Below are 55,903 nucleotides of genomic sequence, written 5' to 3' on the forward strand. Positions count from 1 at the left end.
CGCCCGGCCGGTGGATTTCGTGCTGCGCTGACGCGCCATCAATCCGACGGGCCGGTCAGCGGCAGCTGGGTTTCCTTCAGCCGGCGCAGCACGAAGCACGATTTGCTGTGCCGGATTCCCGGAATCCGGTAGAGCTGCTCGCGCAGCAGGCGTTCGTAGTCCCGGGTGTCGCGCACGGCGATGCGGATGTAATAGTCATAGTCGCCCGAGACCAGGAAGGCCTCCAGGACCTCGGGAATCTGCGCCAGCGCCCGGCCGAACTCGTACAGGGTTTCCTCGCTGTGGCTCTCCAGCGTCACGTGGACGATCACCGTATCCATGAAGCCCAGGCTGGCCGGGTCGATGTCCACGGTGTAGCCGCGGATCACCCCGGCGCTCTCCATGCGTTTGATGCGGTTCCAGCACGGCGTGGACGACAGCCCCACGGCCGCGCCGATGTCGTTCAGGCTGGCGCGCGCGTTCTCTTGCAGCACCTTCAGAATGGCGAGATCAAACTTGTCCAGGTTCATTTTCTTCGATTCCTCAAAATCAAAGATAAATTTACTGCGTCTGGCGGTTATCAGTAGAAAAGAAGATAAATATTCTTCCGATCTACGAATAAGATAGATAGCATGAACGATCGCCTGCACCCCACCGCCGCCGCCGCGCTTGCCGCCTCTGATCGCCCCGTCGAAAACGGGGCGAAAATTCTGCTCGATACGCTGATCGCCTACGGGGTGGATACGGTTTTCGGGTACCCCGGGGGCGCGGTGCTGCCCCTCTACGACGCCCTTTACGCCGAGCCGCGCCTGCGCCACGTGCTGGTGCGCCACGAGCAGGCGGCCGTGCACGCCGCCGAGGGCTACGCCCGCAGCACGGGCCGCACGGGCGTGGTCTTCGTGACCTCGGGCCCTGGCATGGCCAACACCACCTCCGGACTGCTGGACGCCATGTGCGACTCGATCCCGGTGCTGTGCATCAGCGGCCAGGTCGCCACGGCGGCCATCGGTACCGACGCCTTCCAGGAGTGCGACGCCATCGGTATCTCGCGTTCGGTGACCAAGTGGAATACGCAGATCCGCGCGGTGGACGACGTGGCGGGCGTGGTGGGACGCGCGTTCGAACTGACCCGCCAGGGCCGTCCCGGCCCGGTGCTGGTGGATTTCCCGAAGGATGTGCAGCTGGCCGTGCCGCGCGACGCGGACGACGGCATCCCGGCCGCGCCCTCGCAACAGAAGCTGGCCGCGCTGCGCGCCCGGCGCCAGGCCAGCAAGCTGGCGCCCAAGCTGCCGCAGTCGGCCGTGCGCCGCGCCGCCGCGTTGATCGCGCAGGCCAAGCGGCCCATCTTCTATGGCGGCGGCGGGTTGGTGAACGCCGGCCCCGAGGCCTGCGAGGCCTTCACAGACCTGGTGCGCCATACCGGCGCGCCCTGCACCCTGACCCTGATGGGCCTGGGCGCCTTCCCGGCCTCCAACCCGCAATTCGTCGGCATGCTGGGCATGCACGGCACGGTCGAGGCCAACCTGGCCATGCACAACGCCGACCTGGTGGTCTGCATCGGCGCCCGCTTCGACGACCGCATCACGGGCAAGCTGTCGGAGTTCTGCCCGCACGCGCGCAAGATCCATATCGACATCGATCCGGCTTCGATCAACAAGGTGGTGCGGGTGGATGTGGCACTGGTGGGCGACTGCCTGCCGCTGGTCCGTGCGCTGCGCGCGGAGCTGGGCGACCAACCGCTGGACGCCGCGCGGCTGGCGCCGTGGTGGTCGCGCATCGGCGCGTGGCGGGCCGAGGACTGCCTGGGTTACACGCCAGCGGCCGACGCCATCCTGCCGCAGCACCTGATGTCGCGCCTGAACGCGGCCCTGGCCGACCGCAACGCCATCGTCTCGACCGACGTGGGCCAGCACCAGATGTGGGCGGCGCAGTATCTGCGCTTCGACGCGCCCAACCGCTGGCTGACCTCCGGCGGCGCCGGCACCATGGGCTACGGCGTGCCCGCCGCGATCGGTGCGCAGGTCGGCCATCCCGACAAGACCGTGGTCTGCGTCAGCGGCGATGCGTCGGTGCTGATGAACATCCAGGAACTGTCCACCGCCATGCAGCACCAGACGCCCGTCAAGGTCGTGCTCTGCAACAACGGCTACATGGGGATGGTGCGCCAGTGGCAGGAACTGATCCACGGCGGCCGCTACAGCCACAGCTACAACGCGTCGCTGCCCGACTTCGTGGCCTTGGCGCGCGCCTTCGGCTGGGGCGCCGCCCGCGTGGACGATCCAGCGCGGTTGGACGAAGCGCTGGCCGAATGCCTGGCGCACGACGGTCCGTATTTCCTGGATGTCGCGGTCGCGGCGCAGGAGAACTGCTTCCCCATGATGCCCGCCGGCCATGGCCACCAGAAAATGATGCTGGCCGAGGGCGTGTGGTACCAGGACGAGACGACTTGATCTGGTTCTTGGTGTCAGACACCCGGGGAGCGCCGGCTTCAGCCTGAAAGCGCATCGCGTACGGGTGTCAGACACTTACGCAATCTGCGCCTACGCAATCGGCCTCAGGCATCTCCAGTGTCTGACACCCGCACGAGACACCCTGCCGGATTGACGCCGGCGCCCCCCGGGTGTCTGACACCCCATCGCCCGATTCAAAACTGTATCGACAGCCCCCCGTCCACCACCAGTACGTGCCCGTTCACGTACGAGGCCGCGCGCGAGGCCAGGAACACGGCCGCGCCGGCGATCTCTTCCGGTTCGCCCCAGCGGCCCATCGGGTTGCGCGAGGCGATGCGCGGCCCGAACTTCGGGTCCGCGACCATGGCCGCGTTGGTTTCCGTGGCGAAGGTGCCCGGGGCAATGGCGTTGCTGGTGATGCCATGGCCGCCGGATAGACCGCGTCGCCCGAGCGGGCCAGTTCGCCGACTACCGAGGTGATAGCGATCAGGCGCCCTGCGCCCTGGCGCACCATGCGCTCGGCGGCGAATTTGGCCAGCAGCATGCCGGCTACCAGGTCCGTGTCGATCAGGTCGCGGATCTCGGCCGGCGTGGCGGCGGCCAGCGTCTTGCGGTTGCGCGCGCCCACATTGTTCACCAGGATGTCCAGCCGGCCATGTTCGGCATCGATGCGGCCGAACGCCGCTTGCAGGGCCGCGTCGTCGCTGACGTCGAAAGCCAGCGCATGCGCATCCAGGCCGTCGCGTTTCAGCGTGTCGGCCGCGGCCTGCGCGGCGGCGGCATTGCGGCCGTTGATCAGCACGCGCGCGCCGCAGCCGGCCAGTGCCCGCGCGATGCAGAAACCCAGCCCGCGCGCCGAGCCGGTCACCAGCGCGACCTGCCCGCCCAGTTCGAAATTGCGCAGATACGGCAGCGTGTTCATGTCAGTCATTCATAGCCAACAGTATTGTTTCCTTGAGCCGCAAAAGAACCCCGGTGGCTGCCTGGCAGCAGCCCCGCCCCGACCGGGCCGGGCCGCGCGGAGCCGGCTCCGCGCGGCCCGCGGCGGCGTCCCCTTGAGGGGGAAGCGCGCAGCGCTTCGGGGGTGAACCTACCCTTCGCGGAATTCCGGCGCCCAATGCAGCAGCCGGCGTTCCAGCCAGGTCACACAATAGACCAGCGCGATGCCCACGACCGACAGCAGTGTCACCGCCGCGAACATATCGGTGGCGTTCAGGGTCGCCAGCGCCGTGATCATCAGGTAGCCCATTCCCGTCGTGGAGCCGACGAATTCGGCCAGCACCACGCCGATCAGCGCGAAGCTGATGGCGTTGGGCAGCGCCGCGAAGGTCCACGCTGCGGCGGTCGGAATCCGCACCCGCCACAGGATCTGGCGGGGGGAGCCGCCCAGCGTGCGGCAGAAATCCACGAGCTCGCGCTCCACGCTGCGGCCGCCCTTGTAGGTATTGAAGAACACCAGGAAGAACACCACGAACCACGACGTTACCACCTTGGAGGCCAGCCCCAGGCCGAAGAACATGGTGATGAGCGGCACGAAGGCGATGCGCGGCATCGAGTTGAACGCCACGATGAAGGGGTTGAATACGTCGGCCAGGAAGCGGCTGCGGCTGAGCGTCATGCCCACGATGAAGCCGCTGCCCACGCCGACCACCAGCCCGACCATCGTCGCCTGCAGGGTCAGCCACAAGTGCGGCCAGACCGAGCGGGGGCCGGGCTGCAGCCATTCCCACAAGCGCACGGCCACGCGCGAGGGCTGGCTGATGAAGAAGGGGTCGAACAGCGTGTTCTGGGCGAACCACGGGATGCGCGTCAGGATTTCCCAGGAGCCCAAAATGAAGGCGAGGATCAGCACTTGCCACAGAGTGATGCGCAGCCGGCGCGCCATGCCGGCGCGCCGGTCCAGCCGCAGCTGGTCCTGCAGGGATTCGGAAGTATCGATGGGGATCATGATTCAGGCGGCGGCGCGGAACTGCTGTCCCAGCACGCTCCAGAGGCTCTGCACGTGGGTCACGAACTGCGGCGTTTCGCGCAGGGTGAAGACATCGCGTGGATGGGGGATGGCGATGCGCTCGTCGAGCAGCACGCGGCTGGGCGGCCCGGACAGCACGACCACGCGGTCGGACAGCAGGATGGCCTCGTCCAGGTCGTGCGTGACCATAACGATGGTCTGGCCCAGCTTGCGCCAGATCTCGATGAGCTCGCGGTGCAGGTGCGTCTTGGTGTGCGTGTCCAGGGCGCCGAAGGGTTCGTCCAGCAGCAGGATGCGCGGTTCCACCGCCAGGCTCATCAGCAGCGCCACGCGCCGCCGCATGCCGCCCGACAGCTGGTGCGGGAAGGCGTCGGCGAAGGCGCTGAGATGGCCCAGTTCCAGCAGCTCGGCCACGCGCCGCTCGATCTTGCCGGCGGGCACGCCCTGGAACTTCAGGCCTAGCGCCACGTTCTTGCGCACGCTGAACCAGGGCAGCAGGGTGTCCTTCTGGAAGATGTAGCCCAGCGCGGGCGGCACCTGCCCGTCCACCAGGCGTCCGTCCACGCGGATGGTGCCCGTGGTCGGGCGCAGGAAGCCCGCGATCATGTTCAACAGCGTGCTCTTGCCGCAGCCCGAAGGCCCCACGATGGAGACGAACTCGCCTTCCGGGATCGTCAGGCTGACCTCGCCTACCGCGTGGGTCGTGGCCTGGCGTGTCTGGTACGCCTTGCCGACCTTGTCCAGCGTGATCATTACAGGCCCCGGGCGCGGCGCACGAAGCTCATGTTCACGCAGCGGTCGTAGGGCACCGTCTTGATCTCTTCGTTGGAGAATTGGCGGCCGTCGCCCATGATGGCCGTCATGCGGTCATAGGCTTCCTGGGTGATGAGGTTGTCCTTCAGGAACACCGTTTCCTTGTAGACGCCCAGCGTCTTCTGGATGGCCTCGCGCGGGAAGGCGTTGAGGTAGTCGTCGTAGATGGCGTCGGTGACGGCCGCGGCGCTGTTGGCGCTGATGAAGTCCTGCGCCCGGACCAGCCCGGTGACAAAGGCCTGCACCACTTCGGGGCGCTTCTGGATGGTGTCCTGCAGGGTCAGGGCCGCGATGCCGGGCACGTCGCCGCCCATGAATTCGTTCCACGAACTTTCGGTGGTGGCGTCGAAGATCGGCACGCCCCAGCCTTCCTGGCGCGCCTGTTCCATCATGGACATGGTCGCCATGCTGGCGGACACCGAACCCGTCTTGAGCGCGCCCAGCATGGTCGCCAGGTCGCCCAGGGGGCGGATGTCGACCTTGTCGGCCACGCCGGCCTTCTGCATCAGGTACAGGGCCATGAGCCAGGTGCTGGACTGCGGCTGGGTGGCGCCCACGCGCTTGCCGGCAAGATCCTTCAAGGACTTGATCTTGCCGCTGTCGAAGTCTTCGCGGCGCACGATGATGTTGGCGTAGGTGAGCTTGCGATCGAAGCCGAACACCAGGGTGGCAGGCTTGCCGGCCAAGGTCAGGGCGGGCGCCGCGGTGGCGGCGGTGGCGCCGAATACGATCTGGCCCGCGGCCAGCAGCTGGTTGGTGCGCGGCCCGCTCTGCGAATTCAGGTATTCGACCTCGAGCCCGCCTTCGCCGAAATAGCCCTTCTTCAGCGCGACGTAGCCGGCGGCGAAAAATGGGTCGATGCTGCCCTGGCCATAGGCCACGCGCCCGAGCTTGGGCTGCGCGAACGCGACGCGGCCGTTGACCAGGCTGATGCCGGCCAGCGCGCCTGCGGCGGCCAGCACGCGGCGGCGGGTGGTGAAGTCGGGGCTGTTGCTCATGTCATCCTCGGGATTGGTCTGGTTGCAGCTGTTTGGCGTAGACAATACCCCAGCAACTGGCGTCCAACAATGGAAAACGCCCGGTTGCCCGGGCGTTGTGGAACTGCTGGCCGCTCGTGAGGTGTCTGACACCCGATGAGACGGCCTTACCGTTCGAGTCGGCGTCTCAGGGTGTCAGACACCGGCGGCTTTCTTCGGCGCCGCCTTCTTCACCGCCTTCTTGGCGGCCGTTTTCGTGGCCGTCTTGGTTGCGGTCTTCTTCACCGCGGCCTTCTTGGCCGGCGCCTTTTTGGCGGCGGTCTTGGTCGCGGTTTTTGCCGCCGTCTTGGCCGGCGCGCGGCCCGGCTTCTCAGGACGAGGCTCGAACTCGAAGCCGATCTTGCCGTCCGTCTGGCGGACGAGGAAGGCCTTGAACTTGCGGTTGGTGCGGCTGGAGACGAAGCCGTCGAGCAGGTCGGTGCGGCCGTCGGTCAGCAGTTTTTCCATCTGCTCGCGCGAGATCTCCTGCTGCAGGATGACCTTGCCCGAACGGAAATCGCAGGTCTTCTCGGGGCCGACGGACTTCTCGCAGACGTAGCTCATGCCGTGCTCGAACACGCGCGACTGGCACTTCGGACATTTGCCGACCGGCGTGTGGCCCGAGAAGTCCACGGCCTCGTTGTCGTCCTCGTCGTTCTGGCCGAAGTCGAATTCCAGCTTGAATTCGTCGCTGATGCGCAAAATGGCGGCGAACGGCCGGCCCATCTTGCTGATGAAACCTTGCAGCGGACCGATTTCGCGCTTGGCCAGCAGTTCTTCCACTTCCGGCAGCTCGAACGTGCGGCCGCCGGGGTGCTTGCCGATGGAGAAGTCGCAGGCGGTGCAGGCAAAACGGCGGTAGTTCTCCTTCACCACCGCGCCGCACTTGGGGCACGGCGTCTGCAGCGTGGCGTAGTCGCCGGGCACTGTGTCGCGCTCGTATTCCTTGGCGCGCTTAACGATCACCTGCGTCATCTGGGCGATTTCGCGCATGAACGCGGCGCGGTCCAGGCCGCCTTGCTCGATCTGCTTGAGCTTGTGCTCCCATTCGCCGGTCAGTTCGGGCGAGGTGAGTTCGGTGACATCCAGGCCCGATAGCAGCGTCATCAGCTGGCGCGCCTTGGCGGTGGGCACCAGGTCACGGCCTTCGCGGCGCAGATAGACTTCGTTGAGCAGGCCTTCGATGATGGCCGCGCGCGTGGCCGGGGTGCCCAGGCCGCGTTCGGACATGGCTTCGCGCAGTTCTTCGTCGTCCACCAGTTTGCCGGCGCCTTCCATGGCCGACAGCAGCGTGCCTTCGTTGAAGCGCGCCGGCGGCTTGGTCGACAGGCCCACGGCTTCCACGTCCTCGGTGCGCACGGTCTCGCCGTCCGCCACGGGAACCAGGTTGGCGTCCTCGCCCTGGGCTTCCTTGCCGTAGACGGTCAGCCAGCCCGGGTTGACCAGCACCTTGCCGTCGGTGCGGAAGCGGTGCCCCTGCACTTCGGTCATGCGGGTGGTGACGCGGTACTCGGCGGCGGGGAAGAACACCGCCAGGAAACGCTTGAGCACCAGGTCGTACAGCTTGCCCTCGGCCTCGCTGAGGTCGTGCGGGATCTGCAGCGTGGGGATGATGGCAAAGTGATCCGACACCTTTTTGTTGTCGAAGATGCGGCGGTTCGGCTTCACCCATTGCCGGCTGACCACCGTCTCCGCGTGGCGGGACAGGCCGCCCACCGCGTTGGAGCCGCCCGTGGCCAGCGCCCGCATGGTTTCCTGCACCGTGGCGATGTAGTCCTCGGGGAGGTAGCGTGAATCGGTACGCGGGTAGGTCAGCGCCTTGTGGCGTTCGTACAGGGTTTGGGCCAGCGCCAGCGTGGTCTTGGCCGAAAAACCGAAGCGGCCGTTGGCCTCGCGCTGCAGGGACGTCAGGTCGTACAGGGCCGGCGACATCTGGGTCGACGGCTTGGATTCCTCGGTGACGTTGCCGGGCTGGTCGCGGCAGGCGGCCACCACGCTCTGCGCGGCGGCCTGCGACCACAGGCGCGATTCGCGCTTTTCGGGGTCGCGCTCGTCTTTCTTGAAGTCGGGGTCGATCCAGCGGCCTTCATACAGGCCGGCGGCGGCCACGAACTGCGCGCGCACTTCCCAGTAGTCGCGCGGCACGAAGCGGCGGATGCGCTCTTCGCGCTCGGCCACGATGGCCAGCGTGGGGGTTTGCACCCGGCCGACCGGCGTCTTGAAGAAGCCGCCGTCCTTGCTGTTGAAGGCGGTCATGGCGCGCGTGCCGTTGATGCCCACCAGCCAGTCGGCTTCGGCGCGCGAACGGGCGGCCGCTTCCAGCGGCTTGAGCTGGACGTCGTCGCGCAGGTTGGCGAAGGCTTCGCGGATGGCGGCCTGGGTCATCGATTGCAGCCACAGGCGCTGGATCGGCTTTTTCACGCCCGCATACTGAATGATGTAGCGGAAGATCAGTTCGCCCTCGCGTCCCGCGTCACAGGCGTTGATGATGGCGTCCACGTCCTTGCGCTTGGCGAGGCGGACCAGCAGCTTCAGGCGTTCCGCGGATTTTTTGTCGGTGGGGCCCAGTTCGAATTCAGGCGGAATCACGGGCAGGTGCGTGAAGCTCCATTTCCCCTTGACCGGATCGTTGGGCGCGACCAAGCTGAGCAAATGACCAATGCTCGATGCAAGGACGTAACGTTCGCTTTCAAAATAGTCGCCCTCGCGCGCGAAGCCTCCCAAGGCGCGTGATATATCAAGGGCCACCGAGGGCTTCTCGGCAATAATCAGCGTTTTATTCATGTGTATCCAGTGGCGGTAGACCCGCCTTAGTAGCGCGGATAATAAGATCGGAGATTCGCGAGATGCAAGTCGGCACTGAAAGACAAGCGGGATCCGAACTGCACGCTTGGCGTCAATTCCTGGCGCGGAGCACCCTCTGGCTGGGCGTTTTGCTGCTTGGCAGCGCAGCAGTCTGCTGGGTTGCCGCCAACTGGCAGGACATGACCAAAGTACAGCGTTTCGCCGGCCTGCAAGGGCTCCTGGCGGTCTGCGTGCTGGCTGCGGCCTGGGCCGGGCTGCGCCTGCGGGGCACCCCCGGCGTGCGCCGCAGCATCCCGGGCGCCCTCCTGGCGCTGGCCGGCATCCTGCTCGGCGCCCTGCTCGCGCTATTGGGCCAAACTTACCAGACCGGGGCCGATACCTGGGAACTGTTCGCCTGGTGGGCGGTGCTGCTGCTGCCCTGGGCGCTGGCGGCAGGCAGCCAGGCCGTCTGGCTGCTCTGGGCGCTGGTGCTGAACGTGGCCACGGCCCTGTGGCTGGGCGAAAGGGCCTTCGACTGGTGGATGATCTTCGGCGGCCCCGGGGCCTCCAGCCTGATCATGGCCGCCCTGAATCTCGTGCTGCTGCTGGCCTGGGAAGTCGCCGCGCGCCGCTGGCGGGCCAGCACGCTCTTCGGGCCGCGCATCCTGGCCGCCCTGACCATCAGCGTGCTGGTGCTGTCCCTGATGTTCGGCGACTACATTCTTCTTCGCGGCCTGGGCACCGCCAACGGGGTGGCCTGGCTGGCCGTCACGCTGGGCCTGGGCTTTTATTATCAGCGGGGCCGGCGCGATTTGGTCATCCTGGCGATGCTGGCCGCGGGCGTGATCTGCGTGTCGCTGCGGGTGGTGGGCGAATGGCTGCTGCGGCTCGAGCCCGGTGTGTGGGCCGCTCTGCCGCTGGCCGCGCTGCTGATGGCGGAAGCGGTCTGGGCCGCCCGCTGGCTGCGCCGGCTGGGCGCGGAACCGCCGGCGCCCGTCGCGGCGGCAGATGCCGAACCCGCCGCCGCGTCGGCGGGTAACGCCGTCGACCCGGCCGATGCGGGCGCGCCGGTGGCGCAGCTGGCCTCCGCCCCGGCGCAGGCCGATCCGCCCTGGTACGTGCAATGCCTGCTGGGCCTGAGCGCCTGGCTGGCCACCCTGCTGCTGCTGGTGTTCGTCGCCTTCTCCGGCGTGATCACGACGGAGGAAGGGGCGCTGGTGGCCGGCCTGGTGCTGTGCGCCGCGGGCGTGGCGGTGCTGCGCAGCGACGCGGGCCCCTTCTGGCGCCAGTGCGGCACGGCCATGGCCTTCACCGGCCAGATCCTGATCATCTACGGGCTGTCCAGCTCCACCTCGTTCACCAACGCCTGCCTGTTCGTGCTGCTGATGGCCGCGGCGGTCTACGCCCTGGGGCCCGACGCGATCCTGCGCTTCCTGAGCGGCCTGCTGATCGCCCTGGCGGCGGCCGGCCTGATCTGGCGCGGCCTGGTGCCGGAGCTGATGCGCGAAGACCTGCTGGATGCCTGGCTGGACTTCGACCTGGCGCAGGCCACGTTCGTCTGGCTGCCCGTCGCGGTGGCGGGGGCCTGGGCCACGGCGGTCCTGTTCAGCCTCGGCCATCGCCTGGGCGGCAAGCGCGCCCACGCGCTGCAGCCGCTGGCCTGGGCCTTCCTGCTGTCGGTCCAGGGCATGGTGTGGCTGGCGGGCGGCATTTCGGCCCAGCAATTGCCGGCGATGTGGCAGCTCAATCCGCGCACGGCGGTGCTGGTGACGGCCGGCGCCCTGCTGCCGGCGGCGGCGGCCCTGGCGGTGCTGTGGCCGCGGCGCCACGTGCTCACGGCCGGCGTGACTTGGGGCGTGCCGCTGGCGCTGCTGATCCTGGCCCTGTTCTGGCTGCCCAGCCCCGGCGTGGGCTTCGCCCTGGCCTGGCTGCTGCTGGGCTTCGGGCTGAACCAGCCGCGCCTGGCGATCTTCGGCGTGCTCAGCCTGCTGGCCTACCTGGGCGTCTATTATTACCAGCTCGATGTGCCGCTGCTGCAGAAGGCGCTGTGGCTGGGCGGCGCCGCGGTGCTGCTCTTCATCCTGCGGGGCCTGGTGTGGCTGGTGCCGCGGCTGATGCGCACGCAGGCGCCCGCCGCGCACAGGCCGCTGCCGCCCGTCTCGGGCGCGCTGCGCTGGCGCACCCTGGCCATCCTGGGCGGCCTGGCGCTGGTGCTGGCGGTGGCCAACGGCGGCATCTGGCAGCGCGAAAAACTGCTGGCTTCCGGCAAGGTGGTCATCCTGGAGCTGGCGCCGGTGGATCCGCGTTCCCTGATGCAGGGCGACTACATGGCCCTGAACTTCGCCGCGAGCCGCGAGGTTACGCGGCTGCGCCTGGGGGGCACGGACCAGCGCGAGGGCGATTCCATCCTGGGCTACGAGCCCGACGGCTACGTCATGCTGGCGCGCGACGAGCGCGGCGTATCGCAGCCGCTGCGCATCCAGCCGGAGGTGCACCCGCATAGCGATGCCGAAATACCGTTGCGCTACCGCGTGCGCAATAACGGCGTGCGCATCGTGACCAACGCGTATTTCTTCCCCGAGGGGCAGGCGGAGCGTTACCAGGTCGCGAGATACGGCGAACTGCGCGTGGCCGACAACGGCGAGGCGTTGCTGGTGCGCATGCTGGGAGAGGACCTGCAGCCGCTGTAGGTTCATAGAACCCCATCCGGTTCGGTCATCCATAGCGCCCGATCCGGAAGTGTCTGACACCCGTACGCGAGGCGCGTCAGGCTGGTGCGTGCTTTTCCCGGGTGTCAGACACCCGCGAAGCTCCCAGCAGCCCGCGGCGGCATCGCGTATGGGTGTCAGACACTTCCGCCGTCGTGGAGGATCCTAGGGAAAGCGCCGCGCCCAGCGCGCGGTGGCTTCGCGCAGGAAGGCGTCGCGGTCGACCGCCGGGAAGGGCTCGAAGCCCAGGGCCGCCCAGGCGCTCTTCAGCGCCTCCTGCGGCGTGCCGGTATCGATGGGCGGCGCGCCGTTCTGCTTGGACAGCTTGAGCCCGCTGTCCGCATCCAGGATCAACGGCACATGCAGGTAGCGCACGGGGGGCAGGCCCAGCAGGCGGCCCAGCACGCGCTGGCGCGCCGTGGAGCTCAGCAGGTCCGCGCCGCGCACCACGTCCGTGACGCCTTGCGCCGCATCGTCCACCACCACGGCCAGCTGATAGGCCCACAGGCCGTCCGCGCGCCGTAGCGCCATGTCGCCCACTGCCCGGGCCACGTCCTGTTCCTGCGGACCCAGCCAGCGGTCTTCGAAGCGTTCCACGCCTTCCGGCAGCCTCACGCGCCAGGCCCGGGCCAGGCGGCCTTCCGGCAGGCCGTTGCGGCAGGTGCCCGGGTACGGTCGTTCGCCGTCGGCGCCGGGACTGGCCTGGCCGCGCAAGGCCGAGTCGGCGATTTCCCGCCGGGTGCAGCCGCAGCCGTAGATCAGGCCCCGCGCCGCGAGCGCGTCGAAGGCGGCCTGGTAGGCATCGCCGCGGTGGGACTGCCACATGACGTCGCCGTCCCAGGACAGGCCCAGCGCCGCCAATTGCGCCATGATCCGGTCGGCCGCGCCGGGCACGGTGCGCGGCGTGTCCACGTCTTCGATGCGCAGGAGCCAGCGGCCGTCATGGGCGCGCGCGTCCAGCCAGCTCGCCAGCGCGGCTACGAGCGAGCCCGCGTGCAGCGGACCGCTGGGGCTGGGAGCGAAACGGCCTACGTAGGTCACAGGGCAATGCCCGCGCGTTTGCGCGCGGGTGGGGCGGGAAAAAGAGATCCGTTGCGGCGGCGCGCCGCGGTCAATGGAGGCGGCGCACGCCTTCGTCGTCCAACAGCTCTTCCAGGACGAGATTGTCGATCTCGGCTTCCTGGCTCCAGAGGACCATCAGGGCGATGATCTTGATCTTGGACAGCGGCACGGGCGATTCGGGCGAAGCCAGGCCCCGGTCGATGACGATTTCGCGCAGGGGCGCGGGTAGCACGCCAGCCGACTCCAGGAAGGCGATGAAGCCGATGGATTCGGTGCCGAGCTGCTGATACTCGTTATCGGTGTAGATCCGGGTGCCGGTGGTGGGCGCCTGGGCGAGATCGACGCAGCGTTCCGTGGTCTCGGCGAGGCCGTAAAGCCACCCGAGCGCATCGTCGATGTCTTCGTGCTCGAACCCCGCGGCGGCAAGCCGCTTGGCCAGCACGTCAGCCGCAGGACAGGCTTGCGGCGTGTAGTAATTCTCGTACAGATAAACCAGGATATCGAACATATGGCGCAGTTTTGTGCCTGTTTGCACAGTCGGCCCGCATATCGGCAGACCAGCAAACATGAATTTTACTTTACGCCGTTTTATAGGGGCGGGCAACCGACCGAACGCGGGAATGTTGTATGGCGTCACCCTGCCGCAACAACCCGGTCTTCTTCGGTCAATTGCTGCCAAAATACACGATTCGAGAGAAAAAGGGGCGGATCTCAATAGTCCGCCCCTTTTTTATTTCGCCGGCCGGCGCACGGCCTGGGTGTCAGGCCGCTTTCGGCGCGTTTTCCAGCTTGAGCTGCGCCAGCTGGCGCATGAACACCGGGATGCAGATCGCCAGCCCGATCAGGCCGCTGGTCAGCCCCGGCAGGATCGTGAGCAAGGCGCCGATGGTGCACAGCCAGCGTTCCCAGCTTTTCATGCCCACGAGCATATAGCGCGAGAACGCGGCCGACAGCAGCACCAGCCCGACCATGCACCCGAACAGCGTTACGAAGAAGTCGTACCAGGTGAAGCCCTGGACCGAAATCAGCAGCGACGGCGAGAACACGAACACGAAAGGCACGATGAGCTTAGTGATGCCCAGCCGGAAGGCCGTGTTGCCGGTCTTGAACGGGTCGCTGCCCGCCATGCCGGCCGCCGCGTAGGCCGCCAGCGCCACCGGAGGCGTGATGTCCGCCAGGATCCCGAAATAGAACACGAAGAAGTGCGCCGCGATCGGCTGCACGCCCAGCTGCACCAGCGTGGGGGCGGCCACGGCCACCATGATCAGGTAGTTCGCCGTGGTGGGAATGCCGCAGCCCATCAGGATGCAGACGATGCCGGTCATGACGAGCGCTGCGATCAGCGTGAGCGTTTGCGTGTTGGCGATGACGTCGGGAATCACGGTGGCCGCGCCCCCGGCGATCGTCTGGGCCGCCGAAATCACGATGTACGAGATCTTGAAGCCCACGCCGGTCAGCGTGACCACGCCGATCACGATGCCGACCGTGCCCGCGGCCGCGCCCACGGCCAGCGCATACTTCGCGCCGGTCTCGAAGGCTTCGTACAGGTCGCGCAGGCGCAGGCGCTGGAACGGATTCAGCATGCCCACCACGATGCAGCCCGTGATGCCCGCGAACGCCGCCAGGTACGGTGTGCGGCCGCTGGCCAGCACGCCGATCAGCAGCACCAGCGGAATCAGGGTTGGCCAGCGCATCTTGAACGACTGCTTCAGCTTGGGCATTTCTTCGTCGGTCAGGCCGCGCAGGCCCTCGCGCTTGGCCTCGAAGTGCACCTGCATGAACATGCCGAAGAAGTACAGGAAGGCCGGGAAAATGCCCGCGATCGCGATCTGCTGGTACGGAATGCCCAGGAATTCGATCATCAGGAAAGCGGCCGCGCCCATGATGGGCGGCGTGATCTGCCCGCCGGTGCTGCTGGCCGCCTCCACGCCCGCCGCGAAGTGCCGCGGATAGCCGATGCGGATCATGGCGGGGATCGTCAGCGAGCCCACCGTCACGGCGTTGGCCACCGAGGAACCGGACAGCATCCCGAACATGGCGGAGCCGAACACCGACACCTTGGCCGGGCCGCCGGCATAGCGCCCGGCGATGGTCGAGGCCACGTCCAGGAACAGCTGGCCCAGGCCGATGCGGGTGGCCAGCACGCCGAACAGCACAAAGTGGAACACGTAGGTCGCCACCACGCCCACCGCCACGCCGTAGACGCCCTGGCTGGTCAGGTACATATGGTTAACGACCTGGGACCAGGTGTTGCCCGCGTGTTGCAGCAGCCCGGGGAAATAAGGCCCGAACATGGCGTAGGCCATGAATACCAGCGCGATGATGGGCAGCGGCCAGCCCATGGCGCGCCGCGTGGCTTCCAGCAGGCCGATCAGCAGGATCGAGCCCATGAACACGTCGATCGGCAGCGGATTGCCGACGCGGAAGGCCAGGTCCTCGAAGATGTAGGGGATGTACAGCACCGACAGCGCCAGCGCGATGGCGATGATCCAGTCGTACAGCGGAATGCCGCCCGGCGCATACCAGGTGGATTTAGGTTCGCGGTTGTAATGCGCCTTCGAAAAGCCGAAGACGAGGAAGATAAGGCTCAGCACGAACGCCAGGTGCACGCCGCGGTGCGTGGCTTCGCGCAGCAGGCCGAAACCGGCCGTGTAGTAGTGGAAGATCGAGAGCGTGACCAGCAGGCCGGAGACGATCCAGGTAGCCGTCTTGTCCAGCGGCCGGAAGCGGATTTCCGAGTCGTACTTCTCCGCCAGCTGCTGGGTTTTTTCGTGATCAATTTCCATCGCAGTAATTCTCAGGCTGATTCAGCAAGCAGGGCCGCCCATGGCGGCCCTACTCAAGCGCGGCGCGTCGCTCCGCGGACATACATACTTCAATCTGGCCGCGCGGCACACTCGCCGCACAACCCCGCCGCCGCCCCATCGGGGTCGCGTGGATCCGGCTCCGCCGGTCCTCTGCGGCGCCCCCTTGAGGGGGAGGCGCCGCAGGCGCCTCGGGGGTGGGCCTACCCCTATTTCAGCAGCCCGATTTCCTTGTAGAACTTCTCGGCGCCCGGGTGGAACGGGATGCCGGCGCCCTTGACGGCGTTGTCCCGGGTGATGAGCTTGCCCTTGGCGTGGCCGTTGTCCAGCGTCTTGCGCGTGGCGTCGCTGTAAAGCGCCTTGGTGACGTCATACACGACCTGCTCGGGCAGCTTGGCCGACGTGACCATCTGCGCGTTGACCGAGATGGTCTTCACTTCGCCCACATTCTGGTAGGTGTTCGCGGCGATGGTGTCGGGCGTGAAGAACTCCTGCTTGGCGCGCAGCGCGTCGATTTCGGGGCCGACCAGCGGCACGATCTCGATGCCGGCGCCGCTGGAGGCCAGTTCCGCGATGGCGCCGGCCGGCGCTCCGCCCACGAAGAAGAAGGCGTCCAGGCCGCCGTCCTTGAGCTTGTCGCCAGCCTGGTTGGGCTTGAGGTATTCGGCCTTGATGTCCTTGTCGGTCATGCCATAGGCGCCCAGGATCAGGCGCACATCGACCAGCGTGCCCGAGCCCGGTTCGTCCATCGACACGCGCTTGCCCTTCAGGTCGGCCACGCTCTTGATGCCGGAACCCTTGCGGGTCACCAAGTGGATGCTCTCCGGGTACAGCGTGGAGATCAGGCGCAGGTCCTGCGCCTTGGGCTTGCCTTCAAAGGTGCCGGTGCCGCTATAGGCCCAGTAGGCCACGTCGGATTGCGTGAAGCCCGCTTCGAACGAACCGCCCAGGATGCCGTTGATGTTGGCCACCGACCCGTTGGAGGCGACCGCCGTGGCGACCAGCTTGCCGGGCTGGGACACCGCGTTGGCGATGATGCCGCCGATGGGATAGTAGGTACCGGCGGTGCCGCCCGTTCCGATGCGGAAGAATTGCTGCGCCTGCGCGGTGCCGGCGGCGCCGACCGCGGCGACGGCCAGGGTCAGGGTGGTGATCCAGTGCTTCAGTTTCATGCGGGCTTCTCCGTGATTTTGCTGACGGTTGAATATTGTTCGTTTTTGCCGCCGGGTCTTGCGCCCGGCGGCAAAAACGTGCCTCCCCTTGGGGGCTTTCTTTATGATGAAATTCTGTCATGCCGACTTCCTGTAGCCAATGCTTACCGGGCTATCGTTTACCAGGGGGTCGCATGCCCTTTAGGTTATGACCAGCCCAGGTTTGGTTATGGCGCGGTTACATCCACGCGTGCAAATAACGGAGCATTCCCGATGTCCCAGGAAGTCATACGCGGCATAGCGCTGCCCCCGGCGGCCCAGCCGGGCGATCCCTTGGCCCGAGTCGACACGCCCAGCCTGGCGCTGGACCTGACGGCCTTCGAGGCGAACCTGCGCGCGATGCAGGCCTGGGCCGATCGGCACGACGTGGCCTTGCGACCCCACGCCAAGGCGCACAAATGCCCCCAGATCGCCCTGCGCCAGCTGGCCCTGGGCGCGCGCGGCATCTGCTGCCAGAAGGTCAGCGAGGCGCTGCCCTTCGTGGCCGCCGGCATCCGCGACATCCACATCAGCAACGAGGTCGTCGGCCCGGCCAAGCTGGCGCTGCTGGGCCAGTTGGCGCGCTCCGCCAAGATGAGCGTCTGCGTGGACAACGCGGAAAACCTGGCGCAGTTGTCCGCCGCCATGGTCCAGGCGGGCGCCGAGATCGACGTGCTGGTGGAAGTGGACGTGGGCCAGGGCCGCTGCGGCGTGTCGGACGACGCCACGGTGCTGGCGCTGGCACAGCTGGCCCGCGCCTTGCCGGGCATGAATTTCGCCGGGCTGCAGGCCTACCACGGCTCGGTGCAGCACTTCCGCACGCGCGAGGAGCGCGCCAGCGTCTGCCGCCAAGCCGCGCGCATCGCCGCTTCCTATGCGCAGCTGCTTCGCGAAAGCGGCATCGCGTGCGACACCATTACCGGGGGCGGCACGGGCAGCGCGGAATTCGACGCGGCCAGCGGCGTCTACACCGAACTGCAGGCCGGCTCCTACGCCTTCATGGACGGCGACTACGGCGCCAACGAATGGGACGGCCCGCTGGCCTTCCAGAACAGCCTGTTCCTGCTGTCCACCGTGATGAGCACGCCCGCGCCCGGCCGCGTGGTGCTGGACGCCGGCCTGAAATCGGCCTCCGCCGAATGCGGCCCGCCTGCCGTCCATGGCGAATCCGGCCTGATCTGCACCGCCATCAACGACGAACACAGCGTGGTCCGCGTGGAACCCGGCGCCACGCCGCCCGCGCTGGGCAGCGTGCTGCGCCTGGTGCCCGCGCACGTGGATCCCACCTTCAACCTGCACGACGGCCTCGTGGTGTTCAAGGACGGCGTGGTGCAGGACATCTGGGAGATTTCCGCGCGTGGCTTTTCCCGCTGAGCCGTGATGCAGCAGCCCGTATCCTTCGATTGGAAGATTCTCCTGCCCGACGTGCTGGACACGCTCAGGCAAATCTATTCGACCCGCCATCCGGCGCTAGCGTCCGCGCGCCTGGACCTGCTTCGGTCCGTCATGAGCGACGACCGCGCCGAGGACTTCCTGCCCGCGCTGGGCCAGGAACTGGAGGCGTTGGGGCTGGCGCTCATCGAGCAGCGCGAAGAGGACGACGCGATTCGTCTGCTGATCGTGCCGCAGGCCCAGGCGGAAAGCCTCAAGACGCAAATACAGGCGCAGGGCTGGGAAGCCGTCGCGCATCGCCAGGATGGCGCCGCGGCTGGCGCCCAGGCGGCCCTGCCCAAGCCGGCCTCGGGTCCGCTGTGCGGCCCCGAGGACTATCTGGACATTCCCTACGCGGTAGCGGTGGCTCCGGGATGGGCCTGCGCCGTCATGGCGGACTGGGATGCCCCGGCGCTCACCGATCTGCGTGCATGGCCGGCATTGCGCGCGATAGCCGGCAAGTTTCCCGCGCGGCGTGGGCTGCTCGCCTCCTGCGTAAGCCCCAATGGCGCGCATGCCTGGATCGAACAGGGCCCGGACGGATTGTCCAGCACGCCCTATGCGCGGTTGCTGCATTCCGATCAGGTCGACCTGCCCCCTTCAAACCGGCCCGGCATGCCCCTGCCGCCGCGCGCCGCGCAAGTGCAACGCCGGACGCCGGAATTCAGCCTGGGGTTCGCGGGCGACGATCTGCTGCTGGTGGACCGTGGCATGGTCTTTCTTTATCCGGACCACGCGAGGCAGGCGGAAGACGTCGCGGCGGAGCCGTCGCTGCTGTACACGGCGCCCCCGCAACGCCGTCCCGCCAGTGACAGGTCCGCCGTCATTCCTACGCCGGACGGCCGTACCTGCGTGCTGTGCCGCGGCCAACTCCTGGAGTTTCGCGAAGGGCGGCTGCATCCCTTGCCGCTGTCTTACGCCGCGCCCTCATCGGGCGACATCTCGCACCCCGTGGCCTTGGGCGACAGTGCCATCGCGTGGCTGGAGGACGGCATGCTTTGCCACGCAGGCCTGGATGCCGGAGCCGTTCATCAACACGAGGTGGGGCATCTGCCTTCCGGCGGCATGACGCTGCAAGCGCTGCCGGGCGGCTGGCTGTTGCTGGGCCATTGGCATGCGCCGCATCGCAGCATGGATCTGGGCCAGCTCTGGCATCCGGCGTCGGGTCAGGTGCTTCGAATCCGCCACGGCGCGCTCGATCTGGATAGCGGGATACAACGGTGGATCGATCTGCCTGGCGGCGAGGTCGTGGCGGGCGGCCAGACGCGGTACGCGCGGCTAGGCCGTTTCGATGCCCTGCTGGGCCGCCTGGACGCAAAAACGCAATAGGACGCAACGCGCAATCAGCGCAAAAAGGCCGGCGCGCCGTCAGCGCGCCAGCCATTCAAGCAGGCTGCCGATGCAAGACCTACTGGGCTTTCTGCTGGATCTTCTCTCCGCCGCGTTCGATGTCCTTGCCGGCGCCTTCCATCGTGTTGCAGCCGGCCGAGATGGCGGTTATTGCCAGCATCAGCGCAAGCCAGAGTCGATGAATCATTTTTTTCTCCTTTCGGCGTTCATGGGCTAGCGGGGCCATGCCGATGGGCAGCCGCGCTATTTTTTGTTCAGCAAGTCGCGTGCCTGATCCTTGGCCTCGCCGATGTTGCGCTGCACCTTGCCCACGGTTTTCTCGGCCTTGCCCTCGGCTTCCGTCTGGCGGTTGCCGGTCAGCTTGCCGGCCGTTTCTTTGACCGTGCCTTTGACTTCCTTTGCAGCGCCCTTAATGCGGTCGTTATCCATGTTTCGCTCCTCGTTGCAGGTTGTGTGAAACCGCGCCGGACAGACCCGGAGGGGCCGGAGCTCCGGCGGCGGACGAAACCACTATAGAAAGCGCATGGCGCGCGTGTAAGAAGCGCGCATATCAGGCCGGTTGGTACTTTTCTACCGATTGCGGGCTGGCTTCTGCGCCTGCTTGCGCGCCGGCTTCTCATAGCCCACGATGCCGCGCTGCCGCGCCCAGATGATGGCGGCGCTGCGCCGATGCACGTCCAGCTTGCTGTACAGCGCGGCCACGTGATTGCGCACGGTGTTGCGCGACAGGTGCAGGCTGGACGCGATCTCGGTATCAATATGGCCCTGGCACATCAGGCCCAGGATCTCGCGTTCGCGCGGCGTCAGGTCGGCGAGTTCGGCCTGCCCTTGCGGCGTGCCCTGAGGCGCGCGGATCTGCGCCAGTTTTTCAATGACGCTGCGGCTGAACCACGAGGTATCCTGCATGACCGTCTCGATCGCCTCCATCAGCTCGACCTCGCTGCGCTTGCGCTCGGTGATGTCCTGGATCGCCGCCAGCACGCAAGGCTGGTCCTGGATGGACACCGGCGCGGCCGACACCAGGCAGTCCAGAAGCGCGCCGTCGCGCGTGCGCAGCGCCATTTCCTGGCCGTGCACGCCGGCGCCCTGCTCCAGCGATGCCATGGCGCGGTCATAAGCTTGGGGGTCTGTCCACAGCAGCGCCAGCGCGTCTTCGTCGCGAGCAAGCGTCTTGGCGTCATAGCCCGTTGTGGCGACGAAGGCATCGTTGACCTCCAGCAGCCTGCCTTCCGTGGTGCTGAGCGTCATGGGCACGGGCGCCAGCCGGAACGCCGTGGCGAAGCGCTGCTCGCTATCGCGCAGCGCCGTCTCGGCCTTGCGCCGCGGCTCCAGGTCGTTGAAGGTGAACAGCATGCAGGGCTGGTCCGCCACTTCGATGGGCTGGCCGGCCACCACCACCAGCTTGGCGCCGCCGTCCTGCACCGAAATAATGGTTTCCATCTGCGGAATCGTCGCCCCTTCCGCCAGCCGGTGCAGCGCGTCCTCGCGTTGCGGCGTGTCGCCCAGAAAGTCCAGCTGGCGCAACGTCTTGCCCAGCACCTGCTCGCGCGCGTAGCCGGTCATGGCCAGAAAGCCGTCATTGACCTTGATGTGGCGCAGGTCCGCCAGCGAGCAGATCACGGCCGGCGCGGGATTCGCGCTGAAGGTGCGTTCGAAGCGTTCTTCCGCGCTGTACCGCTCAGTCACGTCCAGCAGCACCAGCACCATGCCTTCAACCGCGCCCTGCGCATCGCGCAGCACCAGGTTGCGCACCTGCAGCATGCGGCTGAATTCCGGATCGCGCCGGCTGTTCACTTCCACCACCACATCCTTGTAGGCCTCGCCCGCCAGGGCCCGGTCCAGCGGATACTGCGCTGCGCGCAATGCGCGGCGGTTGCGGTAGCGCAGCGAGAATGCCTTGCGGTAGCCGGCGGCCGTGCCGCCCAATGCGGCCAGGTCCGTCACGCCATGCATGGCCAGCGCGGTGTCATTGGCCCAGACGATGCTGCGGTCCTGGTCCAGCAGGATGATGCCCTCGATCAGGCCGTCGATGATTTCCAGCAGATGGCGGCGTTCCGTCGTGAACGCCGTGGCGGTCTTCTTCATTCCGGCTCCTGGTTGGGCAAGAGATAAGAAGAAAGTACTAGATAAAGTCGTCCCGCGTGATCTGGGCGTGCGCGCGCGTGGCCTCTATCGTGGGCTTGCACGATACGCGTGCCGGTGCGCGTGTAGCGGCTGCATGAATCTTTCAGGAGACATCCATGAACGCGAATCAGAAGCCTGGCGACCCCGCTACCCAGCCGGGTATCGACCCGTCGCCGCGTCCCGGACAGGAGCCGGGGGACGCGCCCGAAAAGCAGGCGCCCGGCCAGGTGCCGGGCAAGCCCGGACCGGACGACACCGGGTCCGGACGCACGCCGCCGGAAGTGCCCGGCAACCCGGGTCAGCCTGGAGAAAAGCCCAGGCAACCCGGCGAGCCCGGACGCCCGGACCAGCCGGGCGGCCCCGCCTGAAGCGCGCGCCGGCCGCGCTGCATCGAGCGCGGCCGGCGCTGGTACGCTTACGTCAAACCGTCCCTGCGCCTGCGGGGGCGGTTTCAGGCAAGCATCAGTCGACCTGGGCGCCCGACTGCTTCACCGCCTTGCCCCACTTCTCGACTTCGCCGGCGATGAACGCGCCGGTGGCCTGCGGCGTCAGCGGCATGGGCTCGGCGCCGCGGTCGCGGAAGAACTTCTGCATTTCCGGGGCGTTCAGCACCTGGCCGATCTGCTGGCTCAGGTAGCCCGTGACCTCGGGCGGCGTGCCGGCCGGCGCCAGCACCGAGGCCCAGCCGATGGCCTCGAAACCCGGATAACCCGATTCCGCCACCGTCGGCACGTCCGGCAGCTGCGGCAGGCGCTTGGCCGTGGTTACCGCCAGCGCCACCGCCTTCTTGCTCTGCACGTGCGGCAGCCCCGCCGTCACCGAATCCACCATCAACGGAACCTGGTGCCCCAGGAAATCCGCCTGCGCGGGGCCGCTGCCCTTATAGGGAATGTGGCGGATATCGATATTGGCGGCCGCCTTGAACATCTCGGCCGACAAATGCTGCGTGCCGCCGATCCCGGCGCTGGCGTAAGCCAGCTCGCCCGGATTGGCGCGGGCCTGGTCCACCAGCTGCTTCAGCGAGGTAATGCCCGAGGCCGGCGTGGCCAGGAACATCAGCGGCACCGAGAACACCCCCGACACCGGCGCGAAATCCTTGGTCAGGCTGTAGTTGATGGTCTTGTACAGCGTCTGGTTCACCGCTGCGGCAGAGCCCGCGATCACCAGCGTGTAGCCGTCCGGCGTCGCGCGCGCGGCCTGCTCCATGCCGATATTGCTGCCGGCGCCGGCGCGGTTCTCCACCACGATCGGCTGCTTGACCGCCGCGCCCAGCTTTTCGGCCAGGGCGCGCGCGAAGATGTCGGTGGCCTGGCCGGGCGGGAACGGCACGATCAGGCGGATGGGGCGCTCGGGGTAGGCGGCCTGGGCGGTCGCGGCGGCCGCCGTCAGGGCCAGGCCGGCGGCCAGACTGGAAAGAATACGTTTCATGATTGGTCAGTAAAAAGCGACAAAGGGCTGCGCGCGGGGGTGCGCCTGTTGCATAAAATAGAACGCCCCGCGCTGGCAGCCCTTTTGAGGCGGCCGTGGGGCGGATCGGCAGGGGTTCGTCACGATAGCATTCCCCCTCCGGTGCTAAATTCGCGTTTTAGCGTTTCCCCATCTTTTTCAACCCCTGTTCTCTCATTCCGCAGGAACCGCCATGGAATTCAGCCAGTTCAACGTCAACACCCTCATGGAGATCACCTCCCGCCCGGACCTCGTGTTCGTGCGAGGCCAGGGATCCTGGCTGGAGGATCACGCGGGCAAGCGATACCTGGACTTCGTGCAGGGCTGGGCCGTCAACACCCTGGGCCACAGCGCCCCGGAAATGCAGAAGGCCCTGCTGGACCAGTCCAAGCTGCTGATGAACCCCTCGCCGGCCTTCTACAACGTGCCGTCGATTGAATTGGCCCAGCGCCTGACCGGCGCGTCCGACTTCGACCGCGTCTTCTTCGCCAACAGCGGCGGCGAAGCCAACGAAGGCGCCATCAAGCTGGCGCGCAAATGGGGCCAGGTGCACAAGAAGGGCGCCTACAAGATCATCACCATGAACCACGGCTTCCACGGCCGTACCCTGGCAACCATGTCCGCCTCCGGCAAGCCGGGCTGGGACAAGATGTTCGCGCCCCAGGTCGAAGGCTTCCCCAAGGCCGAACTGAACGACCTGGAATCCGTGCGCAAGCTGATCGACGACCAGACCGTCGCCATCATGCTGGAACCCGTGCAAGGCGAAGGCGGCGTGCTGCCCGCCACCAAGGAGTTCATGCAAGGCCTGCGCCAGCTGGCCGATGAGCACAAGCTGCTCTTCATCGTCGACGAAGTGCAGACCGGCATGGGCCGCACCGGCAAGATGTTCGCCTACCAGCACTCCGACGTGGTGCCGGACATCATGACGCTGGCCAAAGGCATCGGCGGCGGCGTGCCCCTGGCAGCCCTTCTGGCCCGTCAGGAAGTCTGCGTCTTCTCCCACGGCGACCAAGGCGGCACCTACAACGGCAACCCGCTCACCACCGCCGTCGGCGTTGCGGTCTTCGATGCGCTGGTCGCGCCGGGCTTCATGGAGTCCGTCAACGCGCGCTCCAAGCAGTTGTCGGAAGGCCTGCTGGCGCTGTCGGCCAAGTACGGCATGAAGGGTGAGCGCGGGGTTGGCCTGCTGCGCGCCTTGATCATGGATCGGGATGATGGTCCGGCGATTGTCGACGCTGCGCGGAATCTGACGCCGAATGGGCTGCTGCTGAATGCGCCGCGTCCGAACCTGCTGCGCTTTATGCCGGCGTTGAATGTGACGGCTGAGGAAGTGGATACGATGCTGGCGCAGTTGGACGGGTTGATTGCGCAGGTGCGCAAGGCCTGATTCAAGCTTTCGGGCAGTCATGCACAAAGGCCGCAGTCATTGCGGCCTTTGTGCATTTCGGCCAAGCGCCAGCGCTGGCGCGCCCGGCTATGCCAGAACGCTTATGGGAACCTCAGGTTTATTCATTGGGCGTTCATGTCCGATCTCCCCATAATCATCCGCAGGCTTCAACGGCCGCCGTCCATTCGCGACGTATTTGATGATTCATGGGGAACGACATGTTGAGGACATTACTGGGACGCATAAGCCGCGTCCCAATAGGGATCGCTTGCCTGCTTTTCGCTGGCATTAGCGCAAGCGCCGCCGCCTATCCGGATAAACCGATCAAGCTGGTCGTGCCGCAGGCCGCCGGCGGCGGCACGGATGTGATCGGCCGCTTGTGGGCGGACTACCTTGCACGGCAGCTCAAGATGCCAGTGGTGGTCGAGAACCGGCCGGGCGCCAATGGCATCCTGGCATCCAGCTACGTGGCCAAGCAGCCCGCCGATGGGTATACGGTGCTGGTCAGCGGGGTATCGTACCTTGCCTTTAACCCGCACATGTACAAGAACATGCCGTATCAGCCGGCGCGGGATTTCGACGGCGTGAGCCTCTTGGTGAATACGCCCTTCCTGCTCGTCGCCGGCACGCAGACGGGTATCCGTTCGTTGGACGAACTGGCCGCCCGTGCCAAAGCTGAACCCGAGTCGCTGAATTTCGCGTCGGCGGGCAAGGGCAATTCCACGCATCTGGTCGTGGAGATGTTGGCGCAGAAGACGGGCATGAAGCTCACGCATGTCCCCTACAACGGCGCGGCCGCCGGGCTGACCAGCGTGATGGCCAATCAGACCCAGATGATGGCCGACGTGTTGAACACCGGCGCCGTGCAGGCCAATGCGGGCAAGGTGGTTCCGTTGGCCGTGGTGGGCAGCAAGCGCGCGGCGAGCGTGCCGGACGTGCCGACGCTGGCCGAATTGGGCTTCAAGGATTTTCCGATGCCAGGTTGGTATGCGCTGGTGGCGCCCAAAGGCACGCCGCCGCAGGCCGTCGCGCGGCTCAACGCCGAGACCCGGCGCTTCTTCGACGATCCCGCGGTCAAGGCGCGTCTGCAGGAGCTTCAGCTCGAGCCCCTGCCCTCGTCGCCCGAGACCGTGGCCGAATGGACCGCGCGCGATAGCGCCACCTGGGGCCCGCTGATTCGCCAGCTGGGCTTGAGCAACGACTGAACACCACGACAAAGGACACACCATGCCCAAACTCACCCAGGCTGTCTGGCAATACCGGTTCGACAAGATGACGTCCATGATGGACGATCTGGCCGTCGATGCCGTCATCTTCACCTCGGCGGACTTCTTCCAGTTCGCCACCAATTTCCACACCGACGTGTTGCCCTGGGAGCGGCCGATCTTTGCCGTCGTGCCGCGCAACGGCACGCCCTTCCTGGTGATGAACGAGCTGTCCACGCATCACATGCAGTTCTCGCAGGAACAGGGCAAGGTCTGGATCACCGACATCAGCTACTACGCCGAGCATCCGCGCGTGCAGAACCGGCTGCCGTTGATCACGCAGCTTCCCGAGGTGCTGGCGGCAAGATTGAAGGCGGCAGGCCTGGCGCGCTCGCGTATCGCAGTCGAAGGCGGGAGCCCGGTGCTGGCGCAGTTGAGCCGCTTCCTGCCCGACGTCGTATTGCGCAACGCGACGCCCGAGTGCCGCGCGCTGCGTTGGCAGAAGCACGATGAAGAGCTTGCCGTGATGGCGGCCGCCGCGTCCATTTCCGATTGGATTCAGGACCGCTACCGCGAGAACATCCGGCCTGGCCGGCTGGTGCAGGAACTGGACTTCGCGATGGCGTCGCTGTTCGTGCAGGAGGCCGCCGAGCGCTTTCCGGGCGAGCATTTCGAGGTCATCCGCTGCTGGACCTTGAGCGGCCCCGCGTCGGCTTCGCCGCATGGGGACGGCGCGTCGTGCGGCGCGCGGATCAAGGAAGGCGATGTGCTGGTGAACATCGTCATTCCGCGCCTTAACGGCCTGACGATCGAGAACGAACGCACCTGGTTCTGCGGCACCCCTTCGGCCGAGCAGATGCGGCTGTGGTCGGCGGCCAAGGCGGCGAACGAGGCGGCCATTGCCGCCGCATGCACCGGCAATCCTGTCTGCGCGATCGACGCGGCCGCGCAGGCCGAGATCGAGAAGGCTGGGTACGCGGACTTCATCCGCCATCGCACCGGGCATGCCGTGGGCATCATTCACCACGAGTACCCGGAAGACATGGCCTTCAACCAGCGGCCCTTGCTGGACAACGAGGTGTATTCCGCCGAGCCGGGCATCTACGCCTATGGCATCGGCGGCTTCCGCCTGGATGACACGGTGGTGGTGGGAAGCACGCCGCGTGTGCTGACCCGCACGCCCAAGGCGCTGGAATATGCGACGGTCAAGTAGCGGCGTCGTTGGCGGCGCTGCCGTGAGAGGTGCTCTGCGCCTCCTGGCGCAGCGTTTCACGCAAAGCCGGCAGCACGATGCTGGGTGAGTCGGCCGCCCACAACATGCCGATGGGGCCGAATTCCAGGCGGGACGGCGCGCGCACGATGCTGATGAGCTGAAGCCGTTCATACATGTGCGCGACCGAGCTGGCCAAGGTGGCGATGTAATCGCGGTCCTGCAGCATCGACAACAGCGCGACGAGCGAACTGGTCTCGACGGCCGGCTTCGGCGGCGGCATGCCCGCATCCACCACGGCCTGGTCCAGCCGGGTACGCGACAGCGTGCCCAGCGGCGGCAGGATCCACGGATAACGCTGGGCGTCCTCCCAGGAGGGCGCATCCAGTTCCGCCAGCGGATGCCCGCGCCGGGCCACCACGCTGAAGGTGTCGGTCATCAGCCATTCGGTGCACAGGCCGGAGCGGCTGGCGCGCACATCCAACGGCCCGATGATGAGGTCGATTTCCCGGCGTTCGACACGTTCAATCAAGGGTTCGAGCAAGCCCTCGACCAGTTCGATCTGCACGTTGGGCGAACGCTGGTGTAGCGCGGCGATGGCGCGCGGCAGCAAGACCGGCGCGGCAGAAAGAATGGTGCCGATATGCAGATGGCCGGCCACGCCACCCTTGACCGCTTCGATCTCTTCGCCGGTGCGCGCGGTGTCGCCCAGGACGCGGCACGCGTAGCGCCAGAGCGCGCGCCCGGCCTCCGTGAGTTCAAGCGACCGGCCACGCAGGAACAGCGGCGTGCCGACCAGGTCTTCCATGTCGCTGAGCCAGTGCGAGAGCGCAGGTTGCGTCATGTGCATGGCCTTGGCGGCGCCGGTGACGCTGCGCGCGCTTTCCAGGGCGGCCAGCACTTGCAGGTGGCGAAGCTTGAGCCGGCGGGTCCAGGGCGGGTCGATCGAGGTAGCGTCCATGCGGAAATGGTAATGGATCTCTCAGGTTTATTCATTAGCCTCGTATGGCCATTGGCAGCCAAAATGCCTTTCCCGATAGACGAGGGCAAGCGGTGACGAACGCAACAGAAAACATGGCCCAGACGCGGGCGTTAACCGACATGGCGCAAGCCCTGGCTGCCGCGCCCCAACCCGAATGCGGACTGCAGGCGCTGGCCCGCGTGCTGGCCGCGCGGATCGGCTATCGGCTGTTCACGGTATTGGTGCTGGATCGAGAGGCGGAGCGGAGCCTGCGGTATTTCTCAAGCCAGCCCGAGGCCTACCCGCCAGGCGGCGCCAAGCCCATCCGCGAAAACAGCGAGTTCTACGCCACGGTCGTGCTTGGGGGAAAGGCCCGGATCTGCGTCGACCGCGCGGAATGCGCGCGCGCATTTCCAGACCATGAACTCATTCATTCACTCGGCTGCGAAAGCGCCATGAACGTGCCCGTTCGCTGGGACGGCCAGACCATCGCATCGCTGAACCTGCTGCATGAGGCCGGCTGGTATCGCCAGGACATGCTGCCGGAACTGAGCGGGTACGCCGCGATGGCCGTTCCCGTCATTCAGAAGATCATTCACACAACCCGCCCGTAGGGAGAGAAAACCATGACACGCCTCTGCACCGCTATCACCGCATTGCTGCTGTCGGCGGGATTGACGCCGGCCTACGCGGCAGACGCCTACCCCGCCAAACCGATCACGATCATCTATCCCTACGCGCCGGGATCGGCGTCCGACACGATGACCCGCCTGCTGGCAGAAGCCATGTCCAAGCGCCTGGGGCAGCCGGTGATCGTCGACGGTAAACCCGGCGCGGGCGGCTCGATCGCCACCGAGCACGTCGTGCGCGCCGCACCCGACGGCTATACGCTGCTGCTCAGCGCAAGCGGCACCATCGCCGTCAATCCGCACATCTACAAGCTGCGCTACAACCCCGTCGAAGACCTGGCGCAGATCTCGATCGCCGTGGAAGTCCCGTTCGTCTTCGTCGTGGGCAAGAATTTTCCGGCGCAGGACTACGCGGCGTTCAAGGCGCTTAGCGCCACGAAGCCCGGCGGCCTGACGTCGGCAAACGCCGGGCTCGGCACTCAGGCGCACCTGACGCAGGCGGCCTTCGCCAAGTTGGCGGGGGTGAACCTGAGCATCCTGGGCTACAAGGGGGCCGCGCCCGCCGTCAACGACATCCTGGGCGGACACGTGGATTCCATGATGGACAACGCCGCCTCGCAAATCCCGTACGTCACGTCGGGCAAGACGACTGCGCTGTTCGTCACCAGCGATTATCGGTTCGACGGTTATCCCAAGGTGCCCACCGCCAAGGAGCTGGGCATCACGGGGCTGGTTCCGACCGGGTGGTTTGGTCTGGCCGCGCCCAAGGACACGCCGCCTGCGGTCATCGAAAAAATACAGACTGTCCTCGTCGCCAGCCTCAAGGAGACCGAGATGCAGCGCAAGCTCAAGGAACTGGGCTGGGTGATCGTTGGCAATACCTCCCAACAGGCACTTGAGCGGGCACGAACGGACTATGCCCTGCTGGGGCAAGTGGCCCGCGATATCGATCTGAAGCCCAACTGACCGGTCTGCGGGAAGCGCTCGTCCTGATGCCTTCATAGGGCTACGCGGGCGCCAGATCGACCGCGCTTGTTGCTACGCCTCGACAATCTCAGCAAACGCTAATCGGGCGCGTGATTTACACCACAAATGAGTGCCTACTGCGGCCGCCCCGCCTCGATCCATTCCTGCACTTGGTCCATCGCCAATCGATACCGCGCGCAGTTGTACAGATCCAGCACCCGCAACTCCTCCGCCAACATCGGACGAAACACGCGCGCATCGTCTTCAGACAAGGCCAGCGCCGCCAGCGCAGCATCGGCGGTCTGCCGCGCACGCACTACCCGGCCGATCGCCTCGTTCAGCTTTTCGCGGAACCGCAGCCGCACGGGATCCGGCACGCCCGCCGCGTCGAGTTGAATGGCGTATTTCCGGATCGAGCGCCGATAGACCCAGATGAACAGGTCCGCCGCCAGCGCCACGTCGCAGCGTTCGTAGACGCCCATCATGGCGTAGGCATAATCCTGCGCGTCCACGTCCAGGAAGGACAGCGGCGCGCAGTTGTAGAGCATCAGCGGGATATTGGCCGACAGGCGGCTGGTGCGTTTGTTGCCGTCTTCGAAAGGCTGCAGGTAGGCAAGGTTCACCCAGAGAAAGAACGCCGCTTCCACGGGGTTCTTGATCAGCCGCGCCTTCTCCACGATGCGGTCGAACATTTCCTGCAGCAGCAGGGGTGCCTGGACGGGCAAGTAGGTTGTATCGCGAATGTTGACCACGGTCTGGCGGATGCGGCCCAGGCTTTCGGCGTCGGCCAACAGGTTCTGCATCAGGATCGCGTGCAGGTTGCCGACGACCGCGGACGCCAGGCCGTATACGGGCACCGCGTCGACCATGAACTCGATGGCTGCCTTGTGGTTGAGCAGCATCACCGCGTCCAGATCATTGCCCGCCGTGCCGCGCTGGAAGAGTTCTTGCGTGGCCAGCAGCGAATACCGGTTGCCTTCCAGCCGCGAAGACGACCAGGACAGATCGAGCAGCAGCGGCTCCAGCACGCGGCGCGCGTAGGTGCCGGCAGGTTGCTGGCCTTGCATGCGGCCCTCGTCGGCCAGGCGCTGGGCCAAGGCGGGAGGCAAAAGAGCGCTTTGGTTCGGGACGTATTCATCCACGAAGCTGCGCTGGTAGCCGACCGGCGCGCGTGACGCCAGCGGCAGCCGGAGGTGGGCCAGCAGCGCTTGCCCGGGTTCGGACCAGATCATTCCGCTGGCGTCTGGCGCGGGCTCAGCCAGACGCGTGGCGATGCCGGTTGTTGGGAGCGCCCCGGCGGACGTTGGGTCCGCGATCCGGTAGCGTGTAGCCCGGCCGCGCCCAACGCGTTGCACCATGCCGGTTTTGAGCAGGACGTCCAGTTGGCGCTTCACCGTGGACCAGCTTGTGTCGATTCCGTTGGCCAGTTCGCTGGAACTGAGCCACGGACGCGCTTCCCGCTGTCGGGCGCGGAGCATCTGGAGGATGTCTTCGGGGACGGTCATGATGTGCCTAGTCAGGTCGAATCAGCTCAATTTAACAGCAATCAGCTCATGAAATAAGCTGTATTTGGGCTTTAATGAGCTGAAATGGTCTGATTTTGAGCTGATTTCGAGCCCGGCGGCTCGGCGAAATCAGGACCCTGGCCTTCCCCTGCCACGCACTCTAAAACGTGTACTTCGCCGTTAACAAAAACGACCGCGGCGCGCCGAAGTGGTTGTTGTCCTGCGTGCTGCCTATCGCCTGGTAGTAATACTTGTCGAACAGGTTGTACACGTTCAGCTACCAGTACATCAGGGACGAAGCTCGGGTCAGAGGAGAAGTGAATTGAGGCTGAAGTCACTGCAGGTCGAGCCCTTGGGCGACGGAGGCTGGGAGAGCACGCTGTTGGAGTTTGGGCACCGAACCACGATGCTCTTCGCAGCGAATGGCAGCGGGAAATCGCCTATCGTGCGTATGCTTGCATCCGCGTTGGGGTTTCCCAACAACTTCAGGGCGGAAATCCTTGAGAAGTGCAACGCCGTCGTCTTACATGCCGAAGCGGACGGCAAGCCGCTCACGATCCGGCGTGCCCTTGAGTCGAGGGATGGACCCTTCTATGCCACGATTGACTTCGATGGCGAGAAAACTGAGCATCATTCCGAGGGGTCCTTCTCGACCGCGTTCTTTCAACTTCTTGGTCTGAAGCCGCTACGGCTGGTGTCAAACAAGGGGGAGGAAACGAAGCCCTATATAGCGACCCTGCTGCCACTCTTCTACTTGATCCAGGGCCACGGGTAGGTGTCATGATCTATGCCGAGGGGTTCTGGCTTTGACCGAAACGTCAATGCTTGGGCTCTTGCAAGCACCCCACGACACCGCAGAATCCATGGGAGGATGCCGATGAATTTGTGGGGAAACCTCAGAGTCTGACACCATTTTCTTGCTCGCATGGGGACCAGGGCGGCACGTATAACGGCAACCCGCTGATGGCGGCTGTCGGCGTGGCGGTGTTCGATGCCCTGGCCGCGCCGGGCTTCATGGAGTCGGCCAATGCCCGTGCCAAGCAACTGTCCGAAGGCCTGCTGGCGCTGTCGGCCAAGTACGGCATGAAGGGCGAGCGCGGGATGGGATTGCTGCGTGCGCTGGTGATGGATCGGGATGATGGTCCGGCGATTGTCGAGGCTGCACGGAATCTGACGCCGAATGGTTTGCTGCTGAATGCGCCGCGGGGGAATTTGCTGTGGTTTATGCCGGCGTCGAATGTGACGGCGGAAGAAATCGATACGATGCTGGGGCAGTTGGATGGGTTGATTGAGAGCGTGCGTAAGGCTTGACCTGCTTCACTTGGTAATAATCTGCAAGGGCCGCTTTATCAGCGGCCCTTTTTTGGAAATTCCTTTTCGGAAATTCCATCGCCCAAGTCAGTGTTGAATGATCGAATAAGATCGCGCGCTCTAGGGAGAAATTGGGCTGAACGGAGAAAATTCGACCTCTGGGAGTGTTGATCTTTAGACAATTAGTATTATATTGTGCCTCAAATAGGTCATATAAAAATTCTGCGGAGCGTCAGTTTTGTCGAATGTCTACAAATATGCAGGTCCCGATACGCTGGATCTGATTGTGAAAGATGATGGTATTGCGACGCTGAAATGTTCGTATCCGAAGGGTTTTAACGATCCATTTGAGCTTTTTCTCACCATTGACTATCAAACCGAGCCAGGGCTTCTAGCATATTACGAAGAAATTATCGGGGAAATTCCACAATTACCAACGACATGTTTTTCGCGTTCGCCTGCTGTCGCTCCTATGTGGGCGCATTATGCGAATAATCTTCAAGGATTTGCTATTCAGTTCGATGAGCCCTCGTTGCAGGAAGGTTTCCCAGATAGCGGATTCGGTGACGTGTCGTATTTAGATGGCCCATCAAAAGGTCTGTCAGATCTTTTGGAGAAGGCTTATGTATTACAAAAACCTAGATATATCGCGTGGTTGCAACAAGGTGCCTTCCAAGCGGCCTACTATACAAAGGCTGATTACTGGAGCTATGAGAGTGAGCGCCGCATGATCGTCGGTGAAAATGAGGTTCGATCAATTGGTAGCGTGATGTTGATGGACACGCCTAGGGGCAGTGTTACGGCCCTCATAGCAGGTCCTCGCGCAAGTGGAGAGTTGTGCCGAAAACTACAGAAAAAGGCGGATTTATTTGAGTGTGAATATTTTCAAATGAAAATAGGGCGCAGCTCCATAAATCCTTTTTTTCTAGATGCGAGTGGTATCGCCTATCAATTTGACGGGAAAGGTTTAGTACCTAGTCGTGATTTGTGCGATGCTTGCCAAGAGCCCGTGCGAGTAGGGGCAGCAACGTGTTCATGGTGCCTGATAAATAGCTCGCACCGGGATGAGGCGGCAGGCCGAAATACATTCAGGATGATGGCGCATTACGGAATTTTGGACGATTATCTGAAACGTATTCGACGGATGCATTCAAATAAATAAGCAGTTTGGCTTAGCTCTGCATTGCTTCTGTATGAGCGGTGGTGGTGGCTTAAATGCTTCGGCGAACCGCTGACTCTGGAGCGTTCGACAATTAACATTCCTCTAAAAAAGGTCGTCGAATTTCAGTCGCCAAATTGCAGGCGATATGTGTAAACTCATTGAGCTGTGAGCTGAAAGTTCTCTATGCACGGAGGCTGTGTGTACGAAAATATGGTGTCAGACTCTGAGGTTTCCCCACGGATTTCCAGGGAAACGCATTCTGAATCAATGGCTTGTTGCGCAGAGCGGGGGCAAGCTTTTAGCGTGTGGTGATCAGGGCATGCATGGCACCAGTCTTATACCCTTCATAAGGCGACCAAACCGTTTGAAGGAAGACAGGCCATGCACGCAGTCGGAGTATTGCAGAAACTGCTCCAGGATTCGATCCCCAGCCTACATTTGAACCGGCTCAAAGCCTTGATATGCACGGTGCGAAGTGCGATGACGACACGGCGGCTGACACTCAGTGGACTGGCGCGCGGCTTGCCCGCCGGTCAGGCAATCAGGCATCGCATCAAACGCGTGGACCGGCTGCTGGGCAACCGTCATCTGCATAACGAACGGCCCATGTTCTATCAACTCCTGTGCCGGCAGTTTATGGCGGGAGCCAAGTGCCCCGTTATCTTGGTGGATTGGTCCGATTTGAAGGCGGATCGGAGTTGGTTGGTATTGCGCGCGGCCCTCTGGATACGCGGCGCTGCCGTGCCCATTTACGAGAGCGTTCATCCCCTGCGCGATCAGAACTCACCGGGCATCGAGCAGACGTTTCTGAGCAAACTCAAGTCCTTGCTGCCCGAGGGTCTGCGGCCAATTGTCGTGACTGATGCGGGGTTCCGCGGTCCGTGGTTTACCTATCTGAATCAACTAGGCTGGTACTGGGTAGGACGCATCCGTGGCCGCACATTTCTTCGGTCAGGCGATGAGCGGCGGCGGCGCTGCACGACGGATTATGCGTACGCGAACTCGCGTCCCAAGGATCTGGGCGAACAGCAAATGGTACGTTCCGGCCCGGTGCAAACGCGGCTCGTGCTGTATCGAAAGCCAGCTCAACAGCGCCAGGCTCTGACTCAGTTCAAGCAACGCAAACGCAGCAGCCACAGCGAGGTCTGCGCGAGGCGAGAAAGCGAACCTTGGTTGCTGTGTGCCTCGCCGGGGTTGGTCGACACGAATGCGCGCGATATCGTCGAGGTCTACCGCAAGCGCATGAGCATTGAATGCACCTTCCGAAGTTTGAAATCCCATCAGTTCGGGTTCTCCTTCGAAGACAGTCAAAGCGCAGGCGCTGCGCGCCTGCAGATCCTGTTGTTGATCCACGCGTTGGCCACGTTCCTGTTGTGGCTGGTCGGCAAATTGGCTGAGAGCAGGAAACTGAGGCCGGCCTATGAATCCAACAACCGCAAAGGCCGGCCGACCATCTCGTTGCTTACGCTAGGTGTCATGATCTATGCCGAGAGAGTTCTGGCTTTGACCGAAACGTCAATGCTTGGGCTCTTGCAAGCACCCCACGACACCGCCGAATCCATGGGAGGATGCCGATGAATTTGTGGGGAAACCTCAGTCGCTGACTGTATTGACTGATCTCTATGAGTCAAAAACAGTCAAACAGGAAAGGCCGCTTGCGACCCTGAACGGTCGTTCTTTTTTCTCCTAATGGACACTCCGATTTGGATTCGGCAGATCTTACTAAGCACGCAGTAGTTGCAGAACCCGGTCGGATAAGTCCCGGCGCTCGATCCATCGCTGGCTCAGAGCGGCCGAAATGTCTATCGCAAGCCACTGCATCGAACCACGCTGCGAAATCCCGGTTGGCATGACATGGGCGCGCAATGGGTCTTTTTTGTCATAGCGGTAATCAACATCGCCTTCCCTCGCAGGAGTGCGAGACATGGGTACCGATGCCATTAGACTTCGGTCTTGCGCTATCTCGTGTTTCTCCATCGGTACACGCAAGAGTCGGAAATCATGTGCCAATGCCTCAAAAAAATCGCTATCGGCAATTAGCTTTCGCTCCCGGGCCAACCGGACTATTTCATAGACCTGCCCAATCCACATCTCGGAGAGCGACGCCAAGGGTTCTGCTACCCACGGGTGTATTTCTTCGCGTAAGGCAACGCTTGTGTACTCATCCTCCATGCACCTAAGTACAGCATCGAGTCTGCCTGTTCGCTGAATGGACACACTGAGCAAAGAGCCGGGCAACGCTCCCCCTAGCCTGTGCGACCCCGTAACCCACGACTGAGTAACAGTCTCTTGCTGCTTTGCTGCAAGTTGATAACCGGAAAGAATGAGCTCAGATACAGACAACACAAGCCACCTTTAGATTGTGGGAGGACGATCTTAACGGGATATCGAGCGTCTCTTACTGGCCGAAAGCAGACATCTAGTCTGTGTATAAGTAGCATTCTTGGATGGCAAACTTGTCATTCACGCCACGGTTAGCCTCAGATTTCCCCCCGTATACTCCCTCACTACCGCCACAACGGTAGCCCGGTTTGGAAGCCGGTAAATCGTCGGATTTCCCACATCGTCGGAGGAAGTCCATGCCATCCCACCCCCTCACCCAAAACCCCTGGTCCGTCGACTCCGACCCCGAGCACGGCCTGGTCCCCCTTTCCCCTCTCTACCAAATCGACCGAGCCCGCTATGCCATCGCGGCCATGGCCCGCATGGTAGGCAACAGCGCGTCCGAGCCTGACGCAACCGGCGGGCAGCCGCTAGACGCGTGGACAGTGGCGGCGTTGATGGGCGGGGTGGAAGGCTTGTGCGATCACCTGGGGACCTTGGCGGACGCCATGCTGGAGCAGGCGCGGGCTTGCCGCGTGGATGCGGACCCTTGGGGCGTGTTGCACGACGCGCCAGCGTCGTTGCAGTAGGCGCCTGCCCAAAGTAAACACCCGCCCGTGCCGGCGGGCATGGGGACGAACACCGGGCTTGGGCCGGTATTCGTCTGGATATAATGGGAACAATTCCCATTCCCAATATATCCCCATGCCCGCCACCCCCAGCGCCAGTCGCGACGCCGGTATCGCGACGCTGTACCGCGACCATCATTCCTGGCTGCACGGCTGGTTGCGGCTGAAGCTGGGCGATGCGCATCGCGCGGCGGATCTGGCGCAGGACACGTTCGTGCGCCTGCTGTCGGCAAACTCCCCCTCTGACACCGCGCTGCGCGAGCCGCGGGCCTACCTGCGCACCATCGCGAACCGTTTGCTGGTGGACCATTGGCGGCGGTTGGAGATCGAGCGCAGTTATCTGGCGGTGTTGCAGACGTATCCGCAGAGCCATTGGCCCTCGGAAGAGTCGCGGCTGTTGATTCTGGAGTCGTTGGAGCAGGTGGCGCAGATGCTGGGCCGGTTGAAGCCGGAGGTGCGCGAGGTGTTTCTGTTGGCGCAGATGGAGGGGCATACGTGCCCGCAGATTGCGCGGCAGGTGGGGAGGTCGGTGGCGACGGTGGAGCGTTATCTGGCGCAGGCGTTGCAGCACTGCTATCGGCTGGTCTATGGGGTTTGATCGGGCGGGCGTGTCGCCCGGGGCGCCAGGCGCCCGTGCGGAGAACGGCGCGGAGGGCGCGGTGGACCGGGCGATGTTGGACGAGGCGATCCGTTGGCGCATCAAGCTGCAATACAACACGGCGGACGCGTCGGCGTGGCAGGCGTTCGATGCCTGGCTGCGGGCGCAGCCCGCGCATGCGTTGGTGTGGGAGCGTTTGCAGGCGCTGGGCGCGCGTTTGCAGCGGCCGGCGGCGGAGATGCCGGCCGAGGCCGCGGCGCGGATTCTGCGGCAGACGGAGGCGGCGCAGGCGCGGCGGTCGCGCCGCAAGGCGCTGATGTCGCTGGGTGCGTTGGCGGCGGGCGGTTGGGTGGCGTGGCGGGCGGGGGATGTGCCGGTGGTTCGGCAGGCGCTGGCCGATGTGTCTACGTCGCGGGGCGAGCGGCGTCGCGTCACGCTGCCGGATGGCGGGACGCTGGTGCTGAATACGGAGACGGCGGTCGATATCGATTATGGCGGGCCGGTGCGGCGCATTCGTTTGCTGGCGGGCGAGGTGTATGTGATCTCGGGGCATGACCCGTTGTCGCGGCCGCTGTTCGTGGAGACGCGTGACGGGGGGGCGCAGGCGCTGGGCACGCGGTATCGGGTGCGGCAGTGGGACGATGGCAGCGAGGTGGCGGTGGATGAAGGCGCGGTGGCGTTGCTGCCGCGCGATGGCGCGGGCGAGGCGGCGGGCGCGACGTTGCGCGCCGGGGAGTCTGCGCGGATGACGCCGCAAGGCGTGCGGGCGCTGGCGCCGGTGGAGGGGCGCATGATGGATGGCGCGGCCTGGGTCGAGGGGGCTTTGTCGGTGCGCGATATGCCGCTGGAGGCGTTCTTGCAGGAGCTGTCGCGTTATCACGGGGCGATTGAGTGCGATCCGGCGGTGGCGCGGTTGCCGGTGTCGGGGGTGTTCCAGTTGGACGATACGCGCAAGGTGCTGGCGCTGCTGCGCCAGATTCTGCCGGTGGAGCCGCAGGCGGGACGCTTGTGGTGGGGCGGGCGGGTGACGCGGGTTCGGGCACGCGCACGGGCACCGGAACGGGCACGGGGCTGAACAAACAAAAAATGCCCCCACGCTGCGCCTGCGGCTTGCTGCCCCCCGAGGGGGCGCTTTTTGTTTTGGGGCGGCCCGGCAACAAAAAAATCTGAGGGGATGGGCGAATTCGTTCGTCATACCGGTTGTAGCAGTGCGCACTGCCCAGCACCGACCGACCCTCATTGGAGTATCCCTTTCGTGAAGACCCACCGTCTCCGGGCCGCGACGCCGTCGTCCGGCGCGCGGGCTTGCTTGCGCGCTTGCCCCCAGCCCTTCTTTACCGTGCTGTTGCCGTTGGCGGCGGCCCTGGCCGCCTTGTCGGCGCCGTCGCCCTCCTACGCCCAGGCCGCGCCGGCCACGGCGGCGCAGTCCGAATCTGCCCGCGTGTATGCGATTGCGCCGGGGCCGTTGAATGACGCGCTGGCCGCGTTTGCGCGGCAGGCGGGGATTTCGTTGGGGTATTCCTCGTCGCAGTTGAGCGGGGCGCGCAGCGCGGGCCTGAATGGCCAGTATGGCGTGGAGGATGGCTTGCGCGCGCTGTTGGCGGGCACGGGCTATCGCGCGGTGAATGTGGACGGCGGCATCCGTGTGGAGGCCGAGCCGCCGTCCGCCACCAGCACGCTGGCGCCGGTGCTGGTGACGGGCGCCTATCATGCGCAGACCGAGGGCACGCAGTCTTACGGGTCCAGCATGGCGACCATCGGCAAGACCGAGCAGGCGCTGAAGGACATTCCGCAGTCGGTCACGGTGGTGACGCGCAAGCGGTTGGATGACCAAAACCTGTCGACCATCAGCGAGGTCTTGGAGAACACCACGGGCGTGACAATCAGCGAGGTGGCCGACGGCGGGCGCAATTTCTATTCTCGCGGGTTCAAGATCACGAATATCCAGTACGACGGCGTGCCGCTGTCGCGCAGTTTCTATGCGGTGGGCAATAGCTTCACCGGCAGCACGGCGTATCTGGACCGGGTGGAGGTGTTCCGCGGCGCGCAGGGGCTGTTCGAAGGCGCGGGGCAGCCGGGCGGCTCGGTGAACCTGGTGCGCAAGCGCCCTACCGCCGAGACGCAGGTGTTGATGGAGGCGCGCGCGGGCTCGTGGGATCACGTGGGAGGCATGCTGGATGCGGGCGGGGCCTTGAACGCGGACGGCAGCCTGCGGGCGCGGGCGGTGCTGGATCTGGATTCCAAGGGTTCGTCCATCGACGTGGTGAAGGAGCGCAACACCAATCTGTACTTCGCGCTGGATTACGACCTGTCGCCCAGCACGACGGTGGGCGCGGGCGTGCTGGTGTCGCGCCTGCGGTCCACGCCGTTCTTCGGCGGCTTGCCGCGTTATAGCGATGGCAGTTCGCTGGGGCTGAAGCGGTCGACCTTTCTGGGTGCGGACTGGAACCAGTGGGATCGGGACGAGACGCAGGTGTTTGCGGACCTGACGCACCGCTTCAATGGCGATTGGCGCGTGAACGTGGCGGCCACCTACGTGAAGGAGACGAGCCTGACCTCGGCGCTGGACGCGACGGGCGCGGTGGACCCAGTGACCTTGATGCGGCCGATGCGCAACGCGTGGAATTACGACAAGTCGGCGGAGCACATCGGTTTTGATGCGAATGTGAACGGCCGCTTCACGGTGCTGGGCATGGCGCAGGACCTGACGGTGGGCGTGAGTATGTCGCGGCTGACGTCGAAGGATCGCATCGAGTACGCGTCCAACTATCTGCCGCTGGACGTGTTCCACCCCAATCCGCATGTGCCCAAGCCGGACAGCTTTCCAGATTCCCAGCGCACGTCGCGCTATGAGCCACACGTGCAGAAAGGCATTTATGCGCAGTTGCGCAGTAGCCTGACGGAAGACCTGACGCTGGTGTCGGGCGGGCGTTTCAGTTGGTTTGAAAGCCGCTACACCACGCAGGCCGCCACGTGGGACGATGTCAGTACCGCCAAGGCCAGTGCGGAGTTCACGCCTATGGTGGGGCTGGTTTACGCGTTGACGCCGCAGTGGTCGGCCTACGCCAGCTATGCGGATATCTTCGAGCCGCAAACCGCCACCACGCTGGACGGCAGCATCTTGAAGCCCATCGTCGGCGCGAACTACGAAGTGGGCGTGAAGGGCGAGTTGATGGACGGCAAGCTGAACACGTCGTTCGCTCTGTACCGCATCGACCAGAAGAACCGCGCGGTGCAGGACTACGAGGCGGGGCCGGTGTGCAACGGCGGCTACTGCTCACGCGCGGCGGGCAAGGTTCGAAGCCAGGGCTTCGAGGCGGAGATGAGCGGCGAGCTGATGCGGGGCCTGCAAGTGGCGGCGGGCTATACCTTCAACAGCAACAAGTACCTGAGCGATCCGGACCGCGAAGGCCAGACTTTCAGCGAGGAAACGCCGCGGCACCTGTTGCGCCTGTGGAGCGAATACCGCTTGCCCGGCCAGTTGAACCGCTTGAGCGTGGGCGCGGGCGTGAATTGGCAGAGCGCGCTGACCAACAGCATTTCGAAGGTGCGCCGGCCGTCGTACAGCGTGTGGAACGCGCGGGTCGCGTATGACGTGACGTCGAATTGGACGGCGGCGTTGAACGTGAACAATCTGTTCGACAAGGTGTATTACGAGTATCCGGGCTATGTCGAGAACCGCAACAACTACGGCGCGCCGCGCAGTGTGACGTTGACGTTGCGCGGGCGGTTCTGAACGCCTGGGCACCAAGGGGCAGGCGGCATGATGTGCCGCCTCGTCCTCTGGCGTTGCCCAAGAGGACGGGTGTGATACGCATCTTTTAAGATATCTCCAACCACATTGCCAGAGTCCTGATATGTCCTCCTCTCCCGCTGACGACGTGATTGCCCTGTACCAAGAGCATGCCGCCGCGTTTGAGGCGTTGCGGGGAACGGAACTGATCGAACGCGCCTGGCTGACGGCGTTTCTGGAACGGCTTCCCGTCCCGCACCCGCAGGTGCTGGATATTGGTTGCGGCAGCGGCGTTCCCATCGCGCGCCACCTGATCGAGAACGGCTGCCGCATCACCGGCGTCGACACCTCGCTGCCGCTGCTGTCCCGGGCAAGGGCGTCGTTTCCCGACCATCACTGGATCGCCGCCGACATGCGGCAATTGGCTGGTATCGGACGGTTTCATGGCTTGATCGCCTGGCACAGTTTCTTCCACCTTCGGCCCGAGGACCAGCGGCCGATGTTCTCCACGTTTCAGCGCCTTGCCGCGCCCGGCGCGCTGTTGATGTTCACCAGCGGCACGGCGCTGGGCGAAGCCATTGGAACACTGGAAGGCAAGCCTCTTTATCACGGCAGTCTGGATGCCCGCGAGTATCGCCAATTGCTGGCGGAAAGCGGATTCTCGGTGGTCCGGCATCAGCAGGAGGACCCGGCGTGCGGCGGCGCGACGGTGTGGCTGGCGACCCAGACCGGCCGTTAAGCAAGAGGCCGCGCCAACGCGATATCATGGTCCCGCCCCTCTTCGCGGGGCATTGCACGGCTCTGCCTCGCACAATGCCTCGTTCCTTCCCGCTTCGGAAACAGGAACCAAGAACGATGCCGCTTTTACCCGTGCACGCCCGCGCTTGCCTGCTCGCTTTTTTTGCCCCGGCGCTGGCGCTTGCCCAGCCCGTTGAGCCGGACTTCGCCGCGCGCACCGCCGCGCTGGTGGAGCGCCATCGCGAGAACGTGGACGCATTGCTGGGCGATGCGCGGCAGCAGGGCATGGCGCTGCTTGTGATTCCGACGCTTAACCTGGACGCCGAGCCCCAGCGCGATTTCGACGATGACGCGACCCGCGACCGTTTCGTGCGCCAGCGCAGCACGTTCGTGCACTGGAACCACAAGTCGGAAAAGGACTACGCGATCAGCGCCGGCGCAGGGGACCATGCGACGGACCCCGGGCCGCAGTTCCAGACCGTGCGCGGCAAGCTGCTGTATCAGGTGATTCCGGTGTGGCCGGGGGAATACCGGCTCAACCGCATCACCTATCACCAGCCTCGCGCCGAGTTGCCCGAAACGGTGCCGCCTCAGAGCGCCATGGAGAGGCTGAAGAAGATCGGCATTGCCACGCTGGACTACACGGTGGACCGCGAGTTCAAGAGGACCGGGCCGAAGCCGCCATCCGGGAATGAGGACGATGACGGATTGGGCAAGGGCTGCGAGGTGCTGCTGCGGGCGGGCGGCGGCTGCGACGAAGCCGCACGTGAGGTCCGCTGGCGCATCAACGGCGAGATCGCGTTCAACGCGGGAAACGCTGACGCCGCGCCAGCGCCCGGTATCGAAGCCGAACTGACTTTCTCGCCGATAGCGGCGATCACGCTCGAAGCGGGCGAGGTGGTGCTGACGGATGGCTTCGTATTGCCCGTCGATCAGCCGGTGATGACGCCGGATTCGTGCGAAGACACGTCCCTGGGCCCCACCTGCTCGATCGATTCGATTACCTTGACGCGCCTGCCCGCCAGCCTGGACGATTTCCGGCAGGCGCCGGGGGCATCCAGTTTCAACTTGCCCAAACTGGATGCGGCGCTGCGCGACCTTGCGTATCGGGCGTCCACGCTGTACTACAAGCCGGCGTCCGAGGCCGAGCCGAACGTGATCCGGGCCGTGGACAGGAACTAGGACCCGACGGGAAAAAAAAGAGCCAGACGACAATTTCTCAGCCCATCACTGCCGAAATTGTGGTCTGGCACCTTTCATGCGGGGCAGGTCTCCACGAGGTCTTCCCTACCGGGCTTTCATCTCCTCCTCCTTCTCCTCCTTCTCCTTCTTCTCCTTTTTTTCTCCATCGTAGTGAGACTTGATGGCGAGAAACATGCCCGTGCCCAACACGAGAAGCTTGAACGTACCGAAGACTACAGGGACCCAAAAATTCATTATTTCCTCAAAACGCTGCTTCAGCAGCTTCATTCACGACTCGTGGGCCAGGCAAAGACAAACGAACGATAGCGGTGTGGGCATGGCTGCCGACATTGCAGTTTGATGCCTTTCGTTGGGACGGTAGCGTGAGCGTCATGGCCTGCGCCGGGCAATACGCTCCCAATCGTACCTGCGTTGTTCGGCAATCGACCGGATCAGTTTGGACGAATTTTTAGATATCAGTGTGTTCGCGGGCACGTTCCCGGTGACGATGGAACCCGCCGTGGAAAAAACCGAGGTCTCGCCCATGAACGCCAGCTGCTCGGCGATGGCGTCATCGACGAGATGCTTCAGCAAGTTCATCGCGCAGCGGTAAGGCCAGTCCGATGGCGGACTGGCTTCCAGTACGGTTACCGCGTGCGTTGTGTACTGACCAGCATCATTCACGTGGGATTCCCCTGGCAGCCGGATCAAGCCTGTCCCTGCGCGGGCCGCGCCGCGCGCCACGCGGGGAATTTCACTCTGGCGTGGGGGAATGACAAGGTTTGGGGGGGCAGGGCTGCTCGGACAATCAGACTCAAGCGGAGCATGGCGGGCGATGTGTGGACGATTCGTTGTCCGTTCGTCCGATATCGATGCCGATGAGCGTGGAAGCGGAACGGGAAGCGCGACGATGGAAAAACGGAACCTATACGCGGAGCTTGCTGAAGGCTTCGACGCGCTGTCGCGCGCACGTCCAGAATGCTCAGACGGCATTGCTGACCCGCCTGGTGGCCAAATTTCCGTATACGGTGAGACGGCTGGCGGAAATTTAAGAGTGCTTCCCGGAAACCCAGGCGCAGGGGAACATCAGCGGTCCCTACTTTGAGATAGCTTATTTGGTATTCATATGTCATTAGTAGTATCTTAATGATACATTTATCCGTTCCCTGCGGAGGGCAGGAAGCGGCACATAACTAAGCTGATGAAGACGAATCACATGAATAAAAAGATGTTGAAGTTGGCGACCTCTGCCGTTTGCGTAATGGCGATCGCCGGTTGCGCCAATGTGCCGATGGCGCCGGCCGAGCAGAATAAGCAGGCCAAATCGTTCCCGGCGCCGGACGAAGGAAAGTCCGGCCTGTATGTCTACCGGGACAGCTTCGCGGGCAAGGCCCTGAAGAAAGACGTTTATGTTGATGGCAAGTGCCTGGGCGAAACAGCCGACCGCGTGTTTTTCTACACACAGGTGGCCGGCGACGAGCAGCACAAAGTCTCCACCGAATCGGAGTTTTCGCCGAACGATCTGATGGTGATGATGGAGGCGGGCAAGAATTACTTCGTGCGCCAATTCATCAAGATCGGCGTATTCGTGGGCGGCGCCGGCGTGGAGCAGGTCACGGAAGAGGAAGGTAAGCGGGTGATCTCCAAACCCGAAGTGAACCTGGCGGCCGAAGGCCGTTGCGATAGCTGATCGCAGTTGGCTACCGCCGCCTTCTTGAGGAAATGACGATGCGTCTTGGTCTGCTGCTGGCGGCCGTGCTGTTTGCCACGGGGGCCCATTCGGCGAACTATCCCTGTTCCGGAAAGAAGGGCGGCGTGGAGCGTTGCGTCGGAGAGCAGTTTCTGTGCCGCGACGGTTCGATCAGCGCATCGAAACGTGTGTGCTCAAATTCGGGCTCCAGCGCGTCGCCCCTTATTTCCAAGCCGTCGGCCGCAGGTTCCAATGGCGCATGTAGTTGCCGTGATGGCCAGTACTGCACAGGGCCGCGCGGCGGAACGTTCTGCTACACCGATAGCGGGAAGAAGTCCTATCTCAGGAAATGAGCGCCCGGCGGCACAGCTTGAGGCCGTCTCAATAACTGCCCGCAGGCAGCACATCCGCCAAATAGGCGTTGGTATCCGGGGCCTCGCGCAGCGCATGCCGCATCCACGCGCCGTCGCGAGGACGGTGTTAATTTGTAGTCCGACCGCCGCATCCGGCGCACTCCTGTTCAAGAGATTCTTCGATGCCCACTCTTCAGTCTTCGCGCCCCGTCGCGCTCGTCACGGGTTCGACCTCCGGCATTGGCGAGGCCATCGCCCGTCGTCTGTCGCGGGACGGCTATGCGGTAGTGGTGCATTCCCGGCGCTCGGTTGAAGCCGGCCATGCCCTGGCACGCGAGCTGGGTGCGGCGGCCTACGTGCAAGCGGATCTGGCGAACGATGCCGACAGGATCCGGCTGGTCCGCGAGGCCGTCGCGGCATGGGGGCGGCTGGATGTGCTGGTCAATAACGCGGGGATCAGCCGGGTCATTCCCCACGCGGACCTGGCGGCCGCCACGCCGGATATCTGGCATGCGTTGCATGAGGTCAACGTCGTTGCGCCGTTTCGCCTGGTGGCCGAGGCGCAGGCCGCGCTGCAAGCGGCGGCGGCGAAGGGCAGGCCCGCTTGCGTGGTCAATGTGAGTTCACACGCCGGAATCCGGCCCAAGGGCGCTTCCATTCCCTATGCGGCGACCAAGGCGGCGCTCAACCACGTGACGCGCCTGCTCGCGCTTTCGCTGGCTCCGGATATCCGCGTGAATGCGGTGGCGCCGGGCCTGGTGGATACGCCGCTGACGGCCGATTGGACGCAGGCCCAGGCGTTGTGGCGCGACAAGGCGCCGATGCGCCGGGCGGCCAGTCCGCAGGATATCGCCCAGGCGGTCTCCATGCTTGTCGCGTCGGATTATCTGACCGGCGAGGTGCTGCTTTCCGATGGCGGATTGAACCTGACGTAGTCTTGCGCGACTGCCGAAGCGTTGTTGGCAGAAGTCTAAAGAGTGCCGCGTGAGAACCCGCCCGGGTTCCGCGACTTCACAACTCCCTGGCCTGCTCCCGCAGCATGAACTTCTGTATCTTGCCGGTGGCGGTCTTGGGCAGCGGTCCGAAGACGACGGTGCGCGGGACCTTGAATCGGGCAATGTGTTCGCGGCAGTGGGCCAGGATGTCTTCGGCGCTGGCGGCGGCGCCGTCTTTCAGCGCCACGAAGGCGCAGGGCGTTTCGCCCCAGGTGGGGTCGGGGCGGGCCACTACCGCGGCTTCCAGCACATCGGGGTGGCGGTACAGCACGCCTTCGATTTCGACGGTGGAAATGTTCTCGCCGCCGGAAATGATGATGTCCTTGGCGCGGTCCTTGATTTCGATGTAGCCGTCGGGATGCACGACGCCCAGGTCGCCGGAATGGAACCAGCCGCCGGCGAAGGCGTCAGCCGTGGCGGCGGGGTCGTGCAGGTAGCCTTTCATGAGGGTGTTGCCGCGCAGCACGATTTCGCCCAGGCTGGCGCCGTCGGGGGGGACGGGCCGGCCCTCGGGGTCCCATACCTGTACTTCTTCCACGTTCAGTTTGCGCACGCCGATCCTGGCTTTGCGGGCGGCGCGCTGCGCCAGCGGCAGGGCGTCCCATTCTTCGTGCCAGGCGCAGCTGATGGATGGCCCATAGGTTTCGGTGAGGCCGTACAGGTGGGTGACGCCGATGCCCAGTTCGTCCATGGCTTCGATGATGGCGGCGGGCGGGGCGGCGCCGCCGGTCATGGCCTGCACGGGATGCGCGGCGCGCCGCCGGACGGCGGCGGGGGCGTTGACCAGCATGGTGAGCACCACAGGGGCGGCGCAGAAGAAGCCCACGCGGTGGCGTTCGATGGCTTCGAAGATGGCGGCGGGTTCCACGCGCCGCAGGCACACGCTGGTGCCGGCCAGCGCCGCGAGCGTCCACGGGAAGCACCAGCCGTTGCAATGGAACATGGGGAGTGTCCACAGGTACACCGCGTGCGGCGGCATGCCGCAGGACAGCACGTTGCCCATGGCATTGAGGTATGCCCCGCGATGGTGGTACAGCACCCCCTTGGGGTTGCCGGTGGTGCCCGAGGTGTAGTTGAGGCAGATGTTCTGCCATTCGTCGGCGGGCCGTTCCCAGCCCGTGTCGGGCGGCTGGGCGGCGAGCCAGGCTTCGTACTCGGCATCGCCCAGCGTGCCGTGTTCGCCCGTGAATTCGCGGTCTTCGATGCGCACGGTGCGCGGCGGCGTATCGAGCAGGGCCAGCACTTCGCGCACCTGTACGCTGTACTCGCTGTCGAAGAGCAGCACGGTGGCTCGGCCATGCGACAGGATGTAGGCCAGGGTGGCGGCGTCCAGCCGTGTGTTGAGCGCATTGAGGACCGCGCCAGCCATGGGCACGCCGAAATGGGCCTCGTATAGCGCGGGGGTGTTCGGCGCCAGCACGGCTACCACGTCGCCGCGCGCGACGCCCCAGCTTCGCAGCGCGGCCGCCATGCGTTGGCAGCGGTCGCGGGTGGCGCTCCAGCTCTGGCTGAAGCTTGCGCCATGCACGAGGGCCGGACGTTCCGGGAATACGCTGGCGGCCCAGTCCAGGAAGCCCAGCGGCGAGAGGGGCACGTGGTTGGCGGCGTTGCGCGGCAGGTCGTCGGCGTCGGCAATCATTGCGGTTTCTCCTGGTCCGCCGGCGCGCGGCGGGATTCGCGGCAGGCGGCCTGCCAGCCCAGCTCGGCCAGCGGGGCCACGCGCGCGCCCATTTCCAGGGCGTCCTCGGCGGCGGCGTTGCCGGCGCGGGCGCGTGCGTACACGCCTTGCAGAATGGCGGCGATGCGAAAGAAGCTGTAGGCCAGATAGAAATCCCAGTTGGGCGGCGGCGCGATGCCGCGCTCGCGGCAATAGGCGGTGACGAAGACGTCTTCGCCGGGGATGCCCAGCGCGTCCAGGTCCAGGCCCGCTATGCCGCGCCACAGGGCGGGCGGGATGCGCCAGCACATGCAGTGGTAGGCCAGGTCCGCCAGCGGGTGGCCCAGCGTGGACAATTCCCAATCGAGCAGCGCGATGGCCCGGGGTTCGGTGGGGTGGAACACCAGGTTGTCGATGCGATAGTCGCCATGCACCAGCCGGGTCTGGCCGTCGTCCTCGGGCAGGTGGCGCGGCAGCCAGTCTATGAGCGCGTCCATGGCGGCGATGGGCTCGGTCTGCGTGTCGCGGTATTGGCGGGTCCAGCGGCCCACCTGCCGCGCGAAGTAGTCGCCGCTGCGGCCGTAGTCGGACAGCCCGGCTTCGGCCGGGTCCACGGCGTGCAGCGCCGCCAGCACCCGGCCCGCCTCGGCGTAGAGGGCGGCGCGCTCGGCCGGGGCCATGGCGGGCAGCGCCGGGTCCATGAAGACGCGCCCCTGCGCAAAGCTCATCAGGTAGAACGGCGTGCCGACGATGGCGCGGTCGGCGCAGTAGTGCAGCATGCGCGGCACCGGCACGGCGCTGTCCGCCAGCGCCGACATCACGCGGTACTCGCGGTCCACCGCGTGGGCCGAGGGCAGCAGTTCGCCCGGCGGCTGCTTGCGCAGCACGCGCCGGCCGGTGGCGTCTTCAAGCAGGTAGGTGGGGTTGGACTGCCCGCCGGACAGCGGCCGCAGCGTCAGCGTGGCCGGGTCCGCCAGGCCCAGGCCGCCCAGGTAGGCGGCCAGCGCGGGCAACCACGGCGGCGCGGGAGCATGGGCGGGGCTCGTCATACCAGCGCCTTGCGCGGGGCGTCCGCGTCGTCCCAGCGCCAGTAGGCGTCGCCCTCGTCCATGAGATAGCGCGCCAGCACCATTTTGTGCACCTCGGAGGCGCCGTCCACCAGCCGGGCCTGCCGCGCGTAGCGGTAGATCCATTCCAGCGGCGTGTCCTTGGAGTAGCCGCGTGCGCCGTTGAGCTGGAGCGCCGTGTCCACCACCTTTTGCAGGGTCTCCGACACCACGATCTTGGCCATGGAGATCTCTTTGCGCGCGTAGTCGCCCTGGTCCAGCCGGACGGCGGCGCGCATGGTCAGCAGGCGGCCGATCTCGATCTGCATGGCGGCTTCGCCCAGCAGCCACTGCACGCCTTCGCGTTCGGCCAGCTTCTGGCCGAAGCTGCTGCGCTGGCCCACGTAGTCCACCGCCACCGCCATGGCGCGGCGCGCCAGGCCCAGCCAGCGCATGCAGTGGGTCAGCCGCGCCGGCCCCAGGCGGATCTGCGTGAGCTTGAGGCCGTCGCCCACTTCCATCAGCCGGTTCTCGTCGGGGATCTCCAGCCCGTCGAACACCAGTTCGCAGTGGCCGCCGTGTTCCTCCGGGCCCATGATGGGGATGCGGCGCTCGATGCGCCAGCCCGGCTGGTCGGCGTCGAACAGGAACGCGCTGAGGCCCTTGCGCGCATCGTCCGAGGTGCGGGCGATGAGGATGAAATGCCGCGCCACGCCCGCGCCGGTGATGAACCACTTGCGCCCGTTCACCACCCATTTGCCGTTCTTCAGCGTGGCGGTGGTGCGCATCATGGAAGGATCCGAGCCGCTGCCGGGATGCGGCTCGGTCATGATGAACGACGAACGCACCTTGCCGTCGACGATGGGCTGCAGCCAGCGCGCTTTCTGGTCCGGCCGGGCCACTTGCGCCAGCACGCGCATATTGCCGTCGTCCGGCGCCGCCGCGTTGAAGCACACCGGCCCGAAAATGGAGCGGTTCATTTCCTCGTAGCAGGCGGCCAGCCCCGCCATGGGCAGGCCCTGGCCGCCGAGTTCACGCGGCATCTGCAGGGCCCACAGACCGGCCTCCCGCACCCGGGCGCGAGCGCGTTCCAACGCGGCTTCGGCAATGTTCTCGTGGTCGTCGTAGTTGGCCCGGTCGGCTTCAAGGGGGATCAGTTCCCGGTCGACGAAATCGCGCACTCGGCGGCGGTAGTCTTCCAGTTCGGGCGGTAGCGAGAAATCCATGCGGCGTCTCCTAGTCGGGGCGCGCGGCCCCGGGGTGCGGGGTTGCGGGTTATAGCGAACTGGCCAGATGGCCGCCGTCCACGTCGATGACCGAGCCGGTCATGAACGCCGAGGCGTCCGACGCCAGCAACAGCAGCGGCCCGTCCAGGTCCTGCGGCTGGCCGAGCCGGCGCTGGGGGACGCGCTTGATCAGCGCCTCGCCGGCCGGCGAGGCGAAGAATTCGCGGTTGAGATCGGTGGCGATGTAGCCGGGGGCGAGCGCGTTCACGCGGATGCCGTGGCGCGCCCATTCCAGGGCGAGGGCGCGGGTCAGGTGCAGCAGGCCCGCCTTGGCGGCCGCATAGGGCGCCACGTGCGAGGCCACGCGCTGGCCCAGGATGGATGCGATGTTGACGATGGCGCCCGGCGTGCCGTGGGCGATGAAATGCCGGGCGGCCGCCTGGGCCACGCGCCAGGCGCCATTCAGGTTCACGTCCACCAGGCCGGTCCAATCGTCTTCGCTGAGCTCCAGCGCGGGCCGCGACACCGCGATGCCGGCGTTGTTGATGACGACGCTGACCGGACCCAGGGCCTCGGCCGCGGCGTCGAACGCCGCTTGCACGCTGGCCGGCTGGGTCACGTCCATGCCGATCGCGCATGCCTGCCCGCCTGCCGCGCGGATGGCGGCGGCGGCTTCTTCGCCCAGCGCCGTGCGGCGCCCGCATAGCGCCACCCGGGCGCCCGCGCCCGCCAGCACGCCGGCGAAGTGGCGCCCCAGTCCGCTGTACGCGCCTGTGATCAGCACGGTGCGGGATTTCAGGTCTTCGAACATCCGCTACCCTCCTTGGTGGGTTGGGGACCTCGCAGCAAAGGCGCCAGATCGTCCGGCACCTCCAGTTGCAACCGTAGCACGGCACTGGCCAGGGCCTTGCCGTAATTGTCGATGGCCAGGCTGCGCGACACGCCGCCGCCCAGCGCGCCATCCAGCACGAAGTTCAGCACGCCCAGGCCGTCCACCTCGTAGCGCGTGATGCCGCCGCGCACGGCCTGTTCGTTGTAGATGGCGCGCATGGCCTGCACCGTGAGCGCGTTTTTGATGTGGGGATAGAACTGCGGCTCGTAGGCAATGACCGCGATGTTCGAGGTATTGCCCTTGTCGCCGCAGCGCGTGTGCGCCACGCTTCGTAACGTAACCCGCATGAGATGCCTCCTTAGACGAATTCCACGCGGCAGGCCACGCGTTCGCGCGGGACCAGCGTGGACCAAAGGCCGATGACTTCGCGCGTGCGGTCCTGGTGCGGCACGCGCTTGCCGGTGGACGCCAGCCCGCAGACCGCCATCCCGTCCACTTCCCGGCCGATCTTCTCGGCCTGGGCGCGGCTGGCGCAGCGCGCGGCGATGCGCACCGCCACCTCGGCCGGTTCTTCGCGCAGGGCGGCCGAGGCCGCGCCGTGCACCGCGTTCACGCCGATGAAATCGATGCGCAAGTCGTCGGCCTGCAGACCGACAATGCGCAGTCGTTCGCGCAGAATGGTCTCGGCCAGCCGCGCCTTTTCCAGGCAGCCGGGGCCGGCAAAGAAAAACATGTCTTCGCCGATATGGCCTTCGGTGCAGCCGATGGATACCTTGAGCGTGGGTGTGCGCGCATGCCCCGAAATGCCGCTCACGCGGACGCGGTCCCGGGCGGCCTGTTCCAGGCGCGCCGTGGTGAAGTCCACCACTACGTCGGGTGTGATGTAGCGCGCCGGGTCGTGCACTTCGTAGAACATCTGCTCTTTCACTGTGCGCAGGTCGATGCAGCCGCCCGTGCCTGCCACCTTGCCGATTTCCGCCGTGCCGTCGGCGTCCACGTCGGCATAGGGGAATGCCAGGTTCCAGGGCTCGGGCACGTCCTTGTAGCCGGGATCGCCGAAGTAGCCGCCCGTGACCTGCGCGCCGCACTCCAGCAGATGGCCGATGCCGCTGCCCTGGCCCAGCCGCGTCCAGTCGTCCTCGCGCCAGCCATAGTGGTGCATCATGGGCGCCAGGAACAGCGAGGGGTCGGCCACGCGTCCGGTGATGACGATGTCCGCGCCCTGGTCCAGCGCCTGCACGATGGCGGCCGCGCCCGCATAGGGCTCGGCGGAAATCAGCGTGTCGCGCACGGTGGAGACCGGCGCGCCGGTCTCCATGATGCGCAGCTCGCTCGCGGCGATTTCCGCGCTCAGGTCGGTGGCCGATACGGCGGCCACGCGGGCGCCGGGCCAGCCCGCCTCTGCGCATAGCTCGGCCACGCGTCGGGCCGCGCCCTGCGGGTTGATCCAGCCCTGGTTGGAAATGATGCGGGTGCCGTTCGCCTTGCAGTGCGGCAGCACCGCGCGCATGCGGTCATCCAGCCAGGTGTCGTATCCCGCGAATGCCGGATCGCGCCGCTTGCGCACCTGCGCGGCCGAGACGGTGGCCTCGGCCATGGTCTCGAAACACAGAAAATCCAGCGCGCCGCGCTCCGCGTTCCAGCGTGCCGGGTCGATGCGGTCGCCCCACCAGCCCGCGCCCGAGCCGATGCGCAGCCTGCCTGCCTTGTCGTTCATGTCTGCCTCCTTTGTTCTGGCGCCGCCGCCTTACTGGGGCCGGATGCCGGCGTCCTGGATGACCTGCCGCCATTTGGCGGTGTCGGCGCGGATGGTCTCGGCGTATTGCGCGGGCGTGCCCGCCACGGGGATCGCGCCCAGTTCCTCGACCTGGCGGCGGGTGCCCGGCTCGGCCAGCGCCGCGGCCACCGCGTCGCGCACCTTGCCGACGATCTCGGGCGGCGTGCCGGCCGGCGCAAGCAGGCCGAACCAGGAGTTCACTTCGTAGCCGGGCAGCCCGGCCTCGGCCACCGTGGGCACGTCCGGCAGCATGGGCACGCGCTGCGTGGTCGTCACCGCCAAGGCCTTGACCGCGCCGGCCTTGATCTGGCCCATGGCCGAGGGCAGGTTGTCGTACATCAGCTGCACCTGCCCGCCCAGCAGATCCGTCATGGCGGGGGCCGAGCCCTTGTACGGAACGTGGCGGATGTCCACCTTGGCCAGCCGGTTGAACAGCTCGCCCGACAGATGCGGCGAGCCGCCCAGGCTGGTGGACGCGAAATTCAGCGAGCCCGGCGCGCGCCGCGCCTGCTCGATGAGCTGCGCCACGGAGGCGATGCCCAGCTTGGGGTTGACCAGTAGCACGTTGGGGGAGTTGGCCACCAGCGTTACCGGCGCGAAGCCCTGCGCCGAGTCATACGGCATCTGCGCGTAGATGAACTGGTTGGTGGCCTGCGTGCCCAGCGTGCCCATCAGCAGCGTGTAGCCGTCGGGCTGGGCGCGCGCCACCGCGGCTGCGCCGATGCCGCCGCCCGCGCCGGGCCGGTTTTCCACCACCACGCTCTGGCCCAGCCGCGTGCCCGCCTCGCGCGCCACCAGCCGCGCCAGCAAGTCCGTCGTGCCGCCAGGCGGAAACGGCACCACCAGCGTGATCGGGCGCGCGGGCCAGGCCGGCGCGGCCTGGGCGGCGGCGGACAGGGCCAGCGCGGCACCCAGCATCAGGGTTCTGCATAAGTGTTTTCTCATGGGTGTCTCCATCGATTTCGCCCCTCAGGCCGCGCGGCGCGCCGCCATGTCCACGCCTTCCGACAATTCCACCAGCGCGTCCAGCGCCACCGCGCCTTCGCCCTGCGCGCCCACCAGCACCGGGTTGATGTCGATGGAAGCCACATGCCCGGCCGCCGCCAGCGCGTAGCGGCCCAGGAGCGCCGCCTGCTCCGCCACGGCCCGCACATCGGCCGGGGGATCGCCGCGCACGCCGGCCAGCAGCCTGCCGATGCGCAGGCCGCGCAGCGCCTCCAACGCGTCGTCGGCCGCAAAAGGCGGCATCAGCAGCGCCACGTCGCCTAGCGCTTCCACGTATTTGCCGCCCGCGCCCAGCATCACGACGGGGCCGAATACCGGGTCGTTGCGCACGCCCAGCGCCAGCTCGTGCAGGCCGCGCTGCATGCGTGCCACGATCCAGCTTGCGTCGTCCACGCCCAGGGCGGCCAGCGTGTCCGCCTGCCGCGCCAGCGCGTCGCGCAACGCGGCCTCGTCGTTCAGGCCCAGCGCCACCAACCCGTGTTCGGACTTGTGCGGCAAGCGCGCCGAGCACGCCTTCAGCGCCACCGGCGCGCCCATCCGGCGCCACGCAGCCACCGCCGCATCGGCATCCGCACATAGCGCGTGTTCGCCGACGGCGATGCCCTGCGCGCCCAGCAAGGCCAGGCTGGCGGCTTCGGACAGGAAGCCGGGCCGCGCGCCGGCCGGCGCATCCAGGCGCGCCTCGGGCGCGGCCGGTATGGTGCGGCCACGCAGCGCATGCAGCCGCCACAGGCCGGCCATCGCTTCCACCGCCTGCTGCTCGTCCGCGTAGACCGCCACCCCGTGCGCCCGGAACGCGGCGGCGACGTTGTCCTGCCACGCCACCACCGCCACCGGCTTGGCCGCGGCCTGCGCGAAGCACGCGGTGTCCGAGGCGAACCGCGCCACGTCGTAGCCGCGGCCCGCCACCGGGATGTCGATCAGGAACATATCGGCCGCGGGATCCCGCGAAATGGGCGGCAGCACCTCGCCGAACAGGCCGTTGTTCGAGAGCAGCGCGGCGGTGATGTCCACCGGGTTGCCCGTGGTGGCAAAGCCCGGCAGCCGCCGGCCCAGCTCTTCCTGCGTGGCCTGGCCCAGCGGAGCGATCTCCAGGCCGCGCTCCACCGCCGCGTCGGCGGCCAGCACGCAGCTCGCGCCCGAATTGCTCACCACCACGACGCGCGGCCCCTGCGGCAGCGGGCCGCGCAGCGCCAGCTCGGCGTAGCGCACCAGCTCCTGGGGGTCGCGCGCCCGCAGAATGGCGTGGTGGGCAAAGAAGGCATCCACCGTGCGGTCTTCATTGGCCAGCGCGCCCGTGTGCGAGGCGGCGGCGCGCGCGCCTGCCTCCGAACGGCCCGCCTTCACCGCGATCAACGGCACGTTGCGCGCCCGCGCCAGCGCCGCCGCCTCGGCCAGCGCGCCGGCGTCGCGCAGCGACTCCAGGTACAGCAGCACGATGCGCACCTCGGGGTCGCGCAGCGCCGCGCAGGCCAGCTCGGCCACCGTCACATCGGCCTCGTTGCCCGTGGCGTGCACGTGCCGCACGCCCACGCCGCGCTGGCGCAGCAGGCCATACACCATTGCGCACATGCCGCCGCTCTGGCTGATGACCGCCACCGGGCCGTCCTGCGGTTCCACCTCCAGGAACATGGTGGAGAAACTCGCGATGGCGCCGTTGCCGAAATTGGCCAGCCCCTGCGAATTCGGCCCCACGATGCGCATGCCGGCCGCGCGCGCCCGCGCCGTCATGGCGTCCTGCCGCTGGCGGCCCGCTTCGCCGGTCTCCGAGAACCCCGCCGAGATCACGATGGCGGCCGACACGCCCAGCGCCGCGCAGCGGTCCACGGCCTGCACGGCCTGCTCGCCGGCCACCGCCACGATCGCCAGGTCCGGGGCGGCGGGCAGCGCGTCCAGGTCGGGCCACGCCCGCTCGCCCTGCACTTCGGCGCGCTGCGGATTGATGGGGTACAAGGTGCCCGCATAGCCGTGGCGCCGCATGTAATGTATGGGCCGCCCGCCGATCTTGTCGGGGTTGTCGGACGCGCCCACGATGGCGATCGATGCCGGGGCCAGCAGCCGGTCCAGCGCGGCCGCGTCGCGGTTGTCGGAAACCATGAATACTCCTTTCAATGTGTAGAGGCCCGCGCCTTCAATTGACGGTGGCCCCGGAGGCGCGCACCACCTCGGCCCATTTCCGCACCTCGTCGCTGACGAAGCGGCGCGTGTCGTCCGGCGTCATCCAGTCCGCCGCGAAACCCTGCGCCGCGAACTTCTGCTGCACGTCCGGCCGGCCCAGCACCTGCTGCAAGGACGCGCTCAGCTTTTGCACCACGGCGGGCGGCGTGCCTGCCGGCGCCATCAGGCCGTTCCATGCCGTGGCTTCGTAGTTCTTCAGCCCCGCCTCCGCCACCGTGGGCAGATCCGGCGCGGCGGGCGAACGCTGCGCGCCGGTAATGGCCAGCGCCTGCAGCTTGCCGGCCTTCACATAGGGCATGGAAGACAGCATGGTGTCGAACATCAGGTCGGCCTGTCCGCCCATCACGTCGGTAAGCGCGGGGGCGCTGCCGCGATACGGCACATGCACCATGCGCGTGCCGGCCATGGTGTTGAACAGCTCGGCCGACAGATGGGTGGATTGCCCGTTGCCCGAGGATGCAAACGTCAGCTGGCCCGCGC

At 65.9% G+C, this 55,903-nt stretch carries 50 protein-coding genes and 2 pseudogenes (2 of these 52 running past the window's edge); 24 read left to right on the forward strand and 28 right to left on the reverse strand.

The genetic code is table 11. The features are described 5' to 3' along the window. Positions 1-31, forward strand: the end of a protein-coding gene (locus AGI3411_RS13080) for a bestrophin family protein (protein WP_129527801.1). It extends 890 nt beyond the left edge of the window; only the last 31 of its 921 coding nucleotides appear in the window; its start codon lies off the left edge, out of view; its stop codon occupies positions 29-31. 7 nt (positions 32-38) lie between these two features. Here the strand turns inward: AGI3411_RS13080 and AGI3411_RS13085 are convergent, their stop codons facing one another. Next, positions 39-509: an Lrp/AsnC family transcriptional regulator gene (locus tag AGI3411_RS13085; RefSeq protein WP_129527802.1), complete on the reverse strand. Its 471-nt coding sequence runs from the start codon at positions 507-509 to the stop codon at positions 39-41. 93 nt (positions 510-602) lie between these two features. Here AGI3411_RS13085 and ilvB point away from each other — a divergent pair, with 93 nt between their 5' ends. Next, positions 603-2,429, forward strand: a complete 1,827-nt coding sequence (ilvB, locus tag AGI3411_RS13090) for a biosynthetic-type acetolactate synthase large subunit (protein ID WP_129527803.1) — start codon at positions 603-605, stop codon at positions 2,427-2,429. Between the two features lie 194 nt (positions 2,430-2,623). Here ilvB and AGI3411_RS13095 read toward each other — a convergent pair. The 5 genes and pseudogenes from AGI3411_RS13095 to AGI3411_RS13115 form a co-directional block, all read right to left on the reverse strand. Then, positions 2,624-3,351, reverse strand: a pseudogene (locus AGI3411_RS13095) (SDR family oxidoreductase). Between the two features lie 168 nt (positions 3,352-3,519). Continuing rightward, complete coding sequence (locus tag AGI3411_RS13100; protein ID WP_129527804.1) at positions 3,520-4,377, reverse strand: ABC transporter permease; 858 nt, start codon at positions 4,375-4,377, stop codon at positions 3,520-3,522. Between the two features lie 3 nt (positions 4,378-4,380). After that, entirely contained in the window at positions 4,381-5,151 is a 771-nt protein-coding gene (locus AGI3411_RS13105; RefSeq protein WP_129527805.1) for an ABC transporter ATP-binding protein, read from the reverse strand. After that, positions 5,151-6,209, reverse strand: a complete 1,059-nt coding sequence (locus AGI3411_RS13110) for an ABC transporter substrate-binding protein (RefSeq protein ID WP_129527806.1) — start codon at positions 6,207-6,209, stop codon at positions 5,151-5,153. Before AGI3411_RS13110 ends, AGI3411_RS13105 begins: the two co-directional genes overlap by 1 nt. A 174-nt stretch (positions 6,210-6,383) precedes the next feature. Next, complete coding sequence (locus AGI3411_RS13115) at positions 6,384-9,011, reverse strand: DNA topoisomerase III (protein WP_129527807.1); 2,628 nt, start codon at positions 9,009-9,011, stop codon at positions 6,384-6,386. Between the two features lie 62 nt (positions 9,012-9,073). Here AGI3411_RS13115 and AGI3411_RS13120 point away from each other — a divergent pair, with 62 nt between their 5' ends. Next, on the forward strand, positions 9,074-11,701 hold the full coding sequence (locus AGI3411_RS13120; protein WP_129527808.1) for a GDYXXLXY domain-containing protein: 2,628 nt from the start codon (positions 9,074-9,076) through the stop codon (positions 11,699-11,701). A gap of 183 nt (positions 11,702-11,884) precedes the next feature. Here the strand turns inward: AGI3411_RS13120 and gluQRS are convergent, their stop codons facing one another. From gluQRS to AGI3411_RS13140, 4 genes are all read right to left on the reverse strand, one after another. After that, positions 11,885-12,760, reverse strand: coding sequence for a tRNA glutamyl-Q(34) synthetase GluQRS (gene gluQRS / locus AGI3411_RS13125; RefSeq protein ID WP_165359165.1), 876 nt, complete (start codon positions 12,758-12,760; stop codon positions 11,885-11,887). 70 nt (positions 12,761-12,830) lie between these two features. Beyond that, a complete protein-coding gene (locus tag AGI3411_RS13130; RefSeq protein ID WP_129527810.1) occupies positions 12,831-13,289 on the reverse strand; it encodes a Smg family protein in 459 nt (152 codons plus the stop codon). Positions 13,290-13,542: 253 nt separating this feature from the next. Then, the gene (locus AGI3411_RS13135; RefSeq protein WP_129527811.1) at positions 13,543-15,567 is read right to left on the reverse strand and encodes a TRAP transporter permease; all 2,025 of its coding nucleotides are present in this window, start codon (positions 15,565-15,567) and stop codon (positions 13,543-13,545) included. 227 nt (positions 15,568-15,794) lie between these two features. Further along, the gene (locus tag AGI3411_RS13140; RefSeq protein ID WP_129527812.1) at positions 15,795-16,757 is read right to left on the reverse strand and encodes a TAXI family TRAP transporter solute-binding subunit; all 963 of its coding nucleotides are present in this window, start codon (positions 16,755-16,757) and stop codon (positions 15,795-15,797) included. Between the two features lie 252 nt (positions 16,758-17,009). Here AGI3411_RS13140 and AGI3411_RS13145 point away from each other — a divergent pair, with 252 nt between their 5' ends. Beyond that, on the forward strand, positions 17,010-18,149 hold the full coding sequence (locus tag AGI3411_RS13145) for a DSD1 family PLP-dependent enzyme (RefSeq protein WP_129527813.1): 1,140 nt from the start codon (positions 17,010-17,012) through the stop codon (positions 18,147-18,149). A gap of 6 nt (positions 18,150-18,155) precedes the next feature. Beyond that, positions 18,156-19,535 (forward strand): hypothetical protein, encoded by a 1,380-nt coding sequence (locus tag AGI3411_RS13150; protein ID WP_244240341.1) that lies wholly within the window; start codon positions 18,156-18,158, stop codon positions 19,533-19,535. Between the two features lie 79 nt (positions 19,536-19,614). On the opposite strand, the gene AGI3411_RS13155 is transcribed toward AGI3411_RS13150, so the two are convergent. The 3 genes from AGI3411_RS13155 to AGI3411_RS13165 all read right to left on the reverse strand — a co-directional run bounded on the left by AGI3411_RS13155 (position 19,615) and on the right by AGI3411_RS13165 (position 21,641). Beyond that, complete coding sequence (locus AGI3411_RS13155; protein ID WP_043541255.1) at positions 19,615-19,743, reverse strand: entericidin A/B family lipoprotein; 129 nt, start codon at positions 19,741-19,743, stop codon at positions 19,615-19,617. Between the two features lie 56 nt (positions 19,744-19,799). Beyond that, a complete protein-coding gene (locus AGI3411_RS13160; protein ID WP_129527815.1) occupies positions 19,800-19,985 on the reverse strand; it encodes a CsbD family protein in 186 nt (61 codons plus the stop codon). Positions 19,986-20,126: 141 nt separating this feature from the next. Next, positions 20,127-21,641, reverse strand: a complete 1,515-nt coding sequence (locus AGI3411_RS13165) for a helix-turn-helix transcriptional regulator (protein ID WP_129527816.1) — start codon at positions 21,639-21,641, stop codon at positions 20,127-20,129. Between the two features lie 155 nt (positions 21,642-21,796). Between AGI3411_RS13165 and AGI3411_RS13170 the strand changes: the two genes are divergently transcribed. After that, on the forward strand, positions 21,797-22,048 hold the full coding sequence (locus AGI3411_RS13170; RefSeq protein ID WP_129527817.1) for a hypothetical protein: 252 nt from the start codon (positions 21,797-21,799) through the stop codon (positions 22,046-22,048). Positions 22,049-22,142: 94 nt separating this feature from the next. On the opposite strand, the gene AGI3411_RS13175 is transcribed toward AGI3411_RS13170, so the two are convergent. Then, on the reverse strand, positions 22,143-23,108 hold the full coding sequence (locus AGI3411_RS13175; protein WP_129527818.1) for a Bug family tripartite tricarboxylate transporter substrate binding protein: 966 nt from the start codon (positions 23,106-23,108) through the stop codon (positions 22,143-22,145). Between the two features lie 211 nt (positions 23,109-23,319). Between AGI3411_RS13175 and AGI3411_RS13180 the strand changes: the two genes are divergently transcribed. The 3 genes from AGI3411_RS13180 to AGI3411_RS13190 all read left to right on the forward strand — a co-directional run bounded on the left by AGI3411_RS13180 (position 23,320) and on the right by AGI3411_RS13190 (position 26,931). Continuing rightward, positions 23,320-24,513, forward strand: coding sequence for an acetylornithine transaminase (locus tag AGI3411_RS13180; RefSeq protein WP_129527819.1), 1,194 nt, complete (start codon positions 23,320-23,322; stop codon positions 24,511-24,513). Between the two features lie 335 nt (positions 24,514-24,848). Beyond that, on the forward strand, positions 24,849-25,718 hold the full coding sequence (locus tag AGI3411_RS13185) for a Bug family tripartite tricarboxylate transporter substrate binding protein (RefSeq protein WP_129527820.1): 870 nt from the start codon (positions 24,849-24,851) through the stop codon (positions 25,716-25,718). Positions 25,719-25,740: 22 nt separating this feature from the next. Beyond that, the gene (locus tag AGI3411_RS13190; RefSeq protein ID WP_129527821.1) at positions 25,741-26,931 is read left to right on the forward strand and encodes a M24 family metallopeptidase; all 1,191 of its coding nucleotides are present in this window, start codon (positions 25,741-25,743) and stop codon (positions 26,929-26,931) included. Here AGI3411_RS13190 and AGI3411_RS13195 read toward each other — a convergent pair. Then, on the reverse strand, positions 26,924-27,889 hold the full coding sequence (locus AGI3411_RS13195) for a LysR substrate-binding domain-containing protein (protein WP_129527822.1): 966 nt from the start codon (positions 27,887-27,889) through the stop codon (positions 26,924-26,926). The genes AGI3411_RS13190 and AGI3411_RS13195 overlap by 8 nt on opposite strands. A gap of 140 nt (positions 27,890-28,029) precedes the next feature. Between AGI3411_RS13195 and AGI3411_RS13200 the strand changes: the two genes are divergently transcribed. Both AGI3411_RS13200 and AGI3411_RS13205 read left to right on the forward strand, forming a co-directional pair. Next, on the forward strand, positions 28,030-28,503 hold the full coding sequence (locus AGI3411_RS13200; RefSeq protein WP_244240342.1) for a GAF domain-containing protein: 474 nt from the start codon (positions 28,030-28,032) through the stop codon (positions 28,501-28,503). Positions 28,504-28,515: 12 nt separating this feature from the next. Continuing rightward, positions 28,516-29,484 carry a tripartite tricarboxylate transporter substrate binding protein gene (locus tag AGI3411_RS13205; protein ID WP_129527823.1) on the forward strand — a complete coding sequence of 323 codons (969 nt, stop codon included), beginning with the start codon at positions 28,516-28,518 and terminating at the stop codon, positions 29,482-29,484. Between the two features lie 134 nt (positions 29,485-29,618). On the opposite strand, the gene AGI3411_RS13210 is transcribed toward AGI3411_RS13205, so the two are convergent. After that, complete coding sequence (locus AGI3411_RS13210) at positions 29,619-30,989, reverse strand: Fic family protein (RefSeq protein WP_129527824.1); 1,371 nt, start codon at positions 30,987-30,989, stop codon at positions 29,619-29,621. Between the two features lie 322 nt (positions 30,990-31,311). Between AGI3411_RS13210 and AGI3411_RS13220 the strand changes: the two genes are divergently transcribed. The 4 genes and pseudogenes from AGI3411_RS13220 (at position 31,312) to AGI3411_RS13235 (ending at position 35,040) form a co-directional block, all read left to right on the forward strand. Continuing rightward, entirely contained in the window at positions 31,312-31,764 is a 453-nt protein-coding gene (locus AGI3411_RS13220; protein WP_129527825.1) for an ATP-binding protein, read from the forward strand. A 146-nt stretch (positions 31,765-31,910) separates the two neighbouring features. Further along, positions 31,911-32,300, forward strand: a pseudogene (locus AGI3411_RS13225) (aminotransferase class III-fold pyridoxal phosphate-dependent enzyme); the annotation flags it as partial. 238 nt (positions 32,301-32,538) lie between these two features. Next, complete coding sequence (locus AGI3411_RS13230; protein ID WP_129527826.1) at positions 32,539-33,462, forward strand: DUF2971 domain-containing protein; 924 nt, start codon at positions 32,539-32,541, stop codon at positions 33,460-33,462. A 381-nt stretch (positions 33,463-33,843) separates the two neighbouring features. Then, positions 33,844-35,040 (forward strand): IS4 family transposase, encoded by a 1,197-nt coding sequence (locus AGI3411_RS13235; protein WP_129527827.1) that lies wholly within the window; start codon positions 33,844-33,846, stop codon positions 35,038-35,040. Between the two features lie 144 nt (positions 35,041-35,184). Here AGI3411_RS13235 and AGI3411_RS13240 read toward each other — a convergent pair whose 3' ends face one another. Further along, on the reverse strand, positions 35,185-35,571 hold the full coding sequence (locus AGI3411_RS13240; RefSeq protein ID WP_129527828.1) for a hypothetical protein: 387 nt from the start codon (positions 35,569-35,571) through the stop codon (positions 35,185-35,187). Between the two features lie 470 nt (positions 35,572-36,041). On the opposite strand from AGI3411_RS13240, the gene AGI3411_RS13245 reads away from it, so the two are divergent. From AGI3411_RS13245 to AGI3411_RS13270, 6 genes are all read left to right on the forward strand, one after another. After that, positions 36,042-36,374, forward strand: a complete 333-nt coding sequence (locus AGI3411_RS13245) for a hypothetical protein (RefSeq protein WP_129527829.1) — start codon at positions 36,042-36,044, stop codon at positions 36,372-36,374. A 115-nt stretch (positions 36,375-36,489) separates the two neighbouring features. Then, complete coding sequence (locus tag AGI3411_RS13250) at positions 36,490-37,011, forward strand: sigma-70 family RNA polymerase sigma factor (RefSeq protein WP_129527830.1); 522 nt, start codon at positions 36,490-36,492, stop codon at positions 37,009-37,011. A gap of 73 nt (positions 37,012-37,084) precedes the next feature. Beyond that, positions 37,085-38,086 carry a FecR domain-containing protein gene (locus AGI3411_RS13255; protein ID WP_244240343.1) on the forward strand — a complete coding sequence of 334 codons (1,002 nt, stop codon included), beginning with the start codon at positions 37,085-37,087 and terminating at the stop codon, positions 38,084-38,086. 180 nt (positions 38,087-38,266) lie between these two features. Beyond that, positions 38,267-40,747, forward strand: coding sequence for a TonB-dependent siderophore receptor (locus tag AGI3411_RS13260; protein WP_244240344.1), 2,481 nt, complete (start codon positions 38,267-38,269; stop codon positions 40,745-40,747). 121 nt (positions 40,748-40,868) lie between these two features. Then, positions 40,869-41,483, forward strand: a complete 615-nt coding sequence (locus AGI3411_RS13265) for a class I SAM-dependent DNA methyltransferase (RefSeq protein ID WP_165359166.1) — start codon at positions 40,869-40,871, stop codon at positions 41,481-41,483. Positions 41,484-41,599: 116 nt separating this feature from the next. Then, entirely contained in the window at positions 41,600-42,664 is a 1,065-nt protein-coding gene (locus AGI3411_RS13270) for a hypothetical protein (protein ID WP_129527832.1), read from the forward strand. A gap of 105 nt (positions 42,665-42,769) precedes the next feature. On the opposite strand, the gene AGI3411_RS13275 is transcribed toward AGI3411_RS13270, so the two are convergent. Both AGI3411_RS13275 and AGI3411_RS13280 read right to left on the reverse strand, forming a co-directional pair. Beyond that, the gene (locus tag AGI3411_RS13275) at positions 42,770-42,952 is read right to left on the reverse strand and encodes a hypothetical protein (protein ID WP_129527833.1); all 183 of its coding nucleotides are present in this window, start codon (positions 42,950-42,952) and stop codon (positions 42,770-42,772) included. 102 nt (positions 42,953-43,054) lie between these two features. Continuing rightward, positions 43,055-43,348 carry an LbetaH domain-containing protein gene (locus AGI3411_RS13280; protein ID WP_129527834.1) on the reverse strand — a complete coding sequence of 98 codons (294 nt, stop codon included), beginning with the start codon at positions 43,346-43,348 and terminating at the stop codon, positions 43,055-43,057. 532 nt (positions 43,349-43,880) lie between these two features. Between AGI3411_RS13280 and AGI3411_RS13285 the strand changes: the two genes are divergently transcribed. The 3 genes from AGI3411_RS13285 (at position 43,881) to AGI3411_RS13295 (ending at position 45,642) form a co-directional block, all read left to right on the forward strand. Further along, entirely contained in the window at positions 43,881-44,354 is a 474-nt protein-coding gene (locus tag AGI3411_RS13285; RefSeq protein ID WP_129527835.1) for a DUF2846 domain-containing protein, read from the forward strand. Positions 44,355-44,392: 38 nt separating this feature from the next. Continuing rightward, positions 44,393-44,707: a YdcA family protein gene (locus tag AGI3411_RS13290; protein WP_129527836.1), complete on the forward strand. Its 315-nt coding sequence runs from the start codon at positions 44,393-44,395 to the stop codon at positions 44,705-44,707. Between the two features lie 182 nt (positions 44,708-44,889). Next, a complete protein-coding gene (locus AGI3411_RS13295; RefSeq protein ID WP_129527837.1) occupies positions 44,890-45,642 on the forward strand; it encodes an SDR family NAD(P)-dependent oxidoreductase in 753 nt (250 codons plus the stop codon). A 76-nt stretch (positions 45,643-45,718) separates the two neighbouring features. On the opposite strand, the gene AGI3411_RS13300 is transcribed toward AGI3411_RS13295, so the two are convergent. The 9 genes in view from AGI3411_RS13300 to AGI3411_RS13340 are tightly spaced (at most 49 nt apart) and all read right to left on the reverse strand, a layout consistent with a single transcriptional unit that may run on beyond the window. Further along, a complete protein-coding gene (locus AGI3411_RS13300) occupies positions 45,719-47,341 on the reverse strand; it encodes an AMP-binding protein (RefSeq protein ID WP_129527838.1) in 1,623 nt (540 codons plus the stop codon). Next, a complete protein-coding gene (locus AGI3411_RS13305) occupies positions 47,338-48,408 on the reverse strand; it encodes a phosphotransferase (RefSeq protein WP_129527839.1) in 1,071 nt (356 codons plus the stop codon). The genes AGI3411_RS13300 and AGI3411_RS13305 overlap by 4 nt, the downstream gene beginning before the upstream one ends. Beyond that, positions 48,405-49,631 (reverse strand): acyl-CoA dehydrogenase family protein, encoded by a 1,227-nt coding sequence (locus AGI3411_RS13310; RefSeq protein WP_129527840.1) that lies wholly within the window; start codon positions 49,629-49,631, stop codon positions 48,405-48,407. The genes AGI3411_RS13305 and AGI3411_RS13310 overlap by 4 nt, the downstream gene beginning before the upstream one ends. A gap of 49 nt (positions 49,632-49,680) precedes the next feature. After that, on the reverse strand, positions 49,681-50,442 hold the full coding sequence (locus AGI3411_RS13315) for an SDR family NAD(P)-dependent oxidoreductase (RefSeq protein ID WP_129527841.1): 762 nt from the start codon (positions 50,440-50,442) through the stop codon (positions 49,681-49,683). Then, the gene (locus AGI3411_RS13320; protein ID WP_129527842.1) at positions 50,427-50,810 is read right to left on the reverse strand and encodes an AtuA-related protein; all 384 of its coding nucleotides are present in this window, start codon (positions 50,808-50,810) and stop codon (positions 50,427-50,429) included. The genes AGI3411_RS13315 and AGI3411_RS13320 overlap by 16 nt, the downstream gene beginning before the upstream one ends. Before the next feature lie 11 nt (positions 50,811-50,821). Then, positions 50,822-52,180: an acyclic terpene utilization AtuA family protein gene (locus tag AGI3411_RS13325; RefSeq protein WP_129527843.1), complete on the reverse strand. Its 1,359-nt coding sequence runs from the start codon at positions 52,178-52,180 to the stop codon at positions 50,822-50,824. Between the two features lie 30 nt (positions 52,181-52,210). Further along, entirely contained in the window at positions 52,211-53,185 is a 975-nt protein-coding gene (locus AGI3411_RS13330) for a Bug family tripartite tricarboxylate transporter substrate binding protein (protein ID WP_129527844.1), read from the reverse strand. 24 nt (positions 53,186-53,209) lie between these two features. After that, positions 53,210-55,342: an acetate--CoA ligase family protein gene (locus tag AGI3411_RS13335; RefSeq protein ID WP_129527845.1), complete on the reverse strand. Its 2,133-nt coding sequence runs from the start codon at positions 55,340-55,342 to the stop codon at positions 53,210-53,212. 34 nt (positions 55,343-55,376) lie between these two features. Continuing rightward, a protein-coding gene (locus AGI3411_RS13340) for a tripartite tricarboxylate transporter substrate binding protein (RefSeq protein ID WP_129527846.1) crosses the window boundary here: on the reverse strand, positions 55,377-55,903 show its 3' portion. 457 nt of this gene lie beyond the right edge of the window; only the last 527 of its 984 coding nucleotides appear in the window; its start codon lies beyond the right edge, outside the window; the stop codon is at positions 55,377-55,379.

Origin of the sequence: Achromobacter agilis (assembly GCF_900496965.1) — a bacterium.
Lineage (GTDB): Bacteria > Pseudomonadota > Gammaproteobacteria > Burkholderiales > Burkholderiaceae_B > Achromobacter > Achromobacter agilis.

What these genes read in the sequence shown, in the direction of transcription:
- AGI3411_RS13085 (WP_129527802.1), bottom strand. Translation starts at nt 509, where the DNA reads ATGAACCTGGACAAGTTTGATCTCGCCATTCTGAAGGTGCTGCAAGAG.
- AGI3411_RS13100 (WP_129527804.1), bottom strand. Translation starts at nt 4,377, where the DNA reads ATGATCCCCATCGATACTTCCGAATCCCTGCAGGACCAGCTGCGGCTG.
- AGI3411_RS13105 (WP_129527805.1), bottom strand. Translation starts at nt 5,151, where the DNA reads ATGATCACGCTGGACAAGGTCGGCAAGGCGTACCAGACACGCCAGGCC.
- AGI3411_RS13110 (WP_129527806.1), bottom strand. Translation starts at nt 6,209, where the DNA reads ATGAGCAACAGCCCCGACTTCACCACCCGCCGCCGCGTGCTGGCCGCC.
- AGI3411_RS13115 (WP_129527807.1), bottom strand. Translation starts at nt 9,011, where the DNA reads ATGAATAAAACGCTGATTATTGCCGAGAAGCCCTCGGTGGCCCTTGAT.
- AGI3411_RS13120 (WP_129527808.1), top strand. Translation starts at nt 9,074, where the DNA reads ATGCAAGTCGGCACTGAAAGACAAGCGGGATCCGAACTGCACGCTTGG.
- AGI3411_RS13130 (WP_129527810.1), bottom strand. Translation starts at nt 13,289, where the DNA reads ATGTTCGATATCCTGGTTTATCTGTACGAGAATTACTACACGCCGCAA.
- AGI3411_RS13135 (WP_129527811.1), bottom strand. Translation starts at nt 15,567, where the DNA reads ATGGAAATTGATCACGAAAAAACCCAGCAGCTGGCGGAGAAGTACGAC.
- AGI3411_RS13140 (WP_129527812.1), bottom strand. Translation starts at nt 16,757, where the DNA reads ATGAAACTGAAGCACTGGATCACCACCCTGACCCTGGCCGTCGCCGCG.
- AGI3411_RS13145 (WP_129527813.1), top strand. Translation starts at nt 17,010, where the DNA reads ATGTCCCAGGAAGTCATACGCGGCATAGCGCTGCCCCCGGCGGCCCAG.
- AGI3411_RS13150 (WP_244240341.1), top strand. Translation starts at nt 18,156, where the DNA reads ATGCAGCAGCCCGTATCCTTCGATTGGAAGATTCTCCTGCCCGACGTG.
- AGI3411_RS13155 (WP_043541255.1), bottom strand. Translation starts at nt 19,743, where the DNA reads ATGATTCATCGACTCTGGCTTGCGCTGATGCTGGCAATAACCGCCATC.
- AGI3411_RS13160 (WP_129527815.1), bottom strand. Translation starts at nt 19,985, where the DNA reads ATGGATAACGACCGCATTAAGGGCGCTGCAAAGGAAGTCAAAGGCACG.
- AGI3411_RS13165 (WP_129527816.1), bottom strand. Translation starts at nt 21,641, where the DNA reads ATGAAGAAGACCGCCACGGCGTTCACGACGGAACGCCGCCATCTGCTG.
- AGI3411_RS13170 (WP_129527817.1), top strand. Translation starts at nt 21,797, where the DNA reads ATGAACGCGAATCAGAAGCCTGGCGACCCCGCTACCCAGCCGGGTATC.
- AGI3411_RS13175 (WP_129527818.1), bottom strand. Translation starts at nt 23,108, where the DNA reads ATGAAACGTATTCTTTCCAGTCTGGCCGCCGGCCTGGCCCTGACGGCG.
- AGI3411_RS13180 (WP_129527819.1), top strand. Translation starts at nt 23,320, where the DNA reads ATGGAATTCAGCCAGTTCAACGTCAACACCCTCATGGAGATCACCTCC.
- AGI3411_RS13190 (WP_129527821.1), top strand. Translation starts at nt 25,741, where the DNA reads ATGCCCAAACTCACCCAGGCTGTCTGGCAATACCGGTTCGACAAGATG.
- AGI3411_RS13195 (WP_129527822.1), bottom strand. Translation starts at nt 27,889, where the DNA reads ATGGACGCTACCTCGATCGACCCGCCCTGGACCCGCCGGCTCAAGCTT.
- AGI3411_RS13200 (WP_244240342.1), top strand. Translation starts at nt 28,030, where the DNA reads ATGGCGCAAGCCCTGGCTGCCGCGCCCCAACCCGAATGCGGACTGCAG.
- AGI3411_RS13205 (WP_129527823.1), top strand. Translation starts at nt 28,516, where the DNA reads ATGACACGCCTCTGCACCGCTATCACCGCATTGCTGCTGTCGGCGGGA.
- AGI3411_RS13210 (WP_129527824.1), bottom strand. Translation starts at nt 30,989, where the DNA reads ATGACCGTCCCCGAAGACATCCTCCAGATGCTCCGCGCCCGACAGCGG.
- AGI3411_RS13235 (WP_129527827.1), top strand. Translation starts at nt 33,844, where the DNA reads ATGCACGCAGTCGGAGTATTGCAGAAACTGCTCCAGGATTCGATCCCC.
- AGI3411_RS13245 (WP_129527829.1), top strand. Translation starts at nt 36,042, where the DNA reads ATGCCATCCCACCCCCTCACCCAAAACCCCTGGTCCGTCGACTCCGAC.
- AGI3411_RS13250 (WP_129527830.1), top strand. Translation starts at nt 36,490, where the DNA reads ATGCCCGCCACCCCCAGCGCCAGTCGCGACGCCGGTATCGCGACGCTG.
- AGI3411_RS13255 (WP_244240343.1), top strand. Translation starts at nt 37,085, where the DNA reads ATGTTGGACGAGGCGATCCGTTGGCGCATCAAGCTGCAATACAACACG.
- AGI3411_RS13265 (WP_165359166.1), top strand. Translation starts at nt 40,869, where the DNA reads ATGTCCTCCTCTCCCGCTGACGACGTGATTGCCCTGTACCAAGAGCAT.
- AGI3411_RS13270 (WP_129527832.1), top strand. Translation starts at nt 41,600, where the DNA reads ATGCCGCTTTTACCCGTGCACGCCCGCGCTTGCCTGCTCGCTTTTTTT.
- AGI3411_RS13275 (WP_129527833.1), bottom strand. Translation starts at nt 42,952, where the DNA reads ATGAAGCTGCTGAAGCAGCGTTTTGAGGAAATAATGAATTTTTGGGTC.
- AGI3411_RS13285 (WP_129527835.1), top strand. Translation starts at nt 43,881, where the DNA reads ATGAATAAAAAGATGTTGAAGTTGGCGACCTCTGCCGTTTGCGTAATG.
- AGI3411_RS13290 (WP_129527836.1), top strand. Translation starts at nt 44,393, where the DNA reads ATGCGTCTTGGTCTGCTGCTGGCGGCCGTGCTGTTTGCCACGGGGGCC.
- AGI3411_RS13295 (WP_129527837.1), top strand. Translation starts at nt 44,890, where the DNA reads ATGCCCACTCTTCAGTCTTCGCGCCCCGTCGCGCTCGTCACGGGTTCG.
- AGI3411_RS13300 (WP_129527838.1), bottom strand. Translation starts at nt 47,341, where the DNA reads ATGATTGCCGACGCCGACGACCTGCCGCGCAACGCCGCCAACCACGTG.
- AGI3411_RS13305 (WP_129527839.1), bottom strand. Translation starts at nt 48,408, where the DNA reads ATGACGAGCCCCGCCCATGCTCCCGCGCCGCCGTGGTTGCCCGCGCTG.
- AGI3411_RS13310 (WP_129527840.1), bottom strand. Translation starts at nt 49,631, where the DNA reads ATGGATTTCTCGCTACCGCCCGAACTGGAAGACTACCGCCGCCGAGTG.
- AGI3411_RS13315 (WP_129527841.1), bottom strand. Translation starts at nt 50,442, where the DNA reads ATGTTCGAAGACCTGAAATCCCGCACCGTGCTGATCACAGGCGCGTAC.
- AGI3411_RS13320 (WP_129527842.1), bottom strand. Translation starts at nt 50,810, where the DNA reads ATGCGGGTTACGTTACGAAGCGTGGCGCACACGCGCTGCGGCGACAAG.
- AGI3411_RS13325 (WP_129527843.1), bottom strand. Translation starts at nt 52,180, where the DNA reads ATGAACGACAAGGCAGGCAGGCTGCGCATCGGCTCGGGCGCGGGCTGG.
- AGI3411_RS13330 (WP_129527844.1), bottom strand. Translation starts at nt 53,185, where the DNA reads ATGAGAAAACACTTATGCAGAACCCTGATGCTGGGTGCCGCGCTGGCC.
- AGI3411_RS13335 (WP_129527845.1), bottom strand. Translation starts at nt 55,342, where the DNA reads ATGGTTTCCGACAACCGCGACGCGGCCGCGCTGGACCGGCTGCTGGCC.